Source organism: uncultured Phocaeicola sp., from assembly GCF_948499155.1.
GTDB lineage: Bacteria > Bacteroidota > Bacteroidia > Bacteroidales > Bacteroidaceae > Phocaeicola > Phocaeicola faecalis.
In genome coordinates this window covers 1-54,421 of sequence record NZ_CAOOSE010000004.1, presented here as the reverse complement: position 1 = coordinate 54,421, position 54,421 = coordinate 1, and the positions used below count along the sequence as shown (strand labels likewise).

Annotated in this window: 69 protein-coding genes and 1 pseudogene (1 of these 70 cut by a window edge); 16 read left to right on the top strand and 54 right to left on the bottom strand. The window is 40.7% G+C overall.

All coding sequences use genetic code 11. The features are described from left to right. The 4 genes in view from QYT14_RS04725 to QYT14_RS04710 are tightly spaced (at most 28 nt apart) and all read left to right on the top strand, a layout consistent with a single transcriptional unit that may run on beyond the window. On the top strand, window positions 1-107 hold the 3' end of the coding sequence (locus tag QYT14_RS04725; RefSeq protein WP_004326737.1) for a hypothetical protein. It extends 361 nt beyond the left edge of the window; only the last 107 of its 468 coding nucleotides appear in the window; the start codon falls outside the window, past its left edge; its stop codon occupies window positions 105-107. Beyond that, window positions 85-501, top strand: a complete 417-nt coding sequence (locus tag QYT14_RS04720) for a hypothetical protein (protein ID WP_057087818.1) — start codon at window positions 85-87, stop codon at window positions 499-501. Before QYT14_RS04725 ends, QYT14_RS04720 begins: the two co-directional genes overlap by 23 nt. 28 nt (window positions 502-529) lie before the next feature. Next, a complete protein-coding gene (locus tag QYT14_RS04715) occupies window positions 530-1,237 on the top strand; it encodes a hypothetical protein (protein WP_057087816.1) in 708 nt (235 codons plus the stop codon). Between the two features lie 2 nt (window positions 1,238-1,239). After that, on the top strand, window positions 1,240-1,797 hold the full coding sequence (locus QYT14_RS04710) for a DUF6549 family protein (protein ID WP_008775821.1): 558 nt from the start codon (window positions 1,240-1,242) through the stop codon (window positions 1,795-1,797). A gap of 41 nt (window positions 1,798-1,838) precedes the next feature. On the opposite strand, the gene QYT14_RS04705 is transcribed toward QYT14_RS04710, so the two are convergent. The 28 genes and pseudogenes from QYT14_RS04705 to QYT14_RS04575 all read right to left on the bottom strand — a co-directional run bounded on the left by QYT14_RS04705 (window position 1,839) and on the right by QYT14_RS04575 (window position 15,383). After that, window positions 1,839-2,240: a DUF3127 domain-containing protein gene (locus tag QYT14_RS04705; protein ID WP_004326735.1), complete on the bottom strand. Its 402-nt coding sequence runs from the start codon at window positions 2,238-2,240 to the stop codon at window positions 1,839-1,841. 186 nt (window positions 2,241-2,426) lie between these two features. Continuing rightward, a complete protein-coding gene (locus QYT14_RS04700; RefSeq protein WP_004326734.1) occupies window positions 2,427-3,092 on the bottom strand; it encodes a hypothetical protein in 666 nt (221 codons plus the stop codon). A gap of 90 nt (window positions 3,093-3,182) precedes the next feature. Further along, a complete protein-coding gene (locus QYT14_RS04695; protein ID WP_004326733.1) occupies window positions 3,183-3,476 on the bottom strand; it encodes a MazG nucleotide pyrophosphohydrolase domain-containing protein in 294 nt (97 codons plus the stop codon). Beyond that, complete coding sequence (locus QYT14_RS04690; protein WP_005794355.1) at window positions 3,460-3,861, bottom strand: hypothetical protein; 402 nt, start codon at window positions 3,859-3,861, stop codon at window positions 3,460-3,462. The genes QYT14_RS04695 and QYT14_RS04690 overlap by 17 nt, the downstream gene beginning before the upstream one ends. Before the next feature lies 1 nt (window position 3,862). Then, complete coding sequence (locus QYT14_RS04685; RefSeq protein WP_004326731.1) at window positions 3,863-4,378, bottom strand: hypothetical protein; 516 nt, start codon at window positions 4,376-4,378, stop codon at window positions 3,863-3,865. Then, entirely contained in the window at window positions 4,375-4,782 is a 408-nt protein-coding gene (locus QYT14_RS04680; protein WP_005794352.1) for a hypothetical protein, read from the bottom strand. Before QYT14_RS04680 ends, QYT14_RS04685 begins: the two co-directional genes overlap by 4 nt. Next, window positions 4,779-6,044 carry an RtcB family protein gene (locus tag QYT14_RS04675; protein ID WP_130056662.1) on the bottom strand — a complete coding sequence of 422 codons (1,266 nt, stop codon included), beginning with the start codon at window positions 6,042-6,044 and terminating at the stop codon, window positions 4,779-4,781. The genes QYT14_RS04680 and QYT14_RS04675 overlap by 4 nt, the downstream gene beginning before the upstream one ends. A gap of 2 nt (window positions 6,045-6,046) precedes the next feature. Then, window positions 6,047-6,256, bottom strand: coding sequence for a hypothetical protein (locus tag QYT14_RS04670; protein WP_008775815.1), 210 nt, complete (start codon window positions 6,254-6,256; stop codon window positions 6,047-6,049). Continuing rightward, window positions 6,234-6,506: a hypothetical protein gene (locus QYT14_RS18840; protein WP_130056736.1), complete on the bottom strand. Its 273-nt coding sequence runs from the start codon at window positions 6,504-6,506 to the stop codon at window positions 6,234-6,236. The genes QYT14_RS04670 and QYT14_RS18840 overlap by 23 nt, the downstream gene beginning before the upstream one ends. Next, window positions 6,506-6,996, bottom strand: a pseudogene (locus QYT14_RS04665) (DNA N-6-adenine-methyltransferase). The gene QYT14_RS18840 and the pseudogene QYT14_RS04665 overlap by 1 nt, the downstream one beginning before the upstream one ends. Then, window positions 6,993-7,229 (bottom strand): hypothetical protein, encoded by a 237-nt coding sequence (locus QYT14_RS04660; RefSeq protein WP_004327450.1) that lies wholly within the window; start codon window positions 7,227-7,229, stop codon window positions 6,993-6,995. Before QYT14_RS04660 ends, QYT14_RS04665 begins: the two are co-directional and overlap by 4 nt. A 16-nt stretch (window positions 7,230-7,245) precedes the next feature. Then, window positions 7,246-7,731 carry a hypothetical protein gene (locus QYT14_RS04655; protein WP_004327449.1) on the bottom strand — a complete coding sequence of 162 codons (486 nt, stop codon included), beginning with the start codon at window positions 7,729-7,731 and terminating at the stop codon, window positions 7,246-7,248. A gap of 7 nt (window positions 7,732-7,738) precedes the next feature. After that, a complete protein-coding gene (locus tag QYT14_RS04650) occupies window positions 7,739-7,984 on the bottom strand; it encodes a hypothetical protein (RefSeq protein ID WP_004327448.1) in 246 nt (81 codons plus the stop codon). Between the two features lie 219 nt (window positions 7,985-8,203). Further along, window positions 8,204-8,419 (bottom strand): hypothetical protein, encoded by a 216-nt coding sequence (locus QYT14_RS04645; RefSeq protein ID WP_004327446.1) that lies wholly within the window; start codon window positions 8,417-8,419, stop codon window positions 8,204-8,206. Continuing rightward, complete coding sequence (locus QYT14_RS04640) at window positions 8,419-8,553, bottom strand: hypothetical protein (protein ID WP_004327445.1); 135 nt, start codon at window positions 8,551-8,553, stop codon at window positions 8,419-8,421. Before QYT14_RS04640 ends, QYT14_RS04645 begins: the two co-directional genes overlap by 1 nt. Window positions 8,554-8,618: 65 nt before the next feature. Further along, window positions 8,619-9,071 (bottom strand): DUF2829 domain-containing protein, encoded by a 453-nt coding sequence (locus QYT14_RS04635; protein ID WP_289307031.1) that lies wholly within the window; start codon window positions 9,069-9,071, stop codon window positions 8,619-8,621. After that, window positions 9,068-9,910: a phosphoadenosine phosphosulfate reductase family protein gene (locus QYT14_RS04630; protein ID WP_289826311.1), complete on the bottom strand. Its 843-nt coding sequence runs from the start codon at window positions 9,908-9,910 to the stop codon at window positions 9,068-9,070. Before QYT14_RS04630 ends, QYT14_RS04635 begins: the two co-directional genes overlap by 4 nt. Window positions 9,911-9,912: 2 nt before the next feature. After that, complete coding sequence (locus QYT14_RS04625) at window positions 9,913-10,167, bottom strand: hypothetical protein (RefSeq protein ID WP_004326717.1); 255 nt, start codon at window positions 10,165-10,167, stop codon at window positions 9,913-9,915. Further along, entirely contained in the window at window positions 10,124-10,489 is a 366-nt protein-coding gene (locus QYT14_RS04620; RefSeq protein WP_004326716.1) for a hypothetical protein, read from the bottom strand. The genes QYT14_RS04625 and QYT14_RS04620 overlap by 44 nt, the downstream gene beginning before the upstream one ends. A gap of 54 nt (window positions 10,490-10,543) precedes the next feature. Then, entirely contained in the window at window positions 10,544-10,723 is a 180-nt protein-coding gene (locus tag QYT14_RS04615) for a hypothetical protein (protein WP_130056666.1), read from the bottom strand. Between the two features lie 51 nt (window positions 10,724-10,774). Beyond that, on the bottom strand, window positions 10,775-11,359 hold the full coding sequence (locus QYT14_RS04610) for a hypothetical protein (RefSeq protein WP_289307033.1): 585 nt from the start codon (window positions 11,357-11,359) through the stop codon (window positions 10,775-10,777). A gap of 8 nt (window positions 11,360-11,367) precedes the next feature. Further along, complete coding sequence (locus QYT14_RS04605; protein ID WP_004326713.1) at window positions 11,368-12,078, bottom strand: TIGR02757 family protein; 711 nt, start codon at window positions 12,076-12,078, stop codon at window positions 11,368-11,370. Next, window positions 12,050-12,718: a hypothetical protein gene (locus tag QYT14_RS04600; RefSeq protein ID WP_004326712.1), complete on the bottom strand. Its 669-nt coding sequence runs from the start codon at window positions 12,716-12,718 to the stop codon at window positions 12,050-12,052. Before QYT14_RS04600 ends, QYT14_RS04605 begins: the two co-directional genes overlap by 29 nt. Beyond that, complete coding sequence (locus QYT14_RS04595) at window positions 12,600-13,019, bottom strand: hypothetical protein (protein ID WP_009132280.1); 420 nt, start codon at window positions 13,017-13,019, stop codon at window positions 12,600-12,602. The genes QYT14_RS04600 and QYT14_RS04595 overlap by 119 nt, the downstream gene beginning before the upstream one ends. 5 nt (window positions 13,020-13,024) lie before the next feature. Beyond that, window positions 13,025-13,987, bottom strand: coding sequence for a DNA (cytosine-5-)-methyltransferase (dcm, locus tag QYT14_RS04590; protein WP_009132281.1), 963 nt, complete (start codon window positions 13,985-13,987; stop codon window positions 13,025-13,027). A gap of 127 nt (window positions 13,988-14,114) precedes the next feature. Continuing rightward, a complete protein-coding gene (locus tag QYT14_RS04585; protein WP_005794323.1) occupies window positions 14,115-14,651 on the bottom strand; it encodes a hypothetical protein in 537 nt (178 codons plus the stop codon). Window positions 14,652-14,745: 94 nt separating this feature from the next. Beyond that, window positions 14,746-14,928: a hypothetical protein gene (locus QYT14_RS04580; protein ID WP_274990704.1), complete on the bottom strand. Its 183-nt coding sequence runs from the start codon at window positions 14,926-14,928 to the stop codon at window positions 14,746-14,748. Next, a complete protein-coding gene (locus tag QYT14_RS04575) occupies window positions 14,928-15,383 on the bottom strand; it encodes a hypothetical protein (RefSeq protein WP_005794319.1) in 456 nt (151 codons plus the stop codon). Before QYT14_RS04575 ends, QYT14_RS04580 begins: the two co-directional genes overlap by 1 nt. Before the next feature lie 379 nt (window positions 15,384-15,762). Here QYT14_RS04575 and QYT14_RS04570 point away from each other — a divergent pair, with 379 nt between their 5' ends. Continuing rightward, the gene (locus tag QYT14_RS04570) at window positions 15,763-15,906 is read left to right on the top strand and encodes a hypothetical protein (protein ID WP_153877579.1); all 144 of its coding nucleotides are present in this window, start codon (window positions 15,763-15,765) and stop codon (window positions 15,904-15,906) included. A gap of 223 nt (window positions 15,907-16,129) precedes the next feature. Here the strand turns inward: QYT14_RS04570 and QYT14_RS04565 are convergent, their stop codons facing one another. The 13 genes from QYT14_RS04565 to QYT14_RS04505 form a co-directional block, all read right to left on the bottom strand. After that, a complete protein-coding gene (locus QYT14_RS04565) occupies window positions 16,130-16,921 on the bottom strand; it encodes a hypothetical protein (RefSeq protein ID WP_119187841.1) in 792 nt (263 codons plus the stop codon). Then, window positions 16,905-17,078, bottom strand: a complete 174-nt coding sequence (locus QYT14_RS04560) for a hypothetical protein (RefSeq protein WP_008673373.1) — start codon at window positions 17,076-17,078, stop codon at window positions 16,905-16,907. The genes QYT14_RS04565 and QYT14_RS04560 overlap by 17 nt, the downstream gene beginning before the upstream one ends. 2 nt (window positions 17,079-17,080) lie before the next feature. Next, window positions 17,081-17,824, bottom strand: a complete 744-nt coding sequence (locus tag QYT14_RS04555) for a hypothetical protein (RefSeq protein ID WP_007846642.1) — start codon at window positions 17,822-17,824, stop codon at window positions 17,081-17,083. Between the two features lie 6 nt (window positions 17,825-17,830). Beyond that, a complete protein-coding gene (locus QYT14_RS04550; protein ID WP_009132287.1) occupies window positions 17,831-18,109 on the bottom strand; it encodes an HU family DNA-binding protein in 279 nt (92 codons plus the stop codon). A gap of 3 nt (window positions 18,110-18,112) precedes the next feature. Continuing rightward, entirely contained in the window at window positions 18,113-18,541 is a 429-nt protein-coding gene (locus QYT14_RS04545) for a hypothetical protein (protein WP_008673371.1), read from the bottom strand. A 1-nt stretch (window position 18,542) separates the two neighbouring features. Further along, window positions 18,543-18,770 (bottom strand): hypothetical protein, encoded by a 228-nt coding sequence (locus QYT14_RS04540; RefSeq protein ID WP_117928592.1) that lies wholly within the window; start codon window positions 18,768-18,770, stop codon window positions 18,543-18,545. A gap of 57 nt (window positions 18,771-18,827) precedes the next feature. Further along, complete coding sequence (locus QYT14_RS04535; protein WP_289307339.1) at window positions 18,828-19,442, bottom strand: hypothetical protein; 615 nt, start codon at window positions 19,440-19,442, stop codon at window positions 18,828-18,830. Then, window positions 19,439-19,663 (bottom strand): hypothetical protein, encoded by a 225-nt coding sequence (locus QYT14_RS04530; RefSeq protein WP_004326701.1) that lies wholly within the window; start codon window positions 19,661-19,663, stop codon window positions 19,439-19,441. Before QYT14_RS04530 ends, QYT14_RS04535 begins: the two co-directional genes overlap by 4 nt. Further along, window positions 19,663-20,571, bottom strand: a complete 909-nt coding sequence (locus QYT14_RS04525) for a recombinase RecT (RefSeq protein ID WP_004326700.1) — start codon at window positions 20,569-20,571, stop codon at window positions 19,663-19,665. The genes QYT14_RS04530 and QYT14_RS04525 overlap by 1 nt, the downstream gene beginning before the upstream one ends. Further along, on the bottom strand, window positions 20,568-21,536 hold the full coding sequence (locus QYT14_RS04520; RefSeq protein WP_130056669.1) for a PD-(D/E)XK nuclease-like domain-containing protein: 969 nt from the start codon (window positions 21,534-21,536) through the stop codon (window positions 20,568-20,570). The genes QYT14_RS04525 and QYT14_RS04520 overlap by 4 nt, the downstream gene beginning before the upstream one ends. A gap of 73 nt (window positions 21,537-21,609) precedes the next feature. After that, window positions 21,610-22,311, bottom strand: coding sequence for a hypothetical protein (locus QYT14_RS04515; RefSeq protein ID WP_289307035.1), 702 nt, complete (start codon window positions 22,309-22,311; stop codon window positions 21,610-21,612). 385 nt (window positions 22,312-22,696) lie between these two features. Continuing rightward, complete coding sequence (locus QYT14_RS04510) at window positions 22,697-22,948, bottom strand: helix-turn-helix domain-containing protein (protein WP_004326697.1); 252 nt, start codon at window positions 22,946-22,948, stop codon at window positions 22,697-22,699. Next, window positions 22,945-23,148: a hypothetical protein gene (locus QYT14_RS04505; protein WP_004326696.1), complete on the bottom strand. Its 204-nt coding sequence runs from the start codon at window positions 23,146-23,148 to the stop codon at window positions 22,945-22,947. Before QYT14_RS04505 ends, QYT14_RS04510 begins: the two co-directional genes overlap by 4 nt. A gap of 771 nt (window positions 23,149-23,919) precedes the next feature. Between QYT14_RS04505 and QYT14_RS04500 the strand changes: the two genes are divergently transcribed. Continuing rightward, on the top strand, window positions 23,920-24,690 hold the full coding sequence (locus QYT14_RS04500; RefSeq protein WP_004326695.1) for a LexA family transcriptional regulator: 771 nt from the start codon (window positions 23,920-23,922) through the stop codon (window positions 24,688-24,690). A 1-nt stretch (window position 24,691) separates the two neighbouring features. Further along, the gene (locus QYT14_RS04495; RefSeq protein ID WP_004326694.1) at window positions 24,692-25,030 is read left to right on the top strand and encodes a hypothetical protein; all 339 of its coding nucleotides are present in this window, start codon (window positions 24,692-24,694) and stop codon (window positions 25,028-25,030) included. A gap of 281 nt (window positions 25,031-25,311) precedes the next feature. On the opposite strand, the gene QYT14_RS04490 is transcribed toward QYT14_RS04495, so the two are convergent. The 4 genes from QYT14_RS04490 to QYT14_RS04475 are packed head-to-tail and all read right to left on the bottom strand — an operon-like array spanning window position 25,312 to window position 29,676. Next, window positions 25,312-26,214 (bottom strand): energy transducer TonB, encoded by a 903-nt coding sequence (locus tag QYT14_RS04490; protein WP_288324188.1) that lies wholly within the window; start codon window positions 26,212-26,214, stop codon window positions 25,312-25,314. 10 nt (window positions 26,215-26,224) lie between these two features. Then, on the bottom strand, window positions 26,225-27,391 hold the full coding sequence (locus tag QYT14_RS04485) for an immunoglobulin-like domain-containing protein (protein ID WP_288324187.1): 1,167 nt from the start codon (window positions 27,389-27,391) through the stop codon (window positions 26,225-26,227). An 8-nt stretch (window positions 27,392-27,399) separates the two neighbouring features. Then, window positions 27,400-28,245: an energy transducer TonB gene (locus tag QYT14_RS04480; RefSeq protein ID WP_288324186.1), complete on the bottom strand. Its 846-nt coding sequence runs from the start codon at window positions 28,243-28,245 to the stop codon at window positions 27,400-27,402. A 36-nt stretch (window positions 28,246-28,281) separates the two neighbouring features. Further along, a complete protein-coding gene (locus QYT14_RS04475) occupies window positions 28,282-29,676 on the bottom strand; it encodes an energy transducer TonB (RefSeq protein ID WP_288324185.1) in 1,395 nt (464 codons plus the stop codon). A gap of 1,154 nt (window positions 29,677-30,830) precedes the next feature. Between QYT14_RS04475 and QYT14_RS04470 the strand changes: the two genes are divergently transcribed. Then, window positions 30,831-34,796 carry a two-component regulator propeller domain-containing protein gene (locus tag QYT14_RS04470; protein ID WP_288324184.1) on the top strand — a complete coding sequence of 1,322 codons (3,966 nt, stop codon included), beginning with the start codon at window positions 30,831-30,833 and terminating at the stop codon, window positions 34,794-34,796. Window positions 34,797-35,108: 312 nt separating this feature from the next. Here QYT14_RS04470 and abc-f read toward each other — a convergent pair whose 3' ends face one another. From abc-f to QYT14_RS04440, 6 genes are all read right to left on the bottom strand, one after another. After that, entirely contained in the window at window positions 35,109-36,977 is a 1,869-nt protein-coding gene (gene abc-f, locus QYT14_RS04465; protein ID WP_288324183.1) for a ribosomal protection-like ABC-F family protein, read from the bottom strand. 6 nt (window positions 36,978-36,983) lie between these two features. Continuing rightward, a complete protein-coding gene (locus QYT14_RS04460; protein WP_237037918.1) occupies window positions 36,984-37,814 on the bottom strand; it encodes a DUF3805 domain-containing protein in 831 nt (276 codons plus the stop codon). Window positions 37,815-37,837: 23 nt separating this feature from the next. Continuing rightward, window positions 37,838-38,215 carry a VOC family protein gene (locus QYT14_RS04455; RefSeq protein WP_237037919.1) on the bottom strand — a complete coding sequence of 126 codons (378 nt, stop codon included), beginning with the start codon at window positions 38,213-38,215 and terminating at the stop codon, window positions 37,838-37,840. Between the two features lie 6 nt (window positions 38,216-38,221). Then, window positions 38,222-39,004 carry an MBL fold metallo-hydrolase gene (locus QYT14_RS04450; protein WP_288324182.1) on the bottom strand — a complete coding sequence of 261 codons (783 nt, stop codon included), beginning with the start codon at window positions 39,002-39,004 and terminating at the stop codon, window positions 38,222-38,224. A 16-nt stretch (window positions 39,005-39,020) separates the two neighbouring features. Further along, entirely contained in the window at window positions 39,021-40,226 is a 1,206-nt protein-coding gene (locus tag QYT14_RS04445; RefSeq protein WP_288324181.1) for a hypothetical protein, read from the bottom strand. A gap of 166 nt (window positions 40,227-40,392) precedes the next feature. Further along, complete coding sequence (locus QYT14_RS04440) at window positions 40,393-40,770, bottom strand: RidA family protein (protein ID WP_237037921.1); 378 nt, start codon at window positions 40,768-40,770, stop codon at window positions 40,393-40,395. A gap of 414 nt (window positions 40,771-41,184) precedes the next feature. On the opposite strand from QYT14_RS04440, the gene rho reads away from it, so the two are divergent. Continuing rightward, window positions 41,185-43,185, top strand: a complete 2,001-nt coding sequence (gene rho / locus QYT14_RS04435) for a transcription termination factor Rho (protein ID WP_237037922.1) — start codon at window positions 41,185-41,187, stop codon at window positions 43,183-43,185. Between the two features lie 415 nt (window positions 43,186-43,600). On the opposite strand, the gene QYT14_RS04430 is transcribed toward rho, so the two are convergent. Continuing rightward, window positions 43,601-44,485 carry an Rpn family recombination-promoting nuclease/putative transposase gene (locus QYT14_RS04430; protein ID WP_288324201.1) on the bottom strand — a complete coding sequence of 295 codons (885 nt, stop codon included), beginning with the start codon at window positions 44,483-44,485 and terminating at the stop codon, window positions 43,601-43,603. A 266-nt stretch (window positions 44,486-44,751) separates the two neighbouring features. Beyond that, a complete protein-coding gene (locus tag QYT14_RS04425; RefSeq protein WP_288324180.1) occupies window positions 44,752-44,904 on the bottom strand; it encodes a hypothetical protein in 153 nt (50 codons plus the stop codon). A gap of 134 nt (window positions 44,905-45,038) precedes the next feature. On the opposite strand from QYT14_RS04425, the gene QYT14_RS04420 reads away from it, so the two are divergent. After that, a complete protein-coding gene (locus QYT14_RS04420; protein WP_288324179.1) occupies window positions 45,039-46,184 on the top strand; it encodes a hypothetical protein in 1,146 nt (381 codons plus the stop codon). A 278-nt stretch (window positions 46,185-46,462) separates the two neighbouring features. Here QYT14_RS04420 and QYT14_RS04415 read toward each other — a convergent pair whose 3' ends face one another. Continuing rightward, window positions 46,463-46,840 carry a DUF3127 domain-containing protein gene (locus QYT14_RS04415; RefSeq protein ID WP_288324178.1) on the bottom strand — a complete coding sequence of 126 codons (378 nt, stop codon included), beginning with the start codon at window positions 46,838-46,840 and terminating at the stop codon, window positions 46,463-46,465. A 155-nt stretch (window positions 46,841-46,995) separates the two neighbouring features. Between QYT14_RS04415 and dnaN the strand changes: the two genes are divergently transcribed. Genes dnaN through QYT14_RS04385 form a run of 6 tightly spaced genes read left to right on the top strand, consistent with a single transcriptional unit; the run spans window position 46,996 to window position 54,263 of the window. Next, window positions 46,996-48,120, top strand: coding sequence for a DNA polymerase III subunit beta (gene dnaN, locus QYT14_RS04410; protein WP_237037925.1), 1,125 nt, complete (start codon window positions 46,996-46,998; stop codon window positions 48,118-48,120). A gap of 26 nt (window positions 48,121-48,146) precedes the next feature. After that, complete coding sequence (locus tag QYT14_RS04405) at window positions 48,147-48,923, top strand: 3'-5' exonuclease (RefSeq protein ID WP_237037926.1); 777 nt, start codon at window positions 48,147-48,149, stop codon at window positions 48,921-48,923. Continuing rightward, complete coding sequence (gene coaBC, locus QYT14_RS04400; RefSeq protein WP_288324177.1) at window positions 48,920-50,113, top strand: bifunctional phosphopantothenoylcysteine decarboxylase/phosphopantothenate--cysteine ligase CoaBC; 1,194 nt, start codon at window positions 48,920-48,922, stop codon at window positions 50,111-50,113. The genes QYT14_RS04405 and coaBC overlap by 4 nt, the downstream gene beginning before the upstream one ends. A 7-nt stretch (window positions 50,114-50,120) precedes the next feature. Next, a complete protein-coding gene (gene recN / locus QYT14_RS04395) occupies window positions 50,121-51,785 on the top strand; it encodes a DNA repair protein RecN (protein ID WP_237037928.1) in 1,665 nt (554 codons plus the stop codon). A gap of 5 nt (window positions 51,786-51,790) precedes the next feature. Then, the gene (gene rlmB / locus QYT14_RS04390) at window positions 51,791-52,543 is read left to right on the top strand and encodes a 23S rRNA (guanosine(2251)-2'-O)-methyltransferase RlmB (protein WP_237037929.1); all 753 of its coding nucleotides are present in this window, start codon (window positions 51,791-51,793) and stop codon (window positions 52,541-52,543) included. Between the two features lie 16 nt (window positions 52,544-52,559). Continuing rightward, the gene (locus QYT14_RS04385; RefSeq protein ID WP_237037930.1) at window positions 52,560-54,263 is read left to right on the top strand and encodes a serine protease; all 1,704 of its coding nucleotides are present in this window, start codon (window positions 52,560-52,562) and stop codon (window positions 54,261-54,263) included. The last annotated feature ends 158 nt before the right edge of the window (window positions 54,264-54,421 follow it).

The following is a 54,421-nucleotide window of genomic DNA, read 5'->3' as shown; positions in this document are numbered from 1 at the left end:
GTATAATCATTGAGAATAAAGATGATATAGCACGGCTGGCTGCACAAATATTGTTTGAAACACAAAAAGAGAAGGAGGATAAAAATGACACGGGGACTACGGAATAACAATCCGTTGAATATACGGAGAAATAATACAAAATGGCAGGGCTTGTCTGTAACGCAGACAGATAAAAGTTTCTTTCAGTTTAAAACTATGGCATACGGTTACCGTGCTGCTTTTAAAACTCTTCAAACTTATATTTTTAATAAGTATGACACTGACAAAGATGGTACGGCCAACGAACTTGAAGATGTTATTATGCGCTGGGCACCGCCATGTGAGAACAATACTGACGTGTATATTGCCACAGTTGAAAAGCGTTCGGGCATATCTCGTCATACTGTTCTGAATAGAAATAACCGGGAACAACTTATTGCGGTAGTGGCTGCAATGAGTTATGTTGAGAATGGCGTTCCTGCAAATATGGATGATGTAAGGAAAGGTTGGGAATTGATATAGGAAACAAACATATAAACACATAGAAGATATGGCAAACTTGAATTTTACTCTTAGAGAAGAGGATTGGTACGAAAGCCAACCTATACAGTTATCTACTGAGAAATTTGCTATCAGCATTAATTTTGGAGATGCAGCAAACAATAGAGTTGTTGTGTACAAAAGTTCTAATGGAAAGGATTATGTACCTTACAAAACAGCACTTGGGGTTGGAGAGTTCTGTGATATGAATGTCGACGGGTTGATAGCTGGACAATATGTTATGGTAGGATGTAATGAACTTCCTATTTCATCTTCATTTTTGGAAAGTTCTGATGGTAGCAGCAGTGCGAGCAAATCGGATATTTTAGCAGAAAGCGGACGTGCTCAACTGGCAGAGTCCCAACTGGAACAGTCCATAAATGCGGTGAAGACCGCTTTGGATGAATTGGTTGGTACTGTTGATGCGACTACGGCCATTGACACCTTCAATGAAATTGAAACCTTCCTTGCAGGAGTAACCAATGAAAAAACTCTGACTGGAATGTTGGCTGTTACTGATGGAAAGGCCGTGACCGCACAAACAACGGCTGATGCTGCAAAAAGTACAGCTCAAACAGCTCTTAGCAAAGCCACTGCCAATGAAACAAAACTTAATACAATACCTGAAATGCCGGAGAATGACGGTAAGATATATGGTTTCTGTAATGGTGCATGGGTAGTTATTGCGGAAGTTGGTAAAAATGTATATACAGATTGATTATGAGATTGAAGATAGGTATAGGAGTAATCTTTGTGTTACTCCTTGCGGCAACCTTTTTGATGTACCGGTTGTGGCAGGAAGAGAAGAAGGAAAGTGCCCGACTTTCAGATAATATGAAAAGTCTCTGTACTGGGCTTGAAGAATATAAGATTAGGGATAGTCTAAATGTGGTTGAAAACCATGTTTTACGGCTTAACATAGAAGAATTGAAAGAGCTGCGGAGTGCGGATGCAAAACTAATAAAAGAATTGAATCTGCGTCCAAAAGAAGTCGAATATATCACAACCACAAAAGTTGTCACTAAAGACAGTATTGTATTTGTTCTGAAAGACAGCTGTTTCAATTATTCAGATAAATGGGTGGATTTTTATGCAAATATTCCTGACAGCACATTTACTTATGAAGTGAGAGACAGTCTTTCAAGTGCGATAAGCCGGATATATAAACACAGGTTCCTATGGTGGAGATGGGGGACAAAGGGGTATAAACAAACGATAGTCAATCATAACCCACGAAGCAAAATCGTTTATAATGAAATTGTAAAGGTGGAACATTAATTAATAAGAAGGGAGCCGAAATGCTCCCTTCTCCTTTTTCTTTAGAAAGGCAAATCGTCTTTTTGTTCCCCAAAATCCACTGGCGGTTGAGGTATGGCAGTTTGTACGGGTGCCGCGGTGGATGATGCCCCCTGATAATAAGTTTGGGGCTGTTGCGCTGCGGTAGGCTGTCCTGGATTACGGAGTGTTGCTTTCCAGCAAGTAATGGAGTTAAACCATTTTCCTTGCCATTCATTCGCATTAATATCTATTTCAATATCAACGTCTTGCCCGACTGCTAATCCAAAATTCTGAATATTGCTATTCATTACTGAAAAAGCGACTTTTTTAGGGTATTGGCCGGGAATTTCCAAAACGAAATCTTGTCTTTGCCAGTTGTTACCATTTTTTGAGACACCCGATTGTATCGGTTGTGCCACAATAATTTTTCCTTCTAATTTCATTGTTCGCTTATAAATAGTTAAACACTATATGCCCGGCCTTTTCAAGTTTACGGGCATAATCTAACATTCTTTCTTTAGTGCTGAAACTTTCATCATTCCACCAAATGCCAAATCTTTTAATCTGACACTGATAGCGTTTGTCTCCTAATAGATTCTCGGATATTCCTATACGATATTTTGCCATTTTTATTCATCATCCCCAGCCGGATTTAACTTGTCTGACTCATTGATTGCGCGGCTGATAATATCACAATCAGTAAGTTTTCGTTGTATGATAGCCATCCCCCTTTTGCAATTATCACTTTGATTGAGGTCACAATACCCTCCCTTATATAAAATATCAGAAAGTTCGTCCAATACTTTAAGTGTGTCAGTGAGCCGGAGATATGTTATTCCGGTTACTTCTTTGTTGTATGGACGGACTTCTTCTATCCGTTTGTCAAGGGATAGACAAGCAAGCTCTGCCATACATCTTGTAAGTTCTACTTTGGCAAGTAAGGCACTGTTTTCAATCCGGCATTTGTCAAATTCCAGTTTAATGGAGTATTCCATTTTAAGCAGATCAGGTTGTACTTCATCTGCAATATACTGGTTAGCATCAGCCATGAAAAAAGCCCGGTGTCCAGCTATTTTATTGATTTTCTTTTCATATTGAAGCATCAACTGTTCCAGTTTATTTCCTTGCTGCTTTACGCGGAAACGACAAAGCCTTGATTTACGTAATTCACTTAACATTTCTACAATTAAGGAACAAACTATGTCATTGGTGAACAATATGTTATATATTGCTGCCAGTGTGATATTTTCAGCTTTTAACTTCTTGTCTTTTATATCACCTATTTTTCTTTCCATAAGTTCATGAAATCTTTATAGACACATGGTAGTGTAAAGATAAGGACAAACGTCTCAACAATCAACTTTATTAATTGTCCGGTTCCTATATCAATCCATTCTGTTTTTATTATAATTCATTTTGGCTTCAATGAGTGAATCAATGTCACATTTGAAATGATGTAGTGTACTTAGGGCAACAATGATTACATCTGCCAGTTCTTCTTCTACATCTAAATACTCTTTAATATGTGGAGATTTCTCACCCGTACACTCAAAGACTTCGGCAACTTCTTCAAGCAGATCGCGGTGAAGATTGTTGTTGCTATCATTGTCGGGATCAATCTTTCCACGTCTTACGGCACATTCATAAGCTTTCTGCGCGATCTCATTTAATTTTCCCATTATCAATATGTTTTATCCAGTTATTATCTTTCTCCAAAAACCATTGCCAGCCATTTTGGGGCTTGATTTTTCGTTTTATATACCGGCGAACTGTGGCATAATTCAGATTTAGCTTTTGGGCGGCTTGGGTTATTGAATCGAATCTATACCATTTGCCTTCGGGAGTGATTGCGATACACGCAAAGGCATGGGCGTTTCCATTAGACCAATATCTATGTCCTTTCAAAGCCTCGCTGTGTCTTTTTCTTATTTCAACAGCTCTCTCTTTGCCATAGTATTCTTCATAGGTTTTTCCTCTTAATCCGTGGTGATAGCCTTTATTGAAAACATTATGTCCGTTGACAACCCGTGTGACCGGTATTTCAGGGTCTAATCTTAATTCCATATTATTCCTTATTTTTGTAATTATCTCTTCTCATTTGGTGATAGCGATAGTACATGGATAAGTCGAGTTTACGAATGAAATTATCATCCGCTTTCATGTCAGAAACTTTTTGGGCAGGCTTGACTACCTCAAAGAAAATTCTCTTTACCGCATACCTTCCCTTTTCAAGAGAATAACATTGCACTGATCCTTCATAAGCATAAATAAGCCCGGCAAAATCAGGGACTTCATCGGGCTTTATCAAACTTTTTGGTACTATATAATAAAAATAATTGGTACGTTGGCCGGAAGTGACAACATCAAACTTGTTCTTGCCATATTTATCACTTTTCTTTTTATCCTTATGGAAATCACATCTGCTTACTTTTACTTCATATTCATAAGTCAGGCGTGACCGGGTAACTTCCAATAAGTCAGCTTCCCATTTCCCGACAAAAATATTGGGAAAGATGCGGTTTCCTTTTTTATCACGAAAAACATGATCGCAAAAGCCTTGTATAATATCAAGTGTTTTCATTTGATCTTTCCATGTTCCTTATCCAGTTCATACTCAAAAAATCCTTTTGCCTTATCATAAAGTCCGTCCTTTATATCAGAGAAATACATAGCGGCATTAAAGGCTTTCAATGCTGCCACACGAGCTTTCTTCTTATAATAGTCTGCCCGTTTGATCGTATTTTCTTCTTTTCTACGTTCTTGCTGTTCCAAATATCGGTCAACCGCTTCTCGTCCCCAACGGAACATGTCTTCTTTGTCGGCAAAGGTGGCAGATTCTTCACGGATCAGCCTTTTCTCCGAGGAAATGACATAAGCTGATATTCCTTTGTATCTACGAATGGAAACGGCTATGTCGAAACCTTTATAATTTTGCTGTTCAACATAGCCGCCAAGAGTATATGGGAAGTCTGTCTTTTCTATCATACAGCTTTGATATTGATTAGTGGCACAATTGTATCAATAATTTCTACCGTAGGTTCTATAAGCTCTTTTATTTCCTGAACATTTTTGTATGCCATAGGACTTTCATCCAATGTCCCTTCACATACGGAAGTGGAATACACTTTGCTCATTTGGGTTTTGAATGCGTCCATTGATAATCTTTCTTTAGCTTCGGAACGGGAGTATAAGCGTCCTGCACCATGTGGTGCAGAATAGTTCCAGTCTTTGTTTCCCTTACCACGACAAAGAAGAATACCGTCTGCCATATTCATAGGAATCACAACGTAATCATTGGCGTATGCGGCAATAGCCCCTTTACGGATTATCATATCATCAAAGCTGATATAGTTATGGACTGTCTCAACGGATATTGTAGCGTTCCAGCTCAAAGTTCTGATTATACGCTGTATAATCAACTTGCGGTTGAATGCGGCATATCCTTGTGCGATCACCATGTCACATAAATAGTGGAGCATTGCTTCATTTGTGAGATACCCGGAATATTCGGCAAATTTTTCCTTCAAACGTAGTATTTCAGTTTGCATGAATTGTGGCTCAACAGTGGACTTCAAGCGTTGAATTTCATTAGAAAAAGCCTTTTTATCAAATTTTGCTATTTCTGCATGGTATTTACAGACCTTCACACCAAAGTTGCGCGATCCGGTATGTATTGTAAGAAATATATTATTGGTTGACTCGGCACGCCCCAGTTCTATAAAGTGGTTTCCACCTCCCAATGTACCTAAAGAGTTGTAGAATGTGCCTTCATTTATCCCCACCTTCTTACAAAGTTGTGATACATATTCTTCATTAATAACTGGTTTGGTTAGTTGGTATTTAGAGCAGAACTGATCCATTCTGATAGATAAGAAGGTAAACAAATCTTCCTTTTCTTGTTTGGATAAAGATTGTTGGTTAATCTCAAATCCCATAGGTATGATGGAACGGATTGCATGATTAATGTCCGGGAAAGAACCTTCTGTCATTGCGTTTTCAATTTCTACACACAACATTCCACAACCAATATCCACTCCGATATGATTGGGGTTGACACGATCTGTAACTGGCATGGTGAATCCAATCACTATATCTACTCCCTGATGGGTATCAGGCATAATACGAACCGGAACACCAGTCGTAACCGGATTGTTCAAAATGTTTTGTATCGTTCCAATAGCTTCATTTTCTATTGTATTTGCAAATATTTTACAATCTTTGCCGAATTTTCCTTGTAATTCAATCATAATCAAATCTTTTCGTTAAGTTTTTCAAGAAGTTCATTCGCACAGTTCTTTGCGTATTCTTCATCTTCATCATGAAAGGACTTGACTGTTATCCAAATCCCTGCAAATTTAACTTGCACTTTGTAATCAGGAAGAAGGTATTTCTCTCTGTTTCCGCTGCGATTATCTTCTACGAAGGTAGTCGTTTTATTAATTCTGTACTGTTTCATCATTATTTATTTCTTTAGAGTGGCAATTTCTATCAAGTATCTTAATGCACTGTTTAATCCCAGTATCAAATCCTTCTTTATAGCCTTTGGTATGCTCACCTAAAACATATATAGTCATTGACAGCCAAAATAGAAGTATGCCAACGGATTTATACCAGCATGGTAAAGATACAGAAAAGGGTTTTAAAGTGATAGAGAAATCACCGATCCACAGAAGACCGGCAATGAGCATGAATAAATATAAGATTTTCATCATTTATCATTGTTAAGTTCAACATATTTGCCTTGTAAAGAGCAATTCCTTAAAATTTCGGCATTTTCCCGGCCAAATGCAATAAGAACACTACCGCAACCGGGGCTGTCCCCACGTGTTCCATCGGGACGGAAGAATTTTATTCGATTCCTCAAAAACATCATACCGGTTGCTTTCGTGAAGATGATGTCTTGAAACTTATTGCTGTCACACCGGTTAAAAAGTAGTGCTATACCGTTGCCGTGTTCTGCCAATTTCTCTACAAACTGCCACATAAGCGGTTTGGAGTACGGAGGGTTAAGCCAAATTCGCCCCCCCAATTTTGTATAAGACCATTGTCCTGCTTGTTGTACATGATTTTTGCAGTAGGCCAAAGAGGGTGCATGGGAGCACATGGATCAAGGTCAAATTCACCTAATGCTTCAATGATTTCTCGTGGTGTGTACCATTCATCGGAAGCGTTTGCAGATCGTTCAAAAGATGTATTCATGTATTACTTACATTTAGGATTTTACGAATTTCTATATGATCGCAATTTTCATCAGCCTTTTTCAGAATATAAGCAATCTCTTCTTCCTTCCTCATGTTCTGTGGACGTTTCGTTGCTTCTGCTCTCAATTCAGAAATAATTTTATCTACTTCAGGATTAGGAGTTTCATATAATTTTTTAAGTTCAGCGGCTCTAAGTTTAATAAGTTGCTCTGTCTTTTTGTTTAATTTCATCTTACAACATATTCTGTTATTCGTAAATTGGTAGTTTCATAAAACACATCCACATAGTCTTGCCATGTCTTCCGGTGGTGTGACCGAACAACGGCTGCCGTCCGATGGCTTTCAATACTTCTCTAACCGTTATTTGCTCTTCATTCCATTTGAAAATGAGAACGCCGTAATCTTCAAGTACTCGAAAGCATTCATCAATTCCTTTTTTTATCACCCTTGGCCAATCTTCGGGAAGTTTACCATACTTCTTGGCCAACCAACTATTTTGACCAACCTTTAGAAGATGGGGCGGGTCAAATACCACCAGTTTAAAGGATTTATCCAAAAATGGCATATCGGTAAAGTCAGATACAATATCCGGATGGACTTTCAGGCTTCGACCGTCGCAAAGAGTATGCTCTTCATCTCTGATGTCAGCAAACAAGATCAAAGGATTTTCCTTGTCGAACCAAAACATCCGGCTACCGCAACAGGCATCTAATATGATTTTCGTTTCACTCATTTCTATTTTATAATTCGTCAAACTCTTTTTGTAATTCTTTTATCTTACTATCCAAAGCATACATATAGCACTGAAGGAAATTCTTACCAAAAATTTCTTCCTTTAATGGTACATCATTGTGCATTCTGTTGTATGTAAATATCAATCCACCACCATATTTTATGTTAGAATTTTCAAGTGCCATCTTATGATCTTTGTATTCCTCTATTTTATTGTTGATTTCTATTGCTTTGTTGAATTTATCTTTATCCATATTTCTCCTTTCCATCTATCCTAGCAGCATATACATTGCTATTAGGAATAGATAATAAATTGTTGTTTTACTCATTTCTTTCTTTTTTATTACATATTGCAATCTCCACACATATCCACAAGGGAATCAAATTCTTCTCGTGAGTATTCAAATCCATTGATTACGATTACCTCGTTACCATTTTGGTCAAAATAAACTCCATCATTCATTTCTGTTCGGTTATGAAGGTTTATTAATTACCAAGTCGCACTCAGGTGCCCATCCTAAAGATTTCGCACCATCCCATACATTGTATAACCATTCATCCACATATCCCTTTTGTGGATTAAAATTAGAATGATGGAGGTTAATTATCTCAACCTCTTTGCCAATCTTAGATTTATCTGGATGATTGGCTATTTTTACTTTTTCTCCAATCCTAAATTTAGCTTCCATTACTTCCGTTTTTTAGTTGGTATATAAATTGGGGATGCTTTCCCTTTATTGTTTTTGTTTATGCCATTCATTTGTTCAACCATCTTTTGATTGAAGATGGTTGAACCAGCAAGACCTTTGATATTCTTTCCCATATTAGTTCCTTTCTATATCGTTTTGAGCCATACGGCAGACATTCAACCGCCGTATGACAATGCGCTTATTCAACTATCACCCAATCGTTAGCAAGCATATCCGTCTGTGATGCAAGCCAACCATTTACAACGGTGTCATCGGCAGCTTTCATACATAAGTATGCAGTAAATTTGATTTTATCAATTTCCGAATCTCCATAATTGTTGGCTATCCATTTTTTGAATGATTCGGGAAGTGATTTAACATGATTAACAACCTTTTCCGTTGAAAAACAATCTTCAGGACACATGAATATGAACATACCCTTACCGTTCCATCCTTTACGAGTAACGAGATGCCCTCGTTTGAGAGATTCAAGTGCTTGCCCAAAGGTTCCCGTTTCTTCTCCAAGTAATTCACATTCCATTGCCCCTTGTCCGTAAATGGTTTCAATAGTTCCTTTGTAGCTTGCAAGTTCAGGGAACTCAGCTACAACCCCTGCTGCATATTCGGCAGCCTTTTCGTCTAATGTCTTCATTCTAATAAATATTTTTGATTAAACATTGAATCCGCTTGTTGAAACTGTTTCGTAAAGCGGTTTTCTTTATTATCTGGCAGTGCATCCGGTTGAGGTGAATTCTTTGCCGGATGATTCTCAACTGAATTTCTTGGTGATGCGCATCCCGCTATCAGAGCGAAAAGTACGCAGATTATTAGTATCTTCTTCATTTCTGTTCGGTTTTTGGCTATAAGTTCAATTTCTTTATGCCGACACATGATACACGGGAAACATCCAACACGTGAGAATCCACGATAATACAATGGATTCGGTTTCTGCCCTGCATCCAGTATGCAATCTATAACTTGCTGTGCACTCCATTTGAAGATCGGTCTTAGAACAGAAGCGTCAAATTGGGAACACCATTCTTTGACATCCTTACTTCGGTAGTTTTCAGTTCTTCCTTTCTTATTAGGTTGGAAATACGATTTGAAATACATACATTCCTCTTCCATTGCCGCACGTGCTGTACTTTCTCCGGCTCTGATACCTTGTATGATAATGCAGCTTTCTTTCAAAGAAAGTACATAATCAATCATTGGCTTCATTTTTAGTTCACTGGTACAAAATCGTGCATTCGTGGAAGGAAATCTTTTCTTATGAGCTGCCAAAGACACAAAATCATATTTTGATTTGAGAGTTATAAGTCTTACACCCATTTGCAGACAAACATCATTCACATGTTTATATGTGTCAGGGTGTTCCCAACCGGTGTCACAAAACACAGCGGTTAAATTCCCCCCCCCATATTGTTTGAAGGCTTGGATCAAACATGCTTGTGAATCCTTACCACCTGAAAAACTTACTAATATTTTCATTTTTATATCATTTCAATTTTCACATATTCATGTTTATTAATCCCGGCACTACCTTTGGGAGAATATACTAATCGACCTCCATTATCCAATATCTTTTGTACATCTTTCATAGCTTGGTGTGCTTGGGCATAGTCTTTGTATTCTTGGTGGCCTATTGGATATTTGCAATATCTTCTGCCACCGTCAGGCATGATGCTGATACCGAATACTGTTTCATGAGTTTTTTGGTTGAAATTCTGTTGAGTCCTTACTTTCATTTTTTTTGATACATTTTCCCAGTTTAAGTATAAATACATATTCATTGTCAGGCGCTCCCCAATTGGTGTTACCAACTCCGATGGTTATAGATTCAAGTTCAAAAAGCATTGTCCGTTTGGTGTAGCCAAAACGGAAGCGAACATGAGTGTATTCTTTGGGATGAAAGCCGTTTCCACGTGTAATACAAGAAAAACAAATAGCTTTCTTACAGTAGAAACCTGTCTTTTCATAGGAATTGTGACCTCCACATTTTGCTAATCTTCCGATCCAGTATTTCTTGATCTCTCTGTATTCTTCTTTCTTATTTCCAGATTCGATCATTTCATACCATTTTGCTTTTAATGGCAGGTCAAGGATTTTCATATTAACCATAGTCTAAAAGAGTTGCGGATTCTGTTTGTTGTGAAGGATTTTTTGAACACGTTCGATTTCTTCATCTACTTCACGCTCAATTTGTTTACTTATTCGTAAATCTATCTGTCTCTTATTTTTAAAATATTCTTTTTGGCAACGGCGCATTTCCACCACTTTGTCGAAAAATTCTTTTGGAGTCATAGATTTAAAAGGTATGGAAAAGGCCGCTTTAATGCGGCCTCCCCAGTGTGATTACTTTTTTCCAATCAGAAAGTCTTTCCACAATTCTTTGAATTGTTCTCCAAAGTAAATTGCGATTTCACTTGATTTTACAGCAAGGCGAGAGCCGATACTCGCAGACGAGTTCGACCAATCGTAACGCGAGGCCGCAGAAGCGAGGCCGCAAGACGCACCGCTATTCGCACCACCGCCCCAAAGAACCAGCCGATTACGATCCTCTTCGTCCATTTCATCAATTTCTTTCTGATTATAAAGATAAAACCACGGCGTATAACGGTATTCATCTTTAGTAAATCGTGGAAAATTAGGATCGTTGTTCAATGCACGAGCAATTGTGCATAGTTTGATGTAGGCGAGGTGTGCAATATCAGCCACTTCTTCTTTGTGTCCGTCTTCATCTTCAACAAGTAGGCGAACAATAGGTTTTACACCTATTGCTTCACAAGCATCTTCGTAGGTTTTGATATTGTGATAATCTGTATAATCCGGCTTTTGCTTTCCGAATAAAGCTGTTAGAATACTAATTGCTTTAGGACAGTCGTTTGCTTCACTAAAAGCGGCTGTAACCTTTTCTTGTGTAATTTTAAGTTCTGACATAATGTAAATTATTTATTGTTAATACTATATCCGAATAATGCAAAATCTCCCCGGCACGGATCATCCGGGAAAATTGTTTTCATGTAATTGGTTACTTGTTGAACCATTTTCCAGTCCTCTGTTTTGCGTGTTGTTATCCCAAGCTGGTGTGCCATTTTTGCAACATGTGCATCCAATGGTATGTATAATTCTGTCGGGTGAATAATATTCCAAATACCTAAATCTACCGGTGATTTTCGTACTACCCACCGTAGAAACAAACAAATACGCTTGCATGGAGAATCACGCTCCAATTTTGGAATACCTTTTACGCCACCAAAATCTGTTTGTATTTCACGGATAACATTATTGTAACCCTCATAAAAGACTTCCAAATCATCCCATTCCTGATATATGTTGTACAACCGCTGGCAAATGCAGAAAAAGTCATGGTAGGTGAACATACGGTAGAAGGTATTTGTATTTTCTTTGTATTGTTCCCATACTTTGTTCATAATGAAGGCGTAAGGAGAATTACCCATTAGATTATCCAAAATTTCCGCTTGTTGCATTATCAGTTTGCGATTCCCGAAAGCTATCCATGAAGTAAGAAAGGCACTGATTTCTATGTCCTTTTTATCACTGTACTTATGTGGGAAGAATATAGGATCATCTTTTATAAAATCAGGTGTTTCAAATTGTTTTGCCCAGTCAAGTAGTTTGTTTCTTAGTTCTTCCATAATATTCTTCTTTCCATTTTTTGAAAGCGGCTTCTTTATCATTTGATTTCATCCTTTGTATGAATGATTGATGGGATTCCAATAATTCTTTGGCTTCTTCATCTCCATTTTCCGATCTTTCAGTTAGATGTTTGATATATTCTCCGTAGAACATTCCAGTGCTGTTATTATTTTGTTCATGGGCTTCATTAATTGAAAGAGAAGAAACAATTTCATCACGCTGTGCATCGTATTCATTTAACCAGCCGAGAATGATATTACCGTCCAGTCTATCGTAAATCTTACCGGAAGCCATAGCATTACGGAAACACAATTTGATTTCCTCCAATTTGAGATAATAGAATCTGTCTATTATTAGATCAGCGGTAAGTGCCACTTGAACATCATTCATCGTTTTTCCAACATTGAAAAAAGACACAAGCTCGTTAATCGCAATTACCAGTATGGCTCTTGCGCCAGCCAATGTGATTTCTTTTCTTATAACAGAGAGTGGTAGGTTAGGAGTGTTGAGAACAGCTTCTTTAATCGAACTTACGTGCAATCCCTTGTAATACTCCGCTTGCAAGGTCAGCAAGTCTTTCAACGCTTTCTTTTCGGTTGCCGGGAGATTGCTGTTGACTTGAATTAAGTTGTTTCCCATACTTGTTAAAATCATTATTAGACCATCTGACTAAACGTTTGGAAACTTCAAATGTACGTTCCTTCTCAAAGCGCATTTTCCGGCCTCCGCATTCAGTCCAATACTCAAAAAAGTCCTTCAACATATCATCAGGATATTTTCCTCTATACATGAGGACTTCACTTCTGAATTTGTCTTTCCTTGCAGAAAGAGAATCCTTATTCATATTCATCTTATGGCCTAATCCGGCCATGAATGCTTGTTCCAATGTTGCATCGGGATGATCCCGACACCATTGGGCTGCTAATTCTTCTGATTTCATTTGATTTATAATTTAGATAACCAATATTTCCATACTCGTGAGGCTACTTGTGCCATCATAACGGGTGGTACACTCATTCCACAGATATAATGTGGGGATTGGTTGAGGAAATGATAATCTTGTGGAAATGTGGATATATTACATACTTCTGACCGTGATAAATATATAGGCTGCTTAAAAGGAATAATTGAGTCTGCATGAGTTGTTAGGGTGTAGCTTACTTTGTTCTCATATAGATATTGTTGATTAAAAAAGCCTCGTTTTCCAGTTTGTTTCTTATAGGCCTCTGCCAAAGCAATATCTCCTGCCACTCTCTGCTCAAATAACTTTCTCATTTTTACGCCAATAGGCTTTCCCTTGTAATCCGCATATTCCCCATAATATATTTCCGATTCATTAAATTCCATGTCGATGTATGGCTCAACATTGAAGAGGTCTGAAACTTTTAGGAAATGGGCTCCCAAATCATGTCTGATACATATAAAGAATACACGTTCTCTTTTTTGAGGTACTCCCATTTTAGAAGCATCAAGAAGAAAATGCTGACAGTAATAACCAGCTTCCTCAAAGCCTTTGTATATACGTCTGACATAATCAATCGCATTCCCTAAAAGAAGTCCTTTTACATTTTCAGCAATAACGACTTTAGGTTTTAAGCGTTTGGCAAGTGCAATAAAATCAAAAAAGAGCGTGTCTAAAACTTGTGTCTTTTGACCTTCCTTGAATTTCTTTTCTTTACCCCACGCATCTTCACGTAATCCCGACATGCTAAATGTACTGCAAGGTGGTGATCCGTCCAATATATCTAAATTGTACAGTTCTTCGGGAAGATTATTCCTTTTCACTAAATCACGAATATCTTCCAAATAACTATACTGGGGATGATGGTTTGTTTCATAGCATTTCATCATTCGTGGATCAATCTCATTACAGCCAATAACATCGTAACCTGCTATTTTGTAACCCATAGTAGAGCCACCGCCACATGCAAAACAAGAAAATACCTTTCCCTTATCTTTAGTAAAAACAGCATCTTCTAAAGACCAGCGATAAGGATAGAGATGTTGTGTATGGGGGGGGTAATTACATCTTTCATCATTCCACCTCCCATAATTCAGCTACTCTTTTGAACTCTTCATCAGCTGGAACCGGGCAATCTTTGATCCATTGCATATCTTTTACTTTCCATAACGAAAGGTCTGTGTTGTCAGGAATATGCTTTTTAATATCAGGAAAAAGATTGAGCCGAAGAGATTTACTTTCCATAAGTTCATCTTTGTAATCCAACAAAAAATTATTGGCCTCCAATAAACTATGAACATCATTAACAGAATGTGGAGTGTAAACAACTCCATCGAAGTATCTGATATAATTGGGGAGCATATCAGCCAGTGCCGTATATAGAAATAATTTTCCTTTATTGCCATAGGCCAATTTTTGAACGGTTTTGATACTTTCAGCCAAATTTGCCAGTTTTTCAGGAAACAAAAGTGGTTCTCCACCAGTTATCATGATCTCTTTGTAATTAAAGTGCTCAACAACTGGTAATTTTGAAAAATCCCATGAGTTGTTACAACACATAGGACATTTGTTCGGACATTTGGTTGTAACCAATAGACGTAACTTTTCCATTTATAATGATATTGTTTGGGTGTATTTCAATTCTCCGGTATATCCACGTGCTTTCAATTCTGCGATAAGTTCCCGTGGAGAAAATCTTGCCAATTCAGGATTGGAATATATTTTCTTCAAATTCTCCCCCCCCCGGAGTTTTCTTACGGTTTTTGGCATAAACATTACCGCACTCTTTACAATATGTCTGCAATCCATCTTCGGTTGAAGCATTTTTCCAGAACTCACTGACCGGAAGTTCCCGGCCACATTTGCTACATTTTTTTAATTTTTCCATTATTCCTTTTCTTTAATTCTACCATATTCACATATTAGTAAGGCATCCGAAGTTGCCAATGTAACTTTTGCATACGGGAACAGCTGTTGGGCTTTCTTCTTTAAGATGTTTTTCCATTCTGTCTTACCCAATTTGTCTGTATTTCGTAATCCTATAGTTTTTTGCCAAGTTTGTGGAGATACTGTTACTGTCGGAATCCCACAAGCTATCAATCCCATAGTCAGCTGTCCGTAACCTTCTCCAAAAACAAAAGAGGCAGAAGCACTTTGTCCGGTCATGCCATTCACTCGTTCCAAATAACAAACGCTATTTTCTTTGTATATGGAGAGAAAATCTAATAAGTCTTTGGGAGTTGGTGGCATTTTGATACACTCCAATAATTTGTTATTCTCGGTGTCGTACACTACAATACCACCGTTTTTGCCAACATCTATACCTATGATCCTTCGTTTCATAAATTATACTTTTTTGTTTATAAATCTTTTGAGCTTAATTACATCTTTCTTTCCAAGCCTTAGTGCTTCACTGGTCTTGATGTCAGAAGGTGAAGCTTTACAATTCTCGGTTATCCTTTCAAAATGTCGGATAAAGGATTTTAGGAAATAGTCGGGAATTTCAACTTTCATAATGATTGATTTATGAGAATAAGCCCGGACTCGAACCGGGAACTGTTGCAATCAGGATTTTCGTTTCTGCTTCCGTTTGTACGTATGTCAAGTGTTAATAGCATGATTACCTGACTCGTGATGCTATTCGTGCATTTTTACCACAGAAACTAAGCGTCTTCCAATTCCGCCACTTATTCGTTTGCCTCCACAATAGAGGCATTCTTATATGAACAAAAAGACTCTTTGTAGTATCTACCGCCGTGGAGCGTATGCAGCGTACTCGGCTCGACTTGCAAAGAGAAGAAAAAAGGTGAGGCATGATAGTTCCCGGATAGGCGGCCAAGCCACACCGGGAGAAGCTGATTATTAATCGGGTTAATGATTATTGTTTTAAGAATTTAGCAAAAGTCTTGATTGAGCTTTCATTATTACTTTTTAAAGAGGCCAATTCTGTATTTTTAGAAGTTAGCGTAGAAATAACAGATTTATTCTTTTCGATTTCTGTATCAATATCACTATTAAGTGTTTCCAAATCGGCTTTTGCTTGTGCAAATTACAATATTGTATCTCTTCTTTGTTGAAATGTCGGCATACTATTTTGTTATTTTTAGAAATTCAGGAGCAATACCATACAAAGGGCTTGTTCCATCCCATTTGTCAATGAACTGTTTATATAATATTTCTTTTGTCAGACCTCTTGACTGAATTAGAGCCTGCTCGGTTTTTAACTGTTCCAGTTCATTGCGCTTCTTCTGTTCCTCAATTTGTTGATCCAACACGGAGATATTGGTATTCACTTCATTTCTACTATCAATTTTTTCGCGAACTTTATCGGAGAACTCCAACTGGGCAGAGAATGTGAGTAATTGCAGACCTCTTTTTTCAAACTCTTTGTCAACTATCTGTTCCAATCGTTTCTCAAACACTAATGAACCTCCATCAGCCATTAAACTGTCAGTCTTATGTTTCCGACTTTCCTCTTTTATCAAATCATATATACGTGGCTCCAAAATGTTATCTTCTAACGAAGACATGAAATCACTTCCACGGCCAATATGCTTGTTGTCAAAGACAACATCAATGGCACGGTTCTTGATAACTTTATAGCTATATGTGGGACGTGCCTTGAACTCTGTATTATCGGCTGCTTTCAGTGTGACAGCTTCGGCAAATTCTCCACGCTGATCGAATAGCGGAACTTGAAAAAGTTCTGTGCCTAATTCCCATGTAGATACCTTACCGGAAACAATTTTAAAATCCTCTTTCCCTTGTTTGCCGTAGTTTTCCATAAGGACACCGGCATAATTGGGGGCAACTCTTTCGCATGAAGTGAACAAAACAATGGCAAATAATGCCACAATCAAAAAGTCAGTCTTTCTTTTCATTTTCTACTTTTTTAATGATATTATAAACTATAAATGCTACTGTCAGCATAATTATTGAAATTCCCAACCACGCATTTATGTGATTGAATACGCGGTTGCCAATGAAGAAAGCCGATACGACAAGTACCGGCTTCCAGTATTTCTTTACAGTCTTCATTGTTATTGTTCGATAATGGCAATATCCGGTGCCAATTTACGGATCAACAATAATTGCTCGTCAATGGCCTTGTTGCGTTCTTCTTCCACTATCACTTCTGCACCAGGGGAGCAAAGGGACAATCGAATATTACGCCCGTCCACATCTGCAATGATTTCCACTTCAATCTCTTCTGCAGGGCGACCTTTGAAAATCGGAACAATAAGATTGAATGAGGCCGGAAGATTGGAGTTGACAACTTGGCTGTAATTGTCAGTGCGACTACCGTTGTCTTGTCGGGAGTTTTCCACTTTTGAGTCAATGCTGGCTTTGAAGTTCTTCAAGACTGTTACCAGTTCCATGTTGTATTGTGCATCCTTGAAAAAGGCACGATTCATTTTGAAGAACTTTGAAAGCTGCACCGGTTCCCATGTCTTGCTTGTGTTAATACCAAATTCAAGAAACTTGGGATAGTATTTCAACTCACCTCTTACAGTAGCTTTATTCCTACTGTCGGTTTCATTGGTGACAAGTTTAAGTGTCATTTTCTCCCGATCAACAAGAATATAGCAACGTTTCTGATTGATCTGCTCTTTTTCAGAGATTCTTTTCAAGAGAAATTCATGAACACTTCCAATTGTTCCGGCTAATTCTACCTTATCAGGCTCCAGTACCGGTAACTCATTTTCTTCGTGAAGTTCAATAACTCTAAGGGTTGCTTCGGTCACACCCGGAGCAAAGTTCACTTGCATCTTTTCGTTTTCCATGCTGTTCTACAAATTTTTAGTTCTGTTTTTAAATGATTTGGCAGGTTTGAAATGTGGAGTATAATGCTCCGCTATGACAATAGTCTCGTTTTTGTGTATGTTACGAGCAACTTTTCGTTTATAGTGTTTGGGTGACAGTGTGCCAAAACCTCTGATATAAAGAGTCTTTCCATTAGCTACTGCATCCACGGTCTCTTTCAGTGCTGCCTCTATGACAGTTCGGACTTCACAAATAGCGATACCGGTTGATTCGGCTACTTGCTTGATAAGTTCTTCTTTTCTCATGGCTTATCCCTCCGTACCAGTAGATTCAATGTCCTCGAAGACCGTTTTTTGCATCTCTTGTGCCTCCATCGGACGTTCTTTAACCAAATCGCCATTACCATTGTAATATCCGGTGGTACGGGTGCTACGATCCATAAACTTAAAGCATTCATCCGTAATTTCCTCATAACCACGTTTTATATCGGTAAGCAACGTTTTTTTACGTTCCTTTTTAGGTTTCAGTTTGTCCTTGTATGCTTGCATGAAAGCTTTCTTTTCTTCTTCCAGTGCGGCCATGTCAAGGTCAATATTTGCCAACTCCGTTTTCCGTTCACCCATTTCTTCCTCGCTGAAAGGAGAAGTATAGGTAATTCTTTCAACTGCTGCGCAATTGTCTTCCAACATTTGTCTGCGAAGCAATGGATTCTTATCTTTAAATAGTTCTTTATCCATATCATAAAGGTTTTAAGCCATATCGGGCAGAACCGACAAATGGCTGTGGGTTAGTCCTTATGTTTGCTTTGTGTATATCATCTGTACGATGATTGAATAATCGGGGTAATCCCGTTATTTTGTCATATACAACCAGTTCAGACGATACATAACAAATAAAGCCTTTCAGTCGCTCTTTCAACCATGCGTTCTGATAGGCTCTGCGTTCACGATATTCTTGGTAGCTCATTCCCTTTGGGCGAGCTGTGAGAAGGGGAGTGTAATTTCTCGCCCCCCCGATTTAGATTTACTCTTTCCCATCAATCAAATTTTTATATTGTTCTTCTGAAACGAACTTGTCGCAGTTCCCATACCAAGTACCATCATTTATCTTGTATGGCCTGACTGTTTTATCCATTTCATTCATGACACCGACTACCGCATTTTCTTTGCTATTATCATCCCATACAATAACAACATCGCCGACAGTCGGGATATATTCAGGCTGTAACTTCTCAAAATTGAAGGAGTAATGTTTTTCTTCCTTCATGGCGGCAAGCATCTTTGCCTTTTCCTCTTCCGTAGCTTTACGGAATCCCTTCATGCCTCCGATACCAGCTTCGGGTGTGAGTCTTACAAAAACTCTGTTACCTTCATCATTGGAAGGAACATAGGTGACAAGGCCGAAAGGTACTTTAATTGCCGGTAAAAAAGAGAGTGGTCTTTCTTCTCTAATTTCAGAAAGAATCATCATGCTGCCCCCTCCGCGATTCGGATTGATAATTACGTCACCGGGGATGAATGTCTCACCCTCAAATTCAAATTTACCCCCCCCCGTAACTTTTTGAGTAGGTTGCATACTTTCTTCTTTCACGATTTTTACCATGTGTCCTTCGGGCACTTCAACTGTTACTGTTCTCATTTTAATTTGATTTTAAACTGGTTATTGTATTCTATGTATTTTTCCGGGCAGGTTGTTTCTATAATTCCGTTCATTGTAGGAATACGAAACAACTTGCCGGATTTATGAAGCTCTTTTTCAAGCTGTTTTGCTTTATGTAAAGCAGCCAAAGAACGTGTTTCATTTTCGATCAGTTCTTTAGCCGCTGTGATACTGTTACTAATTTTTTCACATGAATCCATTACTTGACTTCTTCTGCGTATGGAGTATCGTCTTCCTCAAAATCGTCCGGTTTCTGACCTTGTGCCTTTTTCCAGTCTTCAAACATTTCATCATCCAACTGGCTCTCTGTTTCAAGAACTTTAATCATGGAATCTGAAATGCCGGTTTTGGGCAGGAATTTGAAAGCCCAGTTCACGATTGTTTTTCGAGCCATTTCTTCAAAGTCTGTGTCCCACGGGGATTGCTTGCCTTTCTTGACAGCCTCACTACGACTTTTTATTTCTTCAATACGTGCTTTGGGCATTGCATCGAATTTTACAACACCGGAAGTCAAGACTGCAAAATAGTAGCCTCCAAGAAGATCACCACGTTCTCCGAATACATTGGGTTTGTGGATGATAGTGCCACCGGTACCTTTTGTCATGCTGAACTCGTCATTAGCATAAACCAAATCAGAATAAATATCTTTTACAACACCGGTGCGGATCAAAATATCAACTTTACCCATGTATGAAGCTTGGAACTTCACTTTGCCTTTGTACGGTACAAGATACCCCAACCTTAGTTCAGGATTGAGCGTCAGACCGGTAAGAGAAACGTTTTTGATTGCTTCGACAAGATGATCGGGATATTGCCGGGCACAGTCAATCAAATAAGGATTATTCAACATTGCCTGCATAGCGAAATTGACTTCACGGGCAAATTGCTGTTCTGTGCCACCAGCTGCTATAAATGCCTTTTTAGGGGAGATAAAACAGCTTTCCAATCCTTTCAGTTGTACTGGAAAGGCTGGTGGGGCAGAAGGAACGGGCGGTTGTGGTGTGGAAGGTGTTGGGGAGACCGGTTCTGTTTTTGTTGGTGAAGGAGCATTGTGTTGTTCCATTCCCAAGTTCCCTTGTTGGGGGGATTGATTCTCTGTTTTACTCATTGTTCTTGATTATTATAAAAGTTAAACATCTTGTTCTTTTCAAATGCAGGTGTGTCAGGTATCATTATTCTTCGTCCTTTGAATCCCGGCTGAATAAATATCTGTGCACCGTCAAAATCATTGTTTTGTGTACAGTAAACATGCTGGTCTAACAATTTCTTGAATGCCAATGCGCTTGCCCCCATTTTCACAATTCCGTCTTCCAAATGGAAAGCCCAGTTAGCTGCACTGACAAATACTGCGTCATAGGGAGCTGTCTTTTGTTGCATAACCCAGTAGAACTCCTTCCATACTCCAGTACGTTCATGTTCAAAAAACTGGTAGAAGGCTGCCGAAATACCGTAATGAAATTTGGCGATAGTCCGGTTAACTGTTTCTTCATGAAGATCATCAACCGCCAATGTTTTCCAGTCAACAATTTTTTTGGCCGTTTCCACATCAGGGCGATATTTGAACTTGCATCCTTCGTATTCAACGAAATGGCTAACTTCGGCTTTTCCCCATTTTAATATCTGCCTGATCTGTTTGGAGGTGTCCCGACAATTATTAAGAAGCTCATAAACCATTGTTTCAACCAATTGTATATCGGTTGTGCTTGTCAACGTTTTACCCGGATTTGATTCTTTGGCCTCGATTAGTGCAATCTGATATTTTTGGGTGTCTCGTCCATACGGACAGCCAGTTTTAGGATTTATAGGTGGCTCAAATACAAGAAGATTGTTTCTCCATTTGTCAAGTGTTCCAGTATTAACAAGGCTTTCCATTGCATCATGATATAGCGAGCCTTTTTCAGAAGCTTCAATACTGATCTCAAACATTTCAGGGTGCAATGCCTTGTATCGGGCAAACTTTGGGGACACCATATAATCTTTAATCTGCGTACTACTTAGGAAATCTTTGAATTTTTCTCCCTTGTGATATTCTTCATTTGGCAGATCGTAAATTGTATCTTCTATATTACTCATATAATGAATTTAGAGTTTTACAAAAAACTCCCTACTTTCGCAAGCAAGGAGTCAATAACTAACTAAAAAAAACTTATTCATCACTTGTGGATAGTAATTTTTTGTAATTCTGTAATATGTATTCTTTTTCTTCATCTGTAAAAGAATAGGCTTTAGCCATAAATTTCATTGCCATATCCTCGTTGTGATCGGAAAGGGGATAATAGTCTGTTGCGAATTTGTAAGTAAGCCTATTCAATCGCTCATACTTAACTTTGACCCCCTTAACCCATCCGCTTATCTCCGAGATGATGCCGGACGCTTCTTGCATCTTTTCGTCATATTCCTTTTGGTCTTTTGCTGCTTGTTCTTTCATAACCTTGTTCTGTGCGGCAAAGTTTGAAATCTTAGCATATAGTTCATCCGAATAAGCCCATCCTGAAATGATGTCAAAATCAGAGTTCCCATTAAACTTGTATCTCTCACTCTTTTTAAGGAACTTGTAATCACTCCCAAGTTTATTCCAATCGTAATCAACCTTTCGCAATGACTTCGCGCTTTTCAGAATTTCAGCAACCTTAGTCGCTTCATTAATGTCAGTAAACGCAAAACCATCCAAAAGCGGAATAGAGAAGTACTGAATATCAGCAGGCTCAATTTCAAATAATTCGGGAATTTTGGGTTTATCCATGATTTTAATACCTTCCTCCATCATGTGGAGTTTAATCATTTTCTGTACATCTTCCTCCGTCAACGCAAGAATCTCTTGCTCGGTCATTTCTGTAATCCCTTTCATACTTTTAGCATTTAAAAATGTGTTCCCGTCCGCGTTCCGGTGGATTGTTGGCCGTAGCTTTTTAGCGGTGACCGCTTCTTGCGAAGCACGGGTATATATATCATTTAAAGTATCTATTCAGTTAAGAATGTATTTATAAACGCCCTACGTTTACTTTGTCATAATATAAGTTGTTTTTGATAACTTAGTGATTCGTGTGCTGCATCCTCTTGTTGGCAGTCCGTATTCACACTCTTTTCACTAATCCGCTTTGGCTACTTTGTCGGTCTATTTCGCCCTTTAGATAAGCAGTAAACCTTGTTTTAAGTCTTTATTTGTTCAGACTATACAATATGTCAAAGAACGTTTTGTTAGTTCCCGGAAAGACGGCCAAATCCGTCCGGGATTATTTTCTTTCCATGAATTTTCTCAAAGCTGATTTGGTAAAAATGAGACTCTTGCCATTTTTGGTGTGAGGAATATCATGTATTCGATTATATAAGGTTTGCAACTTCCATCCGAGAAATACAGCAGCTTGTTTGGCATTCAAATACTCTTCGGTTTCAGCAGTCGCCATTTCAGTTACAGCCTTTCTCACATCATTGCGAATAAACTTGTGCAGTTCTTCTGCAATCATTTTGGCATCTGAACGGTTCATTTCTTTATCGCTTCGATGGTTATCTGATTTTTATCTTTGTCGATGGATATTGAATATCTTTCAACGTCTTCACGGGGATCAGTAAAAGCTAATTGATAGGCGTAGCTTCTTGCATTGACGCAATCCTTGTAAGAATCCAGCTGCATTACTTTGGAAGAACCAGCTTTAATACTTAGAATATCTTTCTTTGTTACTTTCATACTATTTTCTACTTAAATTTTCCACAAAAAAATTTGCATAAAAGAAAGCTAACAACTACATTTGCCAATGAGATATGTAGTAAGTGGCTTTTGAAGTCGCCAGCTTTCTTGTTGTTCAAACTTACACTCTTTGTTTGTTTGACGTTGCAAATATACTTCATATTTTCAGAAGTACAATAAAATACTTCATAAAATTTGTAGTATATCGTATGTTATAAAACATGTTTTAATATAAGTTGCTGGTTTATAAAATGTTATACAAGTGAGGCTTGCGTAAAAAGAAAGCTTTCTGAAAAAAAAAGTAATGTCGTTCTATTAGTATTGTAATAATTGAAGAAGTAAAAGACGATCTCATTCGGTAAGGTGCTGGATTGCTGCATAGTTAGCCCTTAGACGGTTTCCCGTTTTTGCTATATGCAGCATAAGAAATGTCTCGTTCGTATAAGTACGCCGTTCTTAGCTGGCCGGGCATTAACAAGTTACCCGACTTCCCGGATTTTTCGCTTACTTGTAGCTGTGCAGGCATCCCGGTTTCGTTTGCCTCTCAATATCGCACGCCTTTCGCAGTATTGAGTTGTAAGAGTGTAACCCTCTGTCTCTCCGCTATGCGGCCTACCGCCGATTACACAATGTGGAGAAAAAGAAAATCCGCAAATAGGTAGCAGCTATTTACAGATTTCTATATATAAACTCCAAATAGGATGTTTAATCAATTTATGTGGTAATACTGCTACTATTACGGATGCAAATATACTACTTAATTTATGAAGTATGCAAGAAGTTGACGATAAAAAATTGAGTGATCTCTCAAAAAGGTTTTTGCAAGCAATTTCATATTGTGGTTTGAGTGGGTATAAATTGAAGAAAGACAATATTATATCCAGTGAATCAACTCTTACCAGTATAAAAAAAGGGATTCAGTTACCAAGTAAAAAAACAATTGATGCTTTTTGTGAGAAGTATGATGTGAGCAGAGCATGGCTATATACTGGAGAAGGTTTGTTTGCAAAGACTCCATCAGGACAGATAGAACCTTCGGAGAAGGATATTAGGGATGCTCTGAAAAATGCGAGAATGCAATCAGACTCTACGATTAGTAAAGTAGCTCCTTATCTTCAAGATATTCTTGTAAAAGTAAAATATGTTCCGATAGATGCTGCGGCTTCATTTGTCGAAAGCTTATATAACACAGCTTATGAAATTGATTCTTATGGTGTCATGCCGGAAGAAGGTGAAGTGCTTGATGATTCTTATATGGTCTTTCAAGTACGTGGTGACAGCATGGAGCCAACTATACCGGACGGAGCTAAAATTCTTGCTCGCAAAATAGAAGAAGGTTTGTGGGAAAGCGCGTCAGGAGTTGTGAGTATTGTGTATGGGAAAACACTTTCAGTCAAGCGGATATTGAAAAACAGTCTTTTCTTGGATAATGTGCTGACTTTAAAGGCTGATAACCCCAAGCATGGCCAGTTAGATGTCGAGAGAAGAGAAATAAGGGGGATGTGGCAAGCATTACGCATAATAAGTCAAAAGATTATTTGATATGGAAGAAAGGGCTATTGACAGATTACGAAAATTTGCAAGGTATGCACGTGATAAGGGAGTTGTCAAAGGTGAGAACTCGTTTGAGGCTTATTGTGAATTATCAAATAGATACATTTATAATTCCATAAGGAACGGGAAGGGGGCTATTGGAACTGATATAATAGCTCGTATTGTGGATAAGTTCCCGGAATTGAATGTGAAGTGGCTTTGTACTGGCAAAGGGAATATGATTGAGACGGATATTGATGCGAATGTCAACTACAAAGCAGCTTATGAAGGTGCGATGATGCAGATAGAAGCACTGCATAAAATTATAGAAGAAAATAAGCGGAGATGATATAAATATGATACCATTAATATATTTTTAATAAGTATTTTATTGATTATCAGTATAATAGCAAAATGTGTTAGTCCCGTACGCACCGCGAAAGTAAAGCTCTGGAATTATTGAATTTCAGAGCTTTTTCTTTTTCCCAGCTTCGGCAAAAAAAGCGGTTTCCGGCAGTTCTCACGTGGCTTATCCGTAGGACTTTTTGAAAGCTGTTTTTGCTCCCACGAATTGACGCATTTGTCTTTGATTGTCAGCTTTTGTATAAACCATAAAACGAAATGAGGTACTTATTCTATCACGTTGTGAGGAGAATGGTGATTTTCGAAAATTACGGGAATAGCCCATATAGCATCTTTATATTTCCCTTTTCCGTAATGATGCATTGCTGGCGTCCATCTTGGCATGTTTCTGATAATTTGTATCACCTCTTCATCCCACTGTGGTATTCCGCAGCTTCTTAGCGTTTTCGCTTCTTTTATCTCTCCGTATGAATCAATATGTATCTTATACACTCCTTTGGCTTTTTGCAGCTCACCTAATAAACTAGCATCATACGTGAGATTTTGGTAAATATAATTTTGAGCCGACCATCGTTTCCCATCTTGAAAGTTCGCTTGCTCTTCCCATTCCACAAAACAATGTTTTAACTCCTCTTCTGCTATGCTATCAGCTATCACCCTATCTCTATATTGTTGTGGTAAAAATGGAACATATACCGTATAAAGGCATTCTATTCGCTTACCGTTCTTATCTCGGCATGGCAAACAATGAGGAAGGTCTCGGATAAGTCTAATGACCTCCTTGTCGAAATCTTTATGAATGGTTGTTAAAATATTAATTCTACGTGGTAATCCTAATGTATCGATGGAGAACATTGCTACGGAATATCCTACTTGGTTCTTCGCTAATAAATGCTTTGGATATTTCATTTGAGAAACAAAATACTCTTCCAAATTATAACTCCATTTTGCCCATTTGGGAGCTTCTATGGTTGACAGGTCTTTAATAGGCTCTCCTGTTATTTTTGCCACGCCAAGATTCCAAATGTTCTCTTTACGCCAAATACTGTCTAAATGCGCTTCCATATTCTCACATAAAAAAACACTATCTGCTTTATTATTTTGCCCTTTTAAAGTGACGGAAGGATAGAAGCAAAGCATAAACAATATAAAAAACAGTGATGGTTTCATGTTATTATTTTTATTCAATTCTAAATTCTGCGCCCATATACCATTTTTGAGAAGAACCTTTGAAGCCTATTTCTTTGACTACTTTATAAGTCCCTGGCTTGTTGTCATTAACAATCGGACGAAGTCTTGCAGTAAACAGGTGTGCATCTCCTTGTCCTAAACCATAGCCAATGTCATTCCATGCACCGCCATCGTGAAGTAATATCCAACGGTTTCCTTCTTTACGTGCTACGTTGTATCGTTCTCCCAAAAATAAGTCTTTTGAATTTCCATTGGCTAATTCCACTGATATGGTTTCAGTTCCCACAGGATAAACGGAATGCTCGGTTTGCATAGTTATCCGCATGGTATCAGAAGATGTCGGTTGAATAAAAGGTATGCCTTGCTGTATCTTACCATGACTGACTGCCGAATAGCTTACAACTCTTTTTCTGAACATTTCTTGATAATGCGGTGTGTTATTCATTAAGCCCACAAAAATAGTATCTCCATCATCATTTTGTATCCAAGTGGAATGGATGTTTCTTGCGGTTGTGTCATTGGATATTTTTGCATTTTTACCCCAATAATCATCAATCTGTTGGCGAAGTTTTTCTACCCCTTTTTTATCTACTAACTCAAATTCAGCATAAGCTACTTTGGTATCACCATTGAATGATTTGTAGATGCGATACCTGCCTGCGCGGTTTGGCGCTTCAGCTGTGTAAAGCTCGATGGTTTGTTCATGGGTGGAGTAGCCTGATGGGAATATCCATAGAATGCTATTGACTATAGGACTGGTCGGCAATATCTCCCACACTTTTTGTTTTTCATTGTAATAAGCAAGGCTGTAGCCTTCCCCACAACTATATTCATAGTGGGAGTGATTGGTGATAATTACCTTTACTTTCGTTGTGGATAATGGGTAATAGTCATATTCTGTCTTCATGGAAAGCGAATCGGAACTGATAGCTTCTCCTGTCGGAATATCACGGGGAACGGGTTGCAGTATGGGGATTGCTTTGGATGATTTCTCTTGTTTTTCTTCCAACGAAACAGGTTCGGTTTCAGATATACTGTCTGGACACAATTCTTCTTGCTGTGGAATGCTATCTGTTTCAAATTCTTGCCCTTTTTTTGAAGTAGTGGAATGGCAAGAACTAAGTAGTATTAATGATACGAGTAATAAATGTTTCATGGTTGCTGTTATTTGAGTTTAAAAGCTACAGGAACTGTATATTTCACCTTTACCGCTTTCCCTTTTAGTGTGCCGGGTTTCCATTGAGGAAGCATTTTTATGATACGTAGTGCCTCTTTATCTAAAGAAGGCTCAACACTCCTCACAATGTTAGGTTCTATTATGTAACCGTTTTCATCTACAATAAACTGAACTGCAACCCTTCCTTGTATTCCGTCCGTTTGTGCTTTGGTTGGATATTTCATATTATCATTGATGAATTGTAACATTGCATCCATACCACCGGGAAATTCGGGCATTTGGTCGATTACATTATAGATTGGTGGGTAAACGGCTTCTTCCTCCGGGAGCAATAAAGTGTCATTCAATTGACTATAGGGATGTCTTTTGAATAGTTCAACCATATTATTTTGTAATTGAAATTCAGCCATTAAAGTGTATTCTTTACTATATCTTCTTACTGTAAGAAAAAAACGATAACTACCGGGAGTATGCCTGAATAATTCTGCATTGTAATAATATTTATCGCCTTGTATAAGTACATATTCTACGTCAAAAACGACAAGCTGCATAGGAACATCCCTCCATATTCCTTTTTCATCTTCATAAGTGTAGCTGTAGTATCCTCCAAAGCCAATATCAGTACCGCTATTATTGTGTAATACGAAAGTGATTTGTTTCTGCTTCGTGGAATAGACTGTGTATTCGGGGTACAGAGAAATCCCCAGTGTATCATTTATTCCGACTGTATTGTTTATAGGAGCTTGTGGAGTCTCTTTTTGTTTAGGCTTATTTGTACAGCCAACAACAGATGTGCAAAATGTCAATATACATAACAAAATATTCATTTTCATACGATACGTCTTTATTGAGTTACATTTATTAAACATTTAATCAGTTGGCAAGGTAAATCTTACTGGAAATGTAAATTTTACTTTTACGGGAATTTCATGTTGGCTCCCCGGTTTCCATTTAGGCATTATTGAAACTATGCGTAATGCTTCTTCACAAAAAGCATTATCAATACTTAGAACCGGATTAATGCTACGTAGAATTTTGGGTCGTATGACACTGCCGTCTTTATCTATGACAATTTGTACAATAACTCTGCCCTCTAATTTGCTCTGCAGTGCCGATTGGGGGTATCTGACATTCTGTTGTATGAATTCTATTAATTTAGGTAAACCGCCACCGGGAAATTCAGGCATATTTTGCACCACTTCAAATACATCATCTTCGTTGTCTTCCGTTATGTCCTCCCCTATGACTGGGGCATATCCGGGACCTACAGGAATGGGCTTCTTTCTCCGGGAAACCTGTTTGGACGTATATGCCTCAAACCATTTACATATTTCGTAGTAGTCCCCTTGTTCGTTATGAAGTCTTATTTTTAACAAGTAATCTCCAGTAGGGCAATTCTTTGGTAAATCAACTTTCACTTCTCGTGCCTTCCCTTTTTCAAACATCAAGGCAACAGACTCTTTATAAACAGGTTCGTTTTGAGATATTTTATGCAATTTCCCTTGCCGGTCTTCACGATAGAACACTGCCTCGTCGTAAGTCAGTTCAAATTTAGGATTATCAATAGAAATATAAACCTTCCCTTTGAAAATACTTGTATTGTTATATAAAATGTCTTCGGTTTTTTCACGGCACATCTGATTGATGTGTTTATTAAAATAGATTTTAGTTATTCCTTCATTTTCATCTATTAGAAATCCCCAATGTATATTAGAAGCCACTTTCGTATCAGTAAGAGAAAGGGCGGAATTTGCATTGCTACTAGTAATTCTAAAAGTAACAGGAAAATGATATTTCACTCTTATTGTTTTCCCATGATATTTACCCGGTTTCCATTTAGGCATTGATTGGATAATCCGTAATGCTTCCTTGTCCAAAAGAGAATCTACACCATAAATGATAGATGGTTGAATAATAGAGCCATCTGTGTCTATTATAGCTTGTACAATGGCTCTTCCTTGTTTTCCTGTTTTGTAAGCATTTGATGGATATTGAATACTATTCTGTATATATGTTATAAGTTCATGCATTCCACCTGGATATTCGGGCTTTTCTGTTAGTGCTAAATAAATTTCTTTTGCGTCTTTTATTTTAGGTAATAAATATGGAAACAAAACAATAGTAGTGTCTATTACAATGGCTTTCAATGTATCATTAATCTCTATACCGTTATGTATGAGTGCTTGCGGAACTTTTTCTTGTTTAGACTTGTTTGCACATCCTATCAGTAACAAACACAATAAGCATAAATTTATCGCTTTCATAGTTCGGACTATTTATAGAGTGAAACAATGCATCTACAAAAATAATAAAAGTGCAACTCATTAACAATCAAAATTGCACTTTTATTTCCGTAAATCATTCAGTCAAACCATTTTCTGATAGAGGCTTTCAAGTAGAAATGCTCTTATTGCAAAACATAGCTTGCACATTAGGGTGTTTCTACATTCCCAACCCCCTTCTTGGTTCTTCTTTTTGGGTGTTGCTTACACTCAGTTTTTCTTTGAGTTCTTGGAATTTCATCTCGAACCATTCAAGAAGTGACATCCCGTCAATGTGCACGGAGCATGACACTATGACATATATACGTGCAGGCTCATGCGTACGTACGTGTAGCCCGATGCGTACGTACGTGTAGGCTTACGCGTATATACGTGTAAGCTGATGCCACCGTATGTGTTGAAGTGTACTGGACTGATGCATGCCTACGTGCACATAAAAAACAGGTTGAAGTGCACATAAAAAACAGGTAGCTCACACTGAATGCAGTAAAAAGACCTTGAACTTTTCAGAAAAGCTCGGTATCTTTTCAGAAAAGCTCGGCATCTTTTTAAAAAAGGTCGTTGTGTTTTCAGAAAAGCTCGGCATCTTTTTAATAAAGCTCGGCATCTTTTTCACGTAGGGGCAGATGGAATCATCCCCTCACTAAGCCGGTCATCCCTTCTTTTCCGGCCATCTTCTTTTCCGTTCATCCCTTCTTTCCGTTCATCCTTACATTTTAATTAAAGCGCCCAGATTATCAATCGGTTAAGAATGACAGAGCACCCCCTCATCCTCGTTTCAGCCGCGTTTACCAAGTTTCTCCAAATCTGCCTTCAGCATTCACACACTATCAAAAAAAGTCTTACAGATGAAAGGAGGCTGAAAAGACAACACAAGATGTCCATTCATTGCCGCAATGCCTACCAACAGGGCGTTTCAGCGGTAAATGAAAGGAAGAGACCGATTTTTGATTCCGGAGTGAAAAACCACACCCAATACTTGCCACAGACTTTTGTCGCTGATTCATAAAATGAGAAAATCAAAACAGTTTCTTAATTAGGAAACATTTTAGTTGTATCTTCTATTCTTTTTCTCTTACTTTGTAAACTAGCACACCAGTATTGTTACGTTTATATATTTGAAAATCAAAATTAACATGAAAAGAAATATATTATTCATGTTCTTTTTACTGCCTTTTATCGCTATGGGTCAAACGTACAAGTACATAGGGATAGAAGACGGATTGAGCAACCGAAGAATATTCAATATTCAGAAAGACTCAAAAGGATATATGTGGTTTCTTACTAACGAGGGAATGGACCGCTATAATGGTAAAGAAATAAAGCACTATAAATTAGCTGACGAAGAAAATAAGGGAGATGCACAAATTCGCCTTGCATGGCTGTTCCGAGAGAAAGAAGACTTATGGATTGTAGGCAAAACCGGAAGAATATTTGAATACCAACATCAATTTGACAGGTTTACACTCACTTATAAACCGGCCAACTTATCCCAGTCTGTCCCATACAGCTATTTAGACAACCAAGGCAATGTATGGCTATGTGGCAAAGATTCCATTACATTATATAATACGCAGAGTAATCAAGTCGCACGTATTTTCAACCCGCTGCGCAGCAACATTACCTCTATGGTGCAGTCGGACAATGCCCATTTCTTTATTGCGACAGAGAAGGGGCTACGCTATTGTAGTATGGATGACAATGAGCTACAGCCAATTCCCATCCTGCCATTGGATGAGATTAAAGGTCAAATCAGCAAGCTTTATTATCACAAAGCGTTGAAGCGGCTGTTTATCGGCACATTCGAGAATGGCATCTTTGCCTATGATTTGCCCACGCGCCAAATTCTTCATCCTGAAACAGATTTGAGCGATGTCAATATTACCCAAATCAGCCCCCTGAACGAAAATGAACTTTTAATCGCTACCGAAGGCATGGGTGTTTACAAGATTCAGGCCAACAGTGGTGTGATACAGCCTTATCTCACCGCCAACTATGAAAGTAACAACGAGATGATGGGAAACATTATCAATGATATCTATGTGGATGAGCAAAAGAGAATATGGCTTGCCAATTATCCTACGGGAATCACCATCGTGGACAGCCGCTATCAAAACTACCACTGGATAAAACATTCCATGGGCAATAGGCAATCTCTGATTAACGACCATGTGCATACTGTAATCGAAGATAGTGAAGGCGATTTATGGTTTGGCACCAGCAACGGCATCAGCCTTTACAACACCAAGACGCGCCAATGGCATTCATTCCTGAGTTCTTTTGACAAACAGCTCAAAGATAAAAACCATATATTCATTGCTTTGTGCGAAGTTACTCCCGGAGTGATTTGGGCAGGAGGATACACCTCCGGTATTTACAAAATCAACAAGAAAGCACTTTCCGTAGAGTACTTCTCCCCTTTTCTGCTAACCCCTTTCAATATGCGTCCCGACAAATACATCAGGGATATGATAAAAGATTCGGAAGGAAATATCTGGTCCGGAGGGTATTACAATCTAAAATGCTTTGACCTAAAAAACAACAAGGTACAATTATACCCCGGTGTAAATTCAATTACATCTATCAGAGAAAAAGACAATGACCACATGTGGATTGGTACTGCCACCGGCCTGTATCTGCTGGACAAAAACACAAGCCAATATAAATATATCGAAATTCCCGGGGAGTCCACTTACATCAATACTCTTTATCAGGCTTCCAACGGATTATTGTATATCGGCACCAATGGCTCCGGTGTAATAATTTATAATCCCGACAAAAATACCTTCCAACAATTCCATACAGGTAATTGCGCACTACTCACCAATAGCATCTTCACCATATTGCCCGAAGCAGATGGAAATATCATAATGAGTACGGAAAACGGTATCACCTGCTTTTCCACCAAAGACAAGTTATTCTACAATTGGACCAAAGAGCAAGGACTAATGTCTGCCAATTTCAATGCTTCTGCCGGTGTATTGCTCAAAGACAAAGGATTTATATTTGGCAGCATCGACGGTGCCATCGAGTTTCCCAAGAATATCAAATTTCCCCATTATCACTTTTCCAAAATCATTCTAAGTGATTTCCAATTGTCCTATCAGCCTGTCTTCCCCGGTGAAGAAAATTCTCCCTTGACAGAGGATATCGACGATACAAAAGTATTGCGTCTTACTCACAATCAGAATACTTTCTCACTGAAGGTGTCGACCATCAACTACGACTTTCCTTCCAATGTGCTCTACAGTTGGAAACTGGAAGGCTTCTATACTGCATGGAGCCCCCCAAGGACAGAAAACATGATTCGTTTTACCAATCTGAAACCCGGAAAATACAAACTGCATATCCGTGCTGTGTCTAAAGAGGAACAGAATGTCATATTCGAAGAACGCACCATCGATGTCATCATCGCACATCCGGCATGGCTCAGCTTCTGGGCTATACTATGCTATATAGTGCTGGGAATACTCTTGCTTTTTATCATTACCAGGATTATCTATCTGAGAAAACAGAAAAAGATTTCAGATGAAAGAACCCAATTCTTCATCAATACGGCACATGATTTGCGCACGCCGCTAACTCTGATTAAAGCCCCATTGGAAGAGCTGAGTGACAAAGAACAATTGACCCCAAGCGGACTCAACAGCATGAAGACTGCTCTGAAAAATGTGGACGCCCTACTACGTTTGACCACCAATCTAATCAATTTTGAACATACCGAAGTTTATTCCCCAAAGCTATACATAGCCGAGTTTGAACTGAATGCTTATATGCAAAACCTGTGCAATAGTTTCTATTCTTATTCGGTCACAAAGAATATAGACTTTACTTACGAAAGCAATTTCAAGGAAATGAAAGTATGGTTTGATAAAGAAAAGATGGATTCCATTTTGAAGAATATCATATCTAATGCCTTGAAATACACTCCCGATGACGGCCATGTAAGTGTCTGCGTCACCGATAACAAAGACACCTGGAAAGTCAAGGTTACAGATACGGGAATTGGCATTCCTACCGAAGAAAAAAAGAAAATATTCAAACTACACTTCCGTGGCAGCAATGCTGTCAACTCCAAAATAACAGGCAGCGGAATCGGTCTGATGCTGGTATGGAAATTAGTCAAGCTTCATGGAGGGAAAATCAATATCGAAAGCACCGAGCACCAGGGAACAGTCATCAGGCTTATTTTCCATAAAGGTTACGAGCATCTGCATCATTACAGCATCGTAGAGCCGAATCAGGAACTGCCGGTAAAAGAAGTTATCGAACAAGAGACAGCGGCAGAAACGCCCGAAGAACTAGAGGAAATGATTGGAGTCGCACTATTGCAACGCGTGCTCATCGTAGAAGATAATGATGAATTGCGCAGCTATCTCACCACATCGCTTTCGGGAGCTTATACCGTGCAGGCTTGCAGCAACGGAAAAGAAGCGCTGATTATCATCAAAGAATTTTGGCCTGACTTGATTCTTTCTGACATTATGATGCCCGAAATGCGCGGAGACGAGTTATGCGCAGCCATTAAAACAAATATTGAGACATCACATATTCCTATCGTATTACTCACAGCATTGAATGATGAAAAGACTATTCTAGGCGGACTGGCAACCGGTGCAGACGCTTATATCACCAAACCATTCAGCATCAAAATGCTAAAGGCAAGACTGTCCAATATACTGTCAAACAGAGCATTGCTACAACAGAAATATGCGATGCCCACTAAACTCGGTGCTGAGAAACCCGAATTGCTGCCGGCCGGAGCCAACGCACTCGACTGGAAGTTCATCACCGACGTAAAGAACAATATTAAAAATAATATTGATAATACAGACTTCACCGTAGATGCCTTATGCTCATTACATAACATGAGCCGCACTAGTTTCTATAACAAACTGAAAGCATTGACCGGACAGCCTCCCGCCGACTATATCAAAGAGTTCCGCCTGAATATGGCTGCGCAATTATTACAGGAAAAAAAGTATTCGATTACGGAAGTAGCAGAAATGACAGGATTCTGCGACAGCAAATATTTCAGAGAAGTATTTAAGAAACGCTTCAATGTAAGTCCCAGCAAATATGGAAAAGAGGATAAAGAATAAACATGAGATAGGAATGAAAAGCAGGAATGGGAGTCTATATTATGAGGGTGTCAAAACTCTCATACCACCCCCGCCACAAGTCGTTGTAGCGAGGGTGATTCGATAAAAGGGAAGTTTCGACACACCCTCACCAAACTTAAAAGAGCCGTATCCAACTCTGTCTCGAGTAATGATACGGCTCTTTCTCTTGCTTTTTAGGATGCTCAAGTTTCAGATTAAAAGTTCTTCTTTGGTTTAACTTAGTTTTGACACCCTAGTCAGGCAATAGTATAAAGCTTTCCGAACAAGGACTGAGGTCTTAAAAAAGTCTTCTTAGCCTTCTTCTATTTCGCTCAGCTCCAACCAACGCATGGACTTTTCGTCAATCAAATCATTCAGTTCCGGCAACCGTTTCGATTTCTCAGTCAGTTCCTCCACACTCAAGGTTCCACTGCAAAGGGCAACTTCTATATCCGCTTTTTCCTGCTCCAGTTGGCCTATTTCCTTTTCCAACTGCTCGTACTCCTTCTTTTCCTTGAAAGTCATACGGCGTTTGTCATTCAACCGTACACGTGCCGTTTTTTCTTCTTTCGGCTTCTCGGCTTCCTTCTCACGTTGCTCTTTCACTTCGCGCCAGTCACGGTAATCAGAATAGTTGCCGGGAAAATCACGGATATCGCCTTGTCCCTTGAACACCAGTAAATGGTCTACCACCTTATCCATAAAGTAACGGTCATGACTCACCACAATCACACAGCCCTTAAAGTTCTGAAGATACTCTTCCAACACCTGCAAAGTAATAATATCCAAGTCATTGGTTGGCTCGTCCAGTACCAGAAAGTTAGGATTACGCATTAATACCGTACAGAGATAAAGCCGGCGCCGCTCTCCCCCACTCAACTTATACACATAGCTGTGCTGCGTTTCAGGTGTAAAAAGAAAATGCTGAAGAAACTGCGAAGCGGTAAGGCGCTTACCATTGCCCAGTTCAATTACTTCGGCAATATCCTGCACCACATCTATCACCTTCATCTGTTCATCAAATTGTAAGCCATCCTGCGAATAATATCCGAAACGCACCGTTTCGCCAATATCTATCGTGCCGCTGTCCGGTTTCTGCTCGCCCATCAGAATCTTGATAAAGGTAGATTTTCCCGTACCGTTATTTCCCACAATCCCCATCTTCTCGTATCGGGCAAAGATGTAAGAGAAATCGTCCAGAATCTTTAAATCACCAAAACTTTTGTAAAGATGATCGGCTTCAAAAATTTTCGACCCGATATAAGACGCCTTCATTTCCAGTTTCACATTACCGTCATTGAAGCGCTGCTTTGCCACCTTCTCCAGTTCATAGAAAGCCTCCTCGCGATAACGGGCTTTGTGTCCGCGTGCCTGTGGCATACGGCGCATCCATTCCAATTCCGTACGATATAAATTATTGGCACGGGCTATTTCGGCATTTGTCGCTTCAATGCGCTCTTGGCGTTTTTCCAGATAATAACTGTAGTTGCCTTTATAAGAATAGACCTGCTTATTGTCTATTTCGATAATTTCAGAGCAGACACGGTCAAGGAAATACCGGTCGTGAGTCACCATCAGAAGACTGATATTGCCACGTCTCAGAAAATCTTCCAACCACTCCGTCATATCAAGGTCAAGATGATTGGTAGGCTCATCCAAAATCAGGAAATCAGGCTCCGTGATAAGCACATTCGCCAACGCGACCCGTTTGAGCTGTCCTCCCGAGAGATGTTTCACCTGCTGATTGAAATCACGGATTTTCAGTTGCGAAAGAATCTGTTTGGCCTTTCGTTCATAATCCCATGCCTTTTCATGTTCCATGCGTGCCAACAGGTCCTCCAATCCCGGATTGCCTTCGGTCTCCATGCACCTTTCATATTCCTTGATAAGCTGCACGGTCGTGTTACCGTGATGGAAACACGCCTCAAGCACGGTCAGCTCTTCAGGGTAGTGAGGGTCCTGTTCCAAATAGCCCACACGCAGGTCACGGCGAAACACAATACTGCCCTCATCATAACCTTCCTTTCCGGCTATAATATTCAACAATGTAGTCTTGCCGCTGCCGTTCTTGGCTATCAGCCCGATACGCTGTCCTTCAGCGACCCCCAAAGAGATTTGATTAAATAAGACTAAATCACCAAACGATTTTGTAAGTCCGTCTATCTGTAAATATGGAACCATTCTCTTTTAATTAATATCATCCAGCACAGCTTCCGCTTCGCGCTTAATTTTCTTAAATTCAGCCTTCAAATCACAAGGCAAGTTCTTCTTCGCTTTGTCCCACACCATAGCGGCAGGATTAATCAGCATATCGGAATTCATAAACTGTAGAGCCGGATATTCTTCCTTTCCATCTATCACAGTCACCCATTCCATGCCCTCCATCTCATTGACCAATATTGTGCCGAAAGCTACACCGAAGTTTTCCCAAGCCATACGCTGCTGAGGTTGGAAACGTCCGCTGTCCATTACCTCCTGAATCTTCTCGATATCTTCTTCCTGCGAAGAGAAGTCTTTTGTAAGCTGCTTCTTTATCGTATTTGAAGCCCATTCATAAGCACTGTTCACCTCGCCTATTTCAAGCACGCGGATAGGAATAACCTCTTTCGGATAAACCTTATTTTCACGGCGTACTTCTATGCTGCCGATTATATTATCGGCAACAGTCTTATCACCGCCCTTAGCCGTCGTAAAAGAACATTCCAGGCATATATCACGACAATCGATTACCCAAAAATGAGAAGTGTACCAAGCGCCTTCTTCCTGAAAGGTATCCACACTGTAAGACGCTTGCGCCCCTCTTATCAGGGTCAACTTAGCAGCCGGATTTTCTTTCAATTCATATCTGACACATTCTGTTCCATAGTTTGCGTCAGCACCTTTATAAGCCGAGATGCGGAAGTTACCACTCCACTTGTAGGGGTCGTAAAACAAAAAACTCTCTTCTGTATCTTCAAACTCGCGCCAGCCCGCAGGATATTCCAGCGAGAACCAGCCGCCGGGAGCAATGTATTTCATAGTCTCTATCTTTTTATATTCATTTATCTTACCGGTAATATTTCAATCCAATAATCATCCGGATCATTGATGAAGTATAGCCCCATCTCTGTATTTTCATAACATACGCACCCCATTTCTTTATGGAATTTACGCACTTCGTCATAATCTCCTTCTACACGCAGACAAAGGTGGCTTTCATTTTCGCCCAGTTCATAAGGCTGCGGATGGTCACGTAACCAGGTCAGCTCCAACAAGAAGTTGCTATGGTCATCAGCCATATACACCAGAATAAAAGAACCGTCGGCAGCTACTTTGCGGTTGGCTTCGTGTAGTCCCAATGCCGTTTCATAGAACCGGATGCTTTGTTCCAGATTCGTTACATCAATATTAAAATGGTCAAATCTTCCTTTTACTTTCATATTACTTTAAATTTTTATAATCTGTCCGGGATACTTTATTGCTATAAAATGCGTTCCGCGGGCTTCTGCCAAAGTGCGGAAAGCATTTGCCTTCTCATAGTCGGGCACAAAATGCATCGGTACAAAGATATTTGTTTTTATTTTCTTCACAAACTGTTCGGGGCCTCTCATATATTCACGTCCCAGACGCGAATCTACAGGAAACATTGCCACATCCAGTTCATGCGTATAATCATACAGATAATCCAGTTCATGAAGGAAATTCTTTTCATATCCCTTCCATTCCTGTTCCGTACTCTCTTCCATCCAATGCCAGTTGTTCAAGTCTCCGGCATGGAAAATTTTCTTCCCCTCCGTTTCTATCAGGAAAGACACTCCTACGTCTGTAGACCCGAAAGCCCTGACCGACAAAGTTTCATCAGCATACTCCTCTCCTTTTTTCAGCCAGACGGCGTCTTCTTTCTGCGCCCTTCTATGCTTCAGAATATCCTTCGAAAAGATATAGATGATGTCCGGTCGCTGTTTCTTCCATTCCAGCACTTCCTTATTGAAATGGTCAGGATGGAAATGGCTGGCCAACACATACAACTTTCCGGGACGGTGCAAGAGTTCATCATGCACCCTTCCCCGTTCGGGTGTCACCACAGGTTCTTCAGGCTGTTCATTCATCAACCTGCGCAGGGCAGCTTCCGCCTGCTTGTCCTCCGTGTCACGGTAATAATCCATGATAACGGTATAACCATCGCCCAACAGAGCAAATCCGCTATGATAAATATAAACTAGTTCCATACCTCTTACAACAAACTTACTTGCCAATAGGTTGTACCTGCGCACGCGTCTTCTTGTCTATCTCCAGAAACATATAATTCACTTTTCCCGAATGGATAAGCGAGTCATTTTCCCTATATTTCCTATTGGCATATTCCTTTGATTTCTCATAGGTCAGTTTCGACATTTGGTTCTGCGATTTCCCCACCATGGTAGAATCCAGTTTTTCATCGGGAAAGAAATCGTCCAAATTCACATCCCCAATCATCGTTGTCTCCAGAAAATTCATATCGGTGTGACTCTTGTCCGTATAATAGCCCACAAACATATGCCCGGGGATACGCACCAATATAGGATTGATGTTTATAGCCTTGAGTAATGAGGCAAACAACACGCTCCCGTCTACACAATTTATCTGCGAAGACTCCAGCGCATCGTCCAATGTGCGCACACGCTGGGTATAAACCACATTCGATGACAAACTGCTGTTGGTGGTGGAGCTGTATTTGAAGTTACGTTTCTGCAATACATTCCACAAGGCATAGACCTGTCTGTCTACATTCTCGGCCTGACTCGCATTTCCCTGATACCCCAGAAAGCGATTGACCAGACGCGTATCCAGTGCCTCACGCAAGAGTTTGTCTATCTGCGGATGCTCCTCGTTCACATAAGCAGCAAAGAACTCGCCTGTATCGTGAAATTTCATTCTATCGTCTACATAGCCAAGCGGACACTCGTTGATACTCCGCATGGAAATGGTTTTCAATCGTTGGGGCAATTTCTTTCCGTTGAGTTCCGCCTTTACAGATATGCTAACGGGCACTGCCTGATTATTGTCACGCAAAGCCTGATAGTTCCAGATGATGTCGGGAAAAACAAGATATTCCTTGCCGGACTTGGGCAAGATAAATTCGGAAACAGATTCAGAAAAGAAAGGAGTCTCAGCCACTTCTATGCGCAATTTGCTGTTGGCATAGCTGTTTTTTATACGAATGGCGATACCCGACTTCGGGTTGCCGATATAGTCGGAATCAGCAGGAACAATCAGGTTTCCATCCGTGGTAGCCGTAGAAAGTATAGTAGCCGGAAACACATTGCCGCCTAATTGGTCTGTTATCTCAAAACCGCTCCGAAACGGCTCATAGTGATAGACAAATACAGAAAAAGACATCACCAGAATGACGGATAGCACAATGGTCGACCACTGCCACCTATCGAGTTTTTTCAGATTTACTTTCCTCATATTCATTAATCAATTTAATTCCGGCACGAAACCGAATGCCATAACCGTCATCAGGCTAAAACTTACACCTGTCATAGGGGAGAAACATCCCTCCCCTATGACAGGCAGAATGACAGTTGTACGTTAGAGAGCCGACATCTTTTCGAAAGGCATATCCGCCCGCTTTTTATCTTGCAGCGATGCTTTCAATTTCCACCAATGCACCTTTCGGCAATGCCTTAACCGCTACTGCAGAACGAGCAGGAAAATCACCTTCAAAATAGTTGGCGTAAACAGCATTCATTTCTGCAAATAAAGACATATCCGCCAGAAAGACAGTCGTCTTTACAATATTTGCAGTAGTCAAACCGGCTGCAGCCAACACATTCTTGATATTTTCAAAAGCTTGGGCAGTCTGTTCGGCAACTCCTCCCGGAACAAACTCACCGGTAGCAGGGTCTACAGGCAACTGACCTGAGAGAAATACCATACCATTAGCCTCAATTGCCTGGCTATAAGGTCCTATAGCAGCAGGAGCTTTCTCAGTAAAAATCACTTTTTTCATGTTTATCAATGTTTTAATAATTAAAATCAAATTTTGACGGGCTAAATTAGCACTTTTTTTGCTATAAAGTGCAGATATGACTAAACAATCTGACTTTTTTTTACGTTCATTTAACATCGGCACCGATAGAAACAAAAGTAGATTTTTTGGAGCTTCGTTTTTTTATTAATTTAAAAAAAACGGCATTTTTTTCTCCCTTTTGAGGAGTTTTTCAAAAAAAACAACTACATTTGCATCGGTAAACGCAGAACTTACCAATCTGGCAAGTCTCGTTTACATTCCGATATAATATCTATAACATATTAAATCCCGTAATCATAAATGATGAGCTGCGATTTCAAGGCATTTCATGTGTCGGTTGCGTGCCCTGATTACATAATAAAAAAGAAACATTTTACTAATAACATATACTATATGTATAACATCATTCAATTAAACGACAAAGACTTGTCAGAATTACAATCAATCGCCAAAGAGTTGGGTATCACCAAAACAGAGTCTCTGAAGAAAGAAGAACTCGTTTACAAGATTCTGGACGAGCAAGCAATAGTCGGAGCAACTAAAAAAGTAGCGGCGGCCAAAGCTACCGAAGACCGCAAAGACAGCCAGCCTAAAAAAAGATCTCGCATCAGCGTCAAAAAAGAAGGTGACAAAGTGTATACTGCCACCAAGGATAAAGCGCAAAAGCTGGAAGCAAACACTGCACCGACAACGGCTGCACCCATCGCAGAAGAAGCTGATAAAGGAGTAGCTCCCGCAGTTGAAACAGTTCAGCCCATTCAGGAAAAAACAGTAACGGAAGCAGTCGAAAAGTCTGAACCGAAGAAAAGAGGCCGCAAGCCGGGTACAAAGAATAAAACTACTGCCAAAACGGAAAAACAACCTGACGCAGTAGCAGAAGAAACTGACGGCACCACCTCTCAGAAAGCTCCGGCAGCCGCTGCTCCGAAAGAAAAAGAAGTAATTCTTCCCGAATTGGATTTCGACAGTGATGCAGACGACTTCATTCCCATCGAGGACCTTCCCTCGGAAAAGGTTGAACTTCCTACCGAATTACTCGGAAAGTTTGAAGCAACCAAAAATGAAACACCTGTTCCCGCTGCCACTCCAGCCCCGAAATTCCAGCCGCGTCAACCGCGTGAGCAAAACCCGAGATACAACAATCCGAATCAGCGCAACAACAATAATAATTACAGTAACCAACGTCCGGCCAACAATAACAACGCAGAAGGTCCGGAGGCTCCACAACAGCAACAGGCCCCCGAACGCAAGCCAGTAGAAAAGCCTTACGAATTTGAAGGCATCCTGACCGGAACCGGTGTTCTGGAAATTATGCCTGACGGTTATGGTTTCCTCCGTTCGTCAGATTACAACTACCTCTCTTCGCCGGATGATATTTACGTGTCCCAGTCGCAAATCAAACTGTTTGGTCTGAAGACAGGCGATGTAGTCGAAGGCTCTATCCGTCCGCCCAAAGAAGGAGAAAAATACTTCCCGTTGGTGAAAGTAGAAAAGATTAATGGTCTGGACCCCGGACTCGTGCGCGACCGCGTTCCCTTCGACCACCTCACTCCATTGTTCCCCGACGAAAAGTTCAAACTTTGCAAAGGTGGTTACAGCGACAACCTTTCTGCGCGTGTAGTAGATATGTTCGCCCCCATCGGTAAAGGACAACGTGCACTGATTGTGGCTCAGCCCAAAACCGGTAAGACCATCCTAATGAAAGACATTGCCAATGCTATTGCTGCCAATCACCCCGAAGTCTACATGATTATGTTGCTTATTGACGAACGTCCTGAAGAAGTAACCGACATGGCGCGCAGCGTTAATGCCGAAGTTATCGCTTCTACATTCGACGAACCGGCAGAACGCCACGTGAAGATTGCAGGTATCGTGCTCGAAAAGGCAAAACGCATGGTAGAATGCGGTCACGATGTCGTGATTTTCCTCGACTCTATCACCCGGTTGGCCCGTGCATACAATACCGTTTCTCCCGCATCGGGTAAAGTATTGTCAGGTGGTGTGGATGCCAATGCCTTGCACAAGCCCAAACGTTTCTTCGGAGCCGCACGTAACATCGAAGGCGGCGGTTCACTCACCATTATCGCTACCGCATTGATTGATACCGGTTCTAAGATGGATGAAGTAATCTTCGAAGAATTCAAGGGTACAGGTAACATGGAGTTGCAGCTCGACCGCAACCTCAGCAACAAGCGTATCTTCCCTGCCGTCAACATCGTTGCATCCAGCACCCGCCGCGACGACCTGTTGCTCGACAAGACTACCCTCGACCGTATGTGGATTCTGCGTAAGTATCTGGCAGATATGAACCCTATCGAAGCAATGGATTTTGTAAAGAGCCGTCTGGAAAATACGCGTGACAATGAAGAATTCCTGATGAGCATGAATTCATAAACAGCAGGCGAAAGCCTCTTACATACGTTATAAAAAAAGGCCGCGTGCATCCCCCAACGGAGCACGCGGCCTTTTCAGTTTGTTCGCGTCATAATGACAAGGGGTAAATTATTTTCCACAAAAGGGATATAATTATAAAACTTGGGCATTTCCAAGAACTAGACTTCAATCGCTTCTACAAAATTCAGCATTTCAATGGCTGCATCAACCGTAACGACTCCTTGTTTGTAAAGCCTGATTGTAGCATATAATTGGTCATTGGCAACAGGTCTCATTATCGAATCGTACTGTCGGTCACTTTTCCCTTTCGGTTATCTACAACAAGTTCCAACCACTCATACAGTTCTTCCCCAAGCCTTGCTTCTGATAAGATATATAACATCGCCCCTGTATGTATTCATTCCTTCATTTATAGTTATAGAGCATCAATCACATCCACAGGCAAGCCTGTGATTCGGGAAATAACAGCACTATCCAGCCCTTCTTCCTTCATTTTGCGTACATTGGACAAACGCTCCAGTTCACGACCTTTCTGTAATCCTTCCTGCAATCCTTCCTCATGCCCTTTCCATTTTGCCGTATCAATCACATTGGTCAAGTCGCGATAAGCCTTCAAACTTTCTTCATATTCCATCCGTTTCTGAGGAGTAAACCTCGCTATCTCGGCAGCCTCAAAAAGACGGGTAAACACACGTTCCTGCAAGGCGGCAGGGCGTTCCAGCAAACGGGACAGATTGTGCAAAACAAACATCCACTTGTCAAACGGTGTAACCAGTTCGTCCTCACTCTTATGGAATTTGGGCATTTCCAAGTAGACAAAGGTCAGTTTGTCATAAAACACCTCCTTGCGATGGATATCCATCAGTTTCACTTCATGGTGGAAATAATTCTCATCATCACGGTCTTCATCAAACACAAAGTTCAGAATACCGACAGTGTATACAGCCTTCAATTCATAGTTCCAGTCGCCACGTTTGACCTGCTCACGAATAGGAAAAGAAGCATAAAACACGCTGCGGTCCTTGAAGAACTTCTGACCCGCCTTCTGCATCTCAACGATGAATTTCTCACCTACCGTATTTTCGCAATAAACGTCAAAGACTGCTTTTCGGTCCAACTCCGCCATGCCCAAATGCTCGGCATTCAGATAGGTGACATCCGTTATCTCGTGCTCCAAATGAAGCAGAGAGTTAAGAAAATCTATCAGCAGGTCTTTGTTCATAGGGGTGCCGAAAAGGAGTTTGAATCCGAAATCGGTATAGGGGTTGACATATCTTTCGGGAAATTCATCTGTAAACATGACCATTGAAGTTTGATTATTAATTGCAAAGATAACAAATTAAACGACTATATTCTCATCGTGAAGGACGTTTTTTTATCACTACATCAATCTTCATATCCAAAACAAGTTGCCCCGGTGCCATGTCCGTCTTCGCTCATGCGGGCAAGACAGAGGTAATTCCATCACCACATTCCACCACTCGCGCTTCACTGCCGCTATCACTTCATCCAAGCCACAACCTTCACACTCCGTGATGACATAGTGGATGACGATAGCATAAAAATCTAAATCGTCTGCTCGCCATTAATCACCTTATAAAAATAAGATTCACTCATGTGAAGCCCTTTTATCAACAGACTATATTTGATATGGGCGGCTTTTACCAAAGCTTTCACGCTTTCAGCCAGTTTTTTCGTGTTAAAGTTTCTATCTTTCATATTTATTTTGATTAAATATTGCAAACTATATCAATAATATGTGAATTATCTTTCCACAGTGGACAGACGCGTTATTTTTATCCTTTGTAACTTGTCGCCATATTTACGAAACAAACTTATAAACAAAATTCGTTATGGCTAAAAAAGCATTGAAACAAAACATTTCCATCTGTGAAATACAGAAAATGATTCACCAATGGAAAGCCCGGGGAATCAGCGACTCTGCCTGTCTGAAACTCCTCGACCTCTATTTGGGATTACCTCCGTATATGACTGCCGAAGGAATCTATCCTCTACGCAACTTTTACCAAATCAGCCAATCCCTAAAAACCACACACACGACCATTCTACTGGAAAATATCAGAAAGTGCGGTACATTTGGACTTGTTTGGGATGAGAACCATAGCAAACTGCTTGGGTTCTACTCTCCACTATGGCAACAGGTACAGAAAAAAGGAACTGCCCAAAACACAGATTCTGTTGCCGGTTCAGCAACTACAGTTGCTAGTCCGGCAACTACAGCTGCAAATTTAGCAACTGCAGATAATAATATATTATATAATATAAATAATAATATATCTCCTTCGGAGAATTCTTTGGAGAATTCTTTGGAGAATTCTTTGGAAAATTCTTCAGAGAATCTTTCAGAGATTCCTTCGGAGATTTCATTGGAAAATCTTTCAGAAAACCCTTCGAAAAATCTTTCAGAGATTCCTTTGGAAAATCCTGACGGAACGCCTCACGGCGATGAAGCTCCAAAAGCTTCTTCATCCGCCAAAGAATTCTTCCACAGAATCAACGCCAATCCCAAAGAGAAGCAGGCAATACTGGTACCGATTATCGACCGCATCGCCACCGACCGCAACTACACCCGTCGGCGGGCACTGGATGCACTGGTCATTCTGGTAAACGAGTTCCTCATTCCCCACTTCGACGCCCAGTCCACGTTCGCAAAAACATCGCACAACGGACGCATCATCTGGTTGCAGAACCTTATCAAGACCCGGTATGGAGAGAAACTGATACAGCAGGCCGCGCAGAAACTGGGTGAAACGCTGCTGAAAAACCTGGAGGAACGCCGCAAAAAGCTCCGCGAATTCCGCCCCGTCTCGCCATTCGAATGGAAAGATGCCGACAAGGACATCCGATACTATGACGACCCCATAGACGGGAAAGTGGAGATTCCTGCGGATGCACCGCCACGACCCTGCGATACCGCCATCTGGAACATCCTGTCCAAAGAATGGATGAACACCGGTGGCCAGTGCTCCGAACCGTGACTTTCACACGGACGTAAGCATCGCCTCACGCGGACGTACGTGTGAGGCTACACGTACGTCCGCGTGGGGCTACACGTATATACGTGTTAGCCTATGCATATATACGTATCCAACGGACGGCGAAGCGACCTGAATATGTGAAAAGATTTATTTCATAATTTAGGCATTAACGGTGATATTAACCGGAAAAGAAGCTGTTGACATGCCAAAACAAAAAACCGGTCAATTCTCCATAGAATTAACCGGCTCTGTATTTATTAATATTTTCAGCGGAATGCTTAAAAGGGTAAATCGTCCTTTTCGTCTGTTGAAGCGAAATCTACCGGAGCTGCCGGAGCCGCATTCATCGGCGGGAACGGAGCATCGAGAGTTGCAGGAGCCTGAGCGCTCACACGGTCCACTTTCCAAGCACGGATACTATTGAACCAACGTCCGTTCCACTCACGTGCATCAACATCGAAATATACATTCAGCTCTTCGCCCACCTGAATATTAAACTGAGCTATTTTGTCTGCACCAAATACATCAAAACACATCTTACGCGGATACTGGTCGTGTGTTTCAATCACGTATTCCTGCACTTTCCATTCATTTCCTGTTTTTGAGACTCCGCCTCTCGGTTCGAGAACCGCTATAACTTTTCCTGCTAATTCCATTATGATAAAATTTAATTTCCGGCACGAAATTACGCTTTTCCTAGCGAGTAAACTAATTTTTTCGCCATTTTTTGCGTGCAAACCATAATCTTTTCGTAACTTTGGCAGTTAAATGAGATATATACTAAAGAATATAATTATAATAATATAAGACTATGAAGTTCATCGTTTCAAGTACTGGATTATTCAGTCATTTACAGGCTATTAGCCGCGTTATCAATTCTAAGAACTCGTTGCCCATCCTTGATTGTTTCCTGATGGAGCTGACAGACGGAACACTATTCTTAACAGCATCCGACAGTGAAACAACCCTGTCCACCTCTCTGGAAGTGATTGAAAATGACGGTGACGGACGCTTTGCCGTTTCTTCTAAAACCATACTCGAAGCCCTGAAAGAAATCCCGGAACAACCACTGACCTTTGAGGTGAATACAGACAATCTGGAAATCACCGTACAATATCAGAACGGTAAATACAGCCTCATGGGACAAAATGCAGATGAATATCCGCAGGCTCCCGCACTGGGCGCCAATGCAGTTCATGTGACGATAGGGGCACCCGTAATGCTGGGAGGCATCAACCGCGCTCTTTTTGCAACAGCCGATGACGAGCTTCGTCCCGTGATGAACGGTATTTATTTCGATATCACCACCGAAGATATCACTTTCGTTGCTTCCGATGGCCATAAGCTGGTGCGCAACAAGACTTTTGTGGCTCACGGTGATGAAAAGGCCGCTTTTATCCTGCCCAAAAAACCGGCGACCCTGCTGAAGAACCTTCTGCCGAAAGAACAAGGCGATGTGCAAATCGATTTCGATGACCGTAACGCCGTATTCACTTTGGAGAATTACAGAATGGTATGCCGCTTGATTGAAGGACGCTACCCGAACTACAATTCCGTCATCCCGCAAGATAACCCGCATAAAGTGACTATTGACAGGCAGATGCTTATCAGCGCTTTGCGCCGCGTATCTGTTTTCTCTTCGCAGGCAAGCAGTTTGATTAAGTTACGCCTCAGCGAAAACCAAATACAGATTTCGGCACAGGATATTGACTTCTCTACATCGGCAGAAGAAACACTGATTTGCCAATATGCAGGAAACGCCATGAGCATCGGTTTCAAATCGACTTTCCTGATTGACATTCTGAACAACCTGACTGCCCAAGAGGTAATTGTAGAATTGGCAGACCCGTCACGCGCAGGTGTCATCGTTCCTGCCGAACAGGAAGAGAATGAAGACGTGCTGATGCTGCTGATGCCTATGATGCTGAATGACTAAATATAATAATAACAACTCGAAACAGAATGAAATTGAATTTGAGAAACCCGATTGTCTTCTTTGACTTAGAGACAACCGGGACTAATATAAACGCTGACAGAATAGTGGAAATATGCTATCTGAAAGTATCTCCAAACGGCAATGAAGAAGCCAAAACCATGCGTATCAACCCCGAAATGCATATCCCCGAACAGTCATCGGCTATACATGGCATCTATGATGAGGATGTGGCCGACTGTCCGACTTTCAAGGAAGTGGCCAAAGAGATTGCACGCGATATCGAGGGTTGCGACTTGGCAGGATTCAACTCCAACCGCTTCGATATACCAGTCCTGGCAGAAGAGTTCCTTCGCGCCGGAGTGGATATCGACATGATGAAACGCAAGTTCATCGATGTGCAGGTGATTTATCACAAGCTGGAACAACGGACTTTATCGGCTGCCTATAAGTTTTATTGCCAAAAGAATCTGGAAGACGCCCACACTGCTGAGGCAGATACCCGCGCTACTTACGAAGTGCTGAAAGCGCAACTGGACCGCTATCCCGAGGACTTGCAGAATGATATGGCATTCCTGGCAGAATACTCCAGTTTCAACAAAAATGTAGATTTTGCCGGACGTATCGTATATGACGAGAAAGGTGTGGAAGTATTCAATTTCGGCAAATACAAAGGAATGTCGGTCAGCGAAGTGCTGCAAAAAGACCCCGGTTACTATAGCTGGATTCTAAACGGCGACTTCACGCTGAACACCAAAAACGTATTGACTAAAATCAGACTACGCGAATCCGGACTGACTAAATGAACATGAAAGGAAAGAAAATCGTACTAGGTATAACCGGAAGTATAGCCGCCTACAAAGCGGCTATACTCATTCGAGGCCTTATCAAAAAGGGAGCGGAAGTGCAAGTGGTAATCACGCCGGCAGGAAAAGAGTTCATCACTCCCATCACCTTGTCGGCACTGACAAGCAAACCTGTCATCAGCGAGTTCTTCGCACAACGGGACGGCACCTGGAACAGCCATGTGGACTTGGGCTTATGGGCTGATGCCATGGTGATAGCTCCCGCAACAGCATCCACCATCGGAAAGATGGCAAACGGAATAGCCGACAATATGCTGATTACAACCTACCTGTCAATGAAAGCGCCTGTCTTTGTAGCACCGGCCATGGACTTGGATATGTTTGCGCACCCTTCCACCCAACGGAATCTGGACACATTGCGCTCGTATGGGAATCATATCATCGAACCAGGAGAAGGGGAGCTGGCAAGCCACTTGGTAGGCAAAGGAAGAATGGAGGAACCGGAAAAAATCATAGGGGAACTGGAAAAATTCTTTGAACAGCAACAGGATTTGGCCGGAAAGAAAATCGTTATCACTGCCGGTCCCACATACGAAAAAATAGATCCGGTGCGATTCATCGGCAACTATTCTTCGGGGAAAATGGGATTTGCATTGGCAGAGGAATGTGCTGCACGCGGAGCCAATGTAATTCTGGTGAGCGGCCCTGTCATGCTGAATGCAAAGCATCCCCGCATTCACCGTATCGATGTGGAAAGCGCCGGCGAAATGTATGAAGCTGCCAGCCGTGAATTTGCCGATGCGGATGCCGGAATTTTATGTGCTGCCGTAGCCGACTTCACACCGGAACATATAGCCGACCATAAAATTAAAAGAGAAAAGGACAACTTGGTGCTGCAACTGAAACCGACACAGGACATCGCTGCTTCATTGGGAAAACAGAAAAAACCGGGACAAAAGCTGGTGGGTTTCGCACTGGAGACAAATGACGAACGGCAGAATGCACAAGGAAAGCTGGAACGCAAGAACTTTGATTTCATTGTACTTAATTCGCTGAACGACAAAGGAGCCGGATTTCGTTGTGATACGAACAAGATAACAATCATCGACCGCCAAGGAGCCACTGACTATCCCCTGAAAAGCAAACGGGAAGTGGCATGTGACATTATAGATAAACTGGTAAGGAACTAAAAAAGATATGTTGCAATCTATCTATATACAGAATTATGCATTAATTGATACGCTCGATATCAGTTTTACCCCCGGCTTTTCGGTCATCACCGGAGAAACAGGTGCGGGTAAATCTATTATTCTGGGTGCTATCGGCCTGTTGCTCGGACAAAGGGCCGATATCAAAGCAATCAAAAAAGGCGCCAATAAGTGTATCGTAGAAGCCCGCTTCAGTATTTCGGCCTATCAGATGGAGCCCTTCTTTATCGAAAACGATATGGAATATGATTCCGATGAGTGTATCATACGTCGCGAACTTTATGCTTCGGGAAAAAGCCGCGCCTTTATCAATGACACACCGGCCTCACTGGTACAGATGAAAGAACTGGGAGAAAAACTAATAGACGTGCACAGTCAGCACCAGAACTTGCTGTTGAACCACGAAGAGTTCCAAATGAACGTGCTCGACATACTGGCACATGACGAACAAGAGCTCCTCTCCTATAAAAATCTCTATGCAGAGTATAAAAACACCTGCAGACAATTGGCGGACTTTATCGCTCAAGCTGAAAAAAGCCGTCAGGACGAAGATTATATCCGCTTCCAACTGGAACAACTGGACGAAGCGGAACTGCGGGAAGGCGAACAAACGGAACTGGAACAGGAAGCTGAAACATTAAGCCATGCCGAGGATATAAAAGCAGGACTGTATAAGGTAGACCAAATCATGTCTTCGGATGAAGGAAGTCTGCTTTCCGCCACCAAAGAGTGCATGCAAACCCTGCAAAGTATTGCGAAAGTATATGCTCCGGCACAAGAATGGATGAACAGACTGGACAGTTGCTATATAGAGCTGAAAGATTTATCGCACGACATTGCCGGCGCGCAAGAAGAAATAGAGTTTAACCCTAACCGTCTCGATTTTGTAAACGAACGGCTGAACCTTATTTATTCTTTGCAACAAAAACATCACGTGCAAACCATCGAAGAATTAATTGCCCTGACAGATGATTATCGGGAACGACTCAATGCCATCACCTCTTTTGATGACCGTATAGCACAGCTGACAGCACAAAAGGACACTTTATACAATAAGGTGTTGGAACAGGCCAAGATATTGACCGAACGACGTACGCAGGCCGGTAAGGATATAGAAAAACAAATGCAATCACTGCTGGTGCCTCTAGGCATGCCCAACGTGCGTTTCATGGTAGAACTTACCCCTCGGAAAGAGCCGGACTCCAAAGGAATGGACAGCGTCACTTTCTTGTTTTCAGCCAACAAAAACGGAACATTGCAAAATGTGGCTTCCGTTGCTTCCGGTGGTGAAATCGCGCGTGTCATGCTATCTCTGAAAGCAATGATAGCCGGAGCCGTAAAACTCCCCACCATCATCTTCGATGAAATAGACACCGGAGTATCAGGCTCCATCGCCGAAAAGATGGCACTCATCATGGAAGAAATGGGAAATCAAAACCGACAGGTAATCAGCATCACCCATCTGCCGCAAATAGCAGCCAGAGGCATCACACATTATAAAGTATACAAAGAAGATACCGACACCGGCACCAACAGCCATATACGCCGATTGACTGACGAAGAACGAGTGAAAGAAATAGCAAACATGTTGAGTGGAGCCACCCTGACGGATGCTGCGCTGAACAACGCAAAAGTTTTATTAGGATATAAATAAAGAATATGACAGAGAAAAATGAAATGATTTTCGGTGTACGTGCCGTTATCGAGGCCATTCAAGCCGGAAAAGAGATAGACAAAATATTAGTAAAAAGAGACATACAAAGCGAACTCTCCAAAGAATTGTTTGCCGAGTTGAAAGGTAAAATGATTCCTGTACAGCGCGTACCGGTGGAACGCATCAACCGTATCACCCGCAAAAACCATCAGGGTGTTGTGGCTTTTATTTCCGCCATAACTTACCAGAAAACAGAAGATGTCGTTCCTTTTCTTTTTGAACAAGGAAAAAATCCGTTACTTATCATGCTGGACGGCATTACCGACGTGCGCAACTTCGGCGCGATTGCCCGCACGTGCGAATGTGCCGGAGTGGATGCAATTATCATTCCTGCCAAGAACAGTGTCAGTGTCAATGCAGATGCCATGAAGACCTCTGCCGGAGCCTTGCATACGTTGCCTGTCTGCCGCGAACAAAGCCTGACCGAAACCATCAAATTTCTGAAGAACAGTGGTTTCAAGATTGTTGCAGCCACCGAAAAGGGTGATTATGACTATACCAAAGCCAACTATAAAGACCCTGTTTGTATCATTATGGGAGCTGAAGATACAGGTGTACCTTACGAGCATTTGTCATTGTGTGACGAATGGATTAAAATTCCGTTGTTGGGTAAGATTGAATCATTAAACGTATCTGTTGCCGCAGGTATCCTGATTTATGAAGCAGTGAAGCAACGTGGTTTTTCTACAGAAGAATAACAATAAAAACTATATCATGAAGAAAGTACTTTTGATTCTGATGTGTTGCATGGCCATCCAATTGGTCCATGCCCAAGACACTCCAAAATGGGCCGACAAAGCCAAGAAAGCTGTTTTCTCTATCGTGACTTACGATAAAGACAATAAAATTAAAAATACCGGTAATGGTTTTTATATCAACAACAACGGTACGGCCCTGTCTGATTACTCCTTATTCGAAGGAGCAGAACGCGCTGTCATCATCAATGCTGACGGCAAAGAACTGCCTGTGACACGCATTGCCGGTGCAAATTCAATGTATGATGTCATTAAATTCCGCACAGAGGCCGACAAAAAAACAATTGCCTTGAAAGTAGCGGAACAGCCTGCCACAGTAGGAGAAACTGTTTATCTACTCCCCTACTCCACACAGAAAGCTGCTACCTGCCAAACCGGTAAAGTGGCCAAAGTAGATACCATTGCCGACAAAGCTTACTATTACACACTGACAATGACCACGAGTGACAAAACTGTAAGCTGCCCCATCATGAATGCGAATGGTGAAGTACTGGGACTGATTCAGAAAAGTGCATCCGAGGAAGATAAAGAAAGCTATGCCATCGGTGCGTCATACGGTGAATCATTAAGCATTTCCGCCTTATCCGCCAATGACATCAACCTGAACAAGATAGGTATCGCAAAGGCATTGCCCGAAACAGAAGACCAAGCCTTGGTATATCTTTATATGTCTTTATCACGAATGGATGCCAAAGACTATCTGGCAACTCTAAATGACTTTTTACAAGCATATCCCAACAGCACCGAAGGGTATACACGCCGAGCAAGCTATTATATGAATATCGGAGATGATGAACACAACGCATTAGCCGAAGCCGACTTGAAAAAGGCTATAGACGTATCAGACAATAAAACAGAAGGACAATATAATGTAGCTAAGATGATTTACTCTTACTGCATCAACCTTGAAGAAGGCAAAAAAGCATACGGAGACTGGAGTTACGACAAAGCACTGAATATCATCCGCGAAGCTATCGCAACAGATGCACAGCCGGTTTACAGTCAGCTAGAGGGTGATATTTTATTTGCAATGCGCAACTATCCAGACGCATACAAGAGCTATGAGAAAGTAAATCAGACTCCCTTGGCATCTGCCGCCACCTTCTATTCGGCTGCCAAAACCAAACAATTGATAGAAGGAACTGACATGAATGAAGTGATTGCTCTAATGGATAGCGCCATTGTCCGTTTCACTCCCCCTTATACATCCGAAGCCGCGCCGTATTTTTACGAACGCGCTGAGATGAAAGCACAAATGGGCAAATATCGTGAAGCAGTGGTCGACTATGACGAGTTCTACGATGCCATAGGCGGTCGTGTTACCGCTGCTTTCTTCTTACAACGCGAGCAAGCCGAAATTCAATGTAAAATGTATCAACAAGCTATCAATGACATCAATAAAGCGGTAGAAATGTCTCCTGAGGATGTAGAGATGTGGATAGAAAAGGGCTCCGTTCATCTGCGTGTAGGACAGTTTAATGAAGCGGTAGAAGCATTGAAGAAAGCAATTTCCCTTGATTCTAAAGCAGCCGCAGCATATCGTATGCTGGGCTACTGTCAGGTGCAGCAGAAAAACAGTAAAGAGGCTTGTACAAACTTTGCCAAAGCAAAAGAATTAGGAGACACTGTAGTGGATGGCCTGATTCAGAAATACTGCAAATAAAAAGAAAAGAAACTCCCCGCATCTATGTCTGTGCAATTTGCGCCACATAGACAGAGTCCTTCTTGAAAGCATAAATGTGTCTAAACTCTCATAACCTAAAAATTGGGAGTGTGTCAAAACTAAACCAGCCTATCCAATCGTCAGCTGTAGGGGCAGGG

What these genes read in the sequence shown, in the direction of transcription:
- QYT14_RS04720 (WP_057087818.1), top strand. Translation starts at nt 85, where the DNA reads ATGACACGGGGACTACGGAATAACAATCCGTTGAATATACGGAGAAAT.
- QYT14_RS04715 (WP_057087816.1), top strand. Translation starts at nt 530, where the DNA reads ATGGCAAACTTGAATTTTACTCTTAGAGAAGAGGATTGGTACGAAAGC.
- QYT14_RS04710 (WP_008775821.1), top strand. Translation starts at nt 1,240, where the DNA reads ATGAGATTGAAGATAGGTATAGGAGTAATCTTTGTGTTACTCCTTGCG.
- QYT14_RS04705 (WP_004326735.1), bottom strand. Translation starts at nt 2,240, where the DNA reads ATGAAATTAGAAGGAAAAATTATTGTGGCACAACCGATACAATCGGGT.
- QYT14_RS04700 (WP_004326734.1), bottom strand. Translation starts at nt 3,092, where the DNA reads ATGGAAAGAAAAATAGGTGATATAAAAGACAAGAAGTTAAAAGCTGAA.
- QYT14_RS04695 (WP_004326733.1), bottom strand. Translation starts at nt 3,476, where the DNA reads ATGGGAAAATTAAATGAGATCGCGCAGAAAGCTTATGAATGTGCCGTA.
- QYT14_RS04690 (WP_005794355.1), bottom strand. Translation starts at nt 3,861, where the DNA reads ATGGAATTAAGATTAGACCCTGAAATACCGGTCACACGGGTTGTCAAC.
- QYT14_RS04685 (WP_004326731.1), bottom strand. Translation starts at nt 4,378, where the DNA reads ATGAAAACACTTGATATTATACAAGGCTTTTGCGATCATGTTTTTCGT.
- QYT14_RS04680 (WP_005794352.1), bottom strand. Translation starts at nt 4,782, where the DNA reads ATGATAGAAAAGACAGACTTCCCATATACTCTTGGCGGCTATGTTGAA.
- QYT14_RS04675 (WP_130056662.1), bottom strand. Translation starts at nt 6,044, where the DNA reads ATGATTGAATTACAAGGAAAATTCGGCAAAGATTGTAAAATATTTGCA.
- QYT14_RS04670 (WP_008775815.1), bottom strand. Translation starts at nt 6,256, where the DNA reads ATGATGAAACAGTACAGAATTAATAAAACGACTACCTTCGTAGAAGAT.
- QYT14_RS18840 (WP_130056736.1), bottom strand. Translation starts at nt 6,506, where the DNA reads ATGAAAATCTTATATTTATTCATGCTCATTGCCGGTCTTCTGTGGATC.
- QYT14_RS04660 (WP_004327450.1), bottom strand. Translation starts at nt 7,229, where the DNA reads ATGAAATTAAACAAAAAGACAGAGCAACTTATTAAACTTAGAGCCGCT.
- QYT14_RS04655 (WP_004327449.1), bottom strand. Translation starts at nt 7,731, where the DNA reads ATGAGTGAAACGAAAATCATATTAGATGCCTGTTGCGGTAGCCGGATG.
- QYT14_RS04650 (WP_004327448.1), bottom strand. Translation starts at nt 7,984, where the DNA reads ATGGATAAAGATAAATTCAACAAAGCAATAGAAATCAACAATAAAATA.
- QYT14_RS04645 (WP_004327446.1), bottom strand. Translation starts at nt 8,419, where the DNA reads ATGGAAGCTAAATTTAGGATTGGAGAAAAAGTAAAAATAGCCAATCAT.
- QYT14_RS04640 (WP_004327445.1), bottom strand. Translation starts at nt 8,553, where the DNA reads ATGGGAAAGAATATCAAAGGTCTTGCTGGTTCAACCATCTTCAATCAA.
- QYT14_RS04635 (WP_289307031.1), bottom strand. Translation starts at nt 9,071, where the DNA reads ATGAAGACATTAGACGAAAAGGCTGCCGAATATGCAGCAGGGGTTGTA.
- QYT14_RS04630 (WP_289826311.1), bottom strand. Translation starts at nt 9,910, where the DNA reads ATGAAAATATTAGTAAGTTTTTCAGGTGGTAAGGATTCACAAGCATGT.
- QYT14_RS04625 (WP_004326717.1), bottom strand. Translation starts at nt 10,167, where the DNA reads ATGAAAGTAAGGACTCAACAGAATTTCAACCAAAAAACTCATGAAACA.
- QYT14_RS04620 (WP_004326716.1), bottom strand. Translation starts at nt 10,489, where the DNA reads ATGATCGAATCTGGAAATAAGAAAGAAGAATACAGAGAGATCAAGAAA.
- QYT14_RS04615 (WP_130056666.1), bottom strand. Translation starts at nt 10,723, where the DNA reads ATGACTCCAAAAGAATTTTTCGACAAAGTGGTGGAAATGCGCCGTTGC.
- QYT14_RS04610 (WP_289307033.1), bottom strand. Translation starts at nt 11,359, where the DNA reads ATGTCAGAACTTAAAATTACACAAGAAAAGGTTACAGCCGCTTTTAGT.
- QYT14_RS04605 (WP_004326713.1), bottom strand. Translation starts at nt 12,078, where the DNA reads ATGGAAGAACTAAGAAACAAACTACTTGACTGGGCAAAACAATTTGAA.
- QYT14_RS04600 (WP_004326712.1), bottom strand. Translation starts at nt 12,718, where the DNA reads ATGGGAAACAACTTAATTCAAGTCAACAGCAATCTCCCGGCAACCGAA.
- QYT14_RS04595 (WP_009132280.1), bottom strand. Translation starts at nt 13,019, where the DNA reads ATGAAATCAGAAGAATTAGCAGCCCAATGGTGTCGGGATCATCCCGAT.
- dcm (WP_009132281.1), bottom strand. Translation starts at nt 13,987, where the DNA reads ATGGGTTACAAAATAGCAGGTTACGATGTTATTGGCTGTAATGAGATT.
- QYT14_RS04585 (WP_005794323.1), bottom strand. Translation starts at nt 14,651, where the DNA reads ATGGAAAAGTTACGTCTATTGGTTACAACCAAATGTCCGAACAAATGT.
- QYT14_RS04580 (WP_274990704.1), bottom strand. Translation starts at nt 14,928, where the DNA reads ATGGAAAAATTAAAAAAATGTAGCAAATGTGGCCGGGAACTTCCGGTC.
- QYT14_RS04575 (WP_005794319.1), bottom strand. Translation starts at nt 15,383, where the DNA reads ATGAAACGAAGGATCATAGGTATAGATGTTGGCAAAAACGGTGGTATT.
- QYT14_RS04570 (WP_153877579.1), top strand. Translation starts at nt 15,763, where the DNA reads ATGAACAAAAAGACTCTTTGTAGTATCTACCGCCGTGGAGCGTATGCA.
- QYT14_RS04565 (WP_119187841.1), bottom strand. Translation starts at nt 16,921, where the DNA reads ATGAAAAGAAAGACTGACTTTTTGATTGTGGCATTATTTGCCATTGTT.
- QYT14_RS04560 (WP_008673373.1), bottom strand. Translation starts at nt 17,078, where the DNA reads ATGAAGACTGTAAAGAAATACTGGAAGCCGGTACTTGTCGTATCGGCT.
- QYT14_RS04555 (WP_007846642.1), bottom strand. Translation starts at nt 17,824, where the DNA reads ATGGAAAACGAAAAGATGCAAGTGAACTTTGCTCCGGGTGTGACCGAA.
- QYT14_RS04550 (WP_009132287.1), bottom strand. Translation starts at nt 18,109, where the DNA reads ATGAGAAAAGAAGAACTTATCAAGCAAGTAGCCGAATCAACCGGTATC.
- QYT14_RS04545 (WP_008673371.1), bottom strand. Translation starts at nt 18,541, where the DNA reads ATGGATAAAGAACTATTTAAAGATAAGAATCCATTGCTTCGCAGACAA.
- QYT14_RS04540 (WP_117928592.1), bottom strand. Translation starts at nt 18,770, where the DNA reads ATGAGCTACCAAGAATATCGTGAACGCAGAGCCTATCAGAACGCATGG.
- QYT14_RS04535 (WP_289307339.1), bottom strand. Translation starts at nt 19,442, where the DNA reads ATGAGAACAGTAACAGTTGAAGTGCCCGAAGGACACATGGTAAAAATC.
- QYT14_RS04530 (WP_004326701.1), bottom strand. Translation starts at nt 19,663, where the DNA reads ATGGATTCATGTGAAAAAATTAGTAACAGTATCACAGCGGCTAAAGAA.
- QYT14_RS04525 (WP_004326700.1), bottom strand. Translation starts at nt 20,571, where the DNA reads ATGAGTAAAACAGAGAATCAATCCCCCCAACAAGGGAACTTGGGAATG.
- QYT14_RS04520 (WP_130056669.1), bottom strand. Translation starts at nt 21,536, where the DNA reads ATGAGTAATATAGAAGATACAATTTACGATCTGCCAAATGAAGAATAT.
- QYT14_RS04515 (WP_289307035.1), bottom strand. Translation starts at nt 22,311, where the DNA reads ATGAAAGGGATTACAGAAATGACCGAGCAAGAGATTCTTGCGTTGACG.
- QYT14_RS04510 (WP_004326697.1), bottom strand. Translation starts at nt 22,948, where the DNA reads ATGAACCGTTCAGATGCCAAAATGATTGCAGAAGAACTGCACAAGTTT.
- QYT14_RS04505 (WP_004326696.1), bottom strand. Translation starts at nt 23,148, where the DNA reads ATGAAAGTAACAAAGAAAGATATTCTAAGTATTAAAGCTGGTTCTTCC.
- QYT14_RS04500 (WP_004326695.1), top strand. Translation starts at nt 23,920, where the DNA reads ATGCAAGAAGTTGACGATAAAAAATTGAGTGATCTCTCAAAAAGGTTT.
- QYT14_RS04495 (WP_004326694.1), top strand. Translation starts at nt 24,692, where the DNA reads ATGGAAGAAAGGGCTATTGACAGATTACGAAAATTTGCAAGGTATGCA.
- QYT14_RS04490 (WP_288324188.1), bottom strand. Translation starts at nt 26,214, where the DNA reads ATGAAACCATCACTGTTTTTTATATTGTTTATGCTTTGCTTCTATCCT.
- QYT14_RS04485 (WP_288324187.1), bottom strand. Translation starts at nt 27,391, where the DNA reads ATGAAACATTTATTACTCGTATCATTAATACTACTTAGTTCTTGCCAT.
- QYT14_RS04480 (WP_288324186.1), bottom strand. Translation starts at nt 28,245, where the DNA reads ATGAAAATGAATATTTTGTTATGTATATTGACATTTTGCACATCTGTT.
- QYT14_RS04475 (WP_288324185.1), bottom strand. Translation starts at nt 29,676, where the DNA reads ATGAAAGCGATAAATTTATGCTTATTGTGTTTGTTACTGATAGGATGT.
- QYT14_RS04470 (WP_288324184.1), top strand. Translation starts at nt 30,831, where the DNA reads ATGAAAAGAAATATATTATTCATGTTCTTTTTACTGCCTTTTATCGCT.
- abc-f (WP_288324183.1), bottom strand. Translation starts at nt 36,977, where the DNA reads ATGGTTCCATATTTACAGATAGACGGACTTACAAAATCGTTTGGTGAT.
- QYT14_RS04460 (WP_237037918.1), bottom strand. Translation starts at nt 37,814, where the DNA reads ATGAAATACATTGCTCCCGGCGGCTGGTTCTCGCTGGAATATCCTGCG.
- QYT14_RS04455 (WP_237037919.1), bottom strand. Translation starts at nt 38,215, where the DNA reads ATGAAAGTAAAAGGAAGATTTGACCATTTTAATATTGATGTAACGAAT.
- QYT14_RS04450 (WP_288324182.1), bottom strand. Translation starts at nt 39,004, where the DNA reads ATGGAACTAGTTTATATTTATCATAGCGGATTTGCTCTGTTGGGCGAT.
- QYT14_RS04445 (WP_288324181.1), bottom strand. Translation starts at nt 40,226, where the DNA reads ATGAGGAAAGTAAATCTGAAAAAACTCGATAGGTGGCAGTGGTCGACC.
- QYT14_RS04440 (WP_237037921.1), bottom strand. Translation starts at nt 40,770, where the DNA reads ATGAAAAAAGTGATTTTTACTGAGAAAGCTCCTGCTGCTATAGGACCT.
- rho (WP_237037922.1), top strand. Translation starts at nt 41,185, where the DNA reads ATGTATAACATCATTCAATTAAACGACAAAGACTTGTCAGAATTACAA.
- QYT14_RS04430 (WP_288324201.1), bottom strand. Translation starts at nt 44,485, where the DNA reads ATGTTTACAGATGAATTTCCCGAAAGATATGTCAACCCCTATACCGAT.
- QYT14_RS04425 (WP_288324180.1), bottom strand. Translation starts at nt 44,904, where the DNA reads ATGAAAGATAGAAACTTTAACACGAAAAAACTGGCTGAAAGCGTGAAA.
- QYT14_RS04420 (WP_288324179.1), top strand. Translation starts at nt 45,039, where the DNA reads ATGGCTAAAAAAGCATTGAAACAAAACATTTCCATCTGTGAAATACAG.
- QYT14_RS04415 (WP_288324178.1), bottom strand. Translation starts at nt 46,840, where the DNA reads ATGGAATTAGCAGGAAAAGTTATAGCGGTTCTCGAACCGAGAGGCGGA.
- dnaN (WP_237037925.1), top strand. Translation starts at nt 46,996, where the DNA reads ATGAAGTTCATCGTTTCAAGTACTGGATTATTCAGTCATTTACAGGCT.
- QYT14_RS04405 (WP_237037926.1), top strand. Translation starts at nt 48,147, where the DNA reads ATGAAATTGAATTTGAGAAACCCGATTGTCTTCTTTGACTTAGAGACA.
- coaBC (WP_288324177.1), top strand. Translation starts at nt 48,920, where the DNA reads ATGAACATGAAAGGAAAGAAAATCGTACTAGGTATAACCGGAAGTATA.
- recN (WP_237037928.1), top strand. Translation starts at nt 50,121, where the DNA reads ATGTTGCAATCTATCTATATACAGAATTATGCATTAATTGATACGCTC.
- rlmB (WP_237037929.1), top strand. Translation starts at nt 51,791, where the DNA reads ATGACAGAGAAAAATGAAATGATTTTCGGTGTACGTGCCGTTATCGAG.
- QYT14_RS04385 (WP_237037930.1), top strand. Translation starts at nt 52,560, where the DNA reads ATGAAGAAAGTACTTTTGATTCTGATGTGTTGCATGGCCATCCAATTG.